Source organism: Paenibacillus whitsoniae (assembly GCF_003955665.1).
In the GTDB taxonomy this organism is placed as follows: domain Bacteria; phylum Bacillota; class Bacilli; order Paenibacillales; family NBRC-103111; genus Paenibacillus_E; species Paenibacillus_E whitsoniae.
The window spans coordinates 57,672-115,342 of the sequence record NZ_RXHU01000082.1 but is presented as its reverse complement, the minus strand read 5'-3'; the positions used below and the strand labels follow the sequence as shown (position 1 = coordinate 115,342).

The window sequence follows — 57,671 nt, the reverse complement described above, 5'->3', positions numbered from 1 at the left end:
AGCAATGATGGTGATGTAGACCCTGTGAAGACACGCATTTTTGCCATGCTTGCTGGTGTGAAGTCTCCGAATCTGAAAGATGCCAAGTTACTTGAAAAATACGGTGTTATCACACCAAAAGAGTTAGTGACGAAGTTGCTGCAACCTGGCGAGATTCTGCAAGTTTACAATAAGATCATGTCATTATCCGGTTACGGGGATGATGCAGTCACCGAATTAAAAAACGTATAAGGTCGGACGGCGAGTTTGCCTTTCTGTATTATTGTTGGAGCCGCAAAGGCCTCCGACCAAAAGAAGTGTATAATATGACGCCCGGAGAGAAATTACTCGTTCGGGCGTTTTTTGAATATGAGTTGGAGGAGCGAGAACGGGTAGGTAAGCTAGGTGTACTACCCGTTTTGCCTTTGATGTGAGGAGGTGAAAAAAACGTGAAGCTTACCGCTGTTATTAGCCTGAAGGATAATTACTCCAACATCATGAAGCAGGCTGCTAAGAAGACATCTACTTTTCGCGAGGATGTTGAAAAGACTAAGAAAGCTATGGACGCGGCTTTTAAGCGGGAGCAGAAGATCAGGCTTGATGCACAAAAGGCTCGAACAGATTTGTCCAGTTTCGAAAAGGCGTTGCTGAAGATAAAGAATAAATCGATCACGCTGACAGCCAAAACAGAGCGATTTTTCGAACAGCATAAAACTATCGCTGCAGCCATTAACAAGCTAACCAGCGCTCCTCACTACATCACGATTAAAGCCAGAGATTTAACCACGAAAGCCCTACTTGGCGGAGCAACGGTTGGAGCGGGCGTAGCAGTTGCTGGTGCTGCTGCCGCAACGGGTGTAGGCGTTGCCTCACTCAAAGGTGCGGCGGATTTGGAGCGTCAGCAAATTAGCATGGAGCATTTTATTGGCGTAAACAACAAAAAAATGACCAGTGCTCAAGTCAAAGCAACGTCGGACAAGTATCTTCAAGACTTGCGTAAGAACGCTGATCTGACACCATTCGAAACTGGCGACGTACTGGCTGCAGGAACGAGGGCAATCGGAATTGCTTCCGGTGACACCAAGCAGGCGATGAACATTTTACGGCTCTCCGAGGATATGGCAGCACTGACGCCAGGCAAAACCATTAGCGATGCAATGGAAGCTATTGCTGACTTGAAAACGGGCGAAACTGAGCGGATGAAGGAGTTCGGTTTCAAGATTTCTCAGGCCCAAATTCAAGCTGCAGGCGGGAAGATGGAGAACATCAAAAACGACTCTGGGATTGCGCTTACGGAAATCTTCAAGGGCGGATCGGATAAACTCTCGAAATCAGCAGCAGGCATGTGGAGTACGATTACCGGCACGATGAAAAGCGGGATCACGGACATGGGCGTTAAAACGCTCGCAACGTTAAAGCCGCAGCTTCAAAAATGGTCAGATGCCCTGTCAGGCGGCGGTGCTAACAAGCTATTCGCAGCGGGATCAAAGCTGATGGAAAGTCTAGCGAACAGCGTCGCAAACGGGGTTAACAAGGCCGTGGCCTATTTCGATACTCATTTCTTAGAAAATCCAAAATTCAAGAACCTTCCTACGACAGAGGCTAAAATCAAGTTTGTGTTCGAAGAAATCAAGGGCGCTTGGGACGGATGGTATGAGAGCGAGGGAAGAAAGAAACTCGTTGACATTGGCCAGACCATCGGCAAGGAACTTGGTTCTATGATGGTTGAAGGCTTCAAAGAAGCAATCAAAGATTATCCGCTACTCTCCGGGCTAGCCGCAGGGGCGGCTACACCTGGTCCGCTGCCGGCCAAAGCAATTGTTGCTGGTGAAATAGTAGCCAAGGGCTACCGCGAAAAAGCGGAAGATTCCTTGATAAGCTCGGGTATCATGCGCACAGACGAGCAACAGCAAGAAGTTGTAAAGCAAGCGGCTGCTTGGACAAAGCAAATGATTAAGGGGATTTTTGGATTTGCAGGCCCCGAGAAAAAAGCTATCGGCATGCGAAGTGTTCCATACGACAACTACCCGATGCTGCTACACCAAGGAGAACGAGTTTTGACTGCGCAGGAGTCCAGACAGCAGGTAGGAGGCGGGACGCAAGTCCCAATTAATCTACACTTCAACAACTCATCACACGATGAGCGGAACAACGTCCTGCGCATCATTCGAACGGCATTAGAGGGTTCTGGATACAACATGGCACCGGAGGTGGGGTAAATGATTGAATTTTGGTTGAGTTTCAATAACGGCGCCGAAAAACTCCGATTGCCAGTACCGCCGAAGGAATTTGAGATCAAGACGGGAACCGTGACCACCGTTGTCAATATTCACGAGTTGGGCGAGATTCTGCTCATTGGAAAGCGTAAGCTGAAGTCGATTTCGCTTCAAACGTATTTTCCAATTGCTGATGATGGGGTTGCCCAATATTCGGGTTTCCCCTCGCCTTCAGCGTGCATCGATATGATTGCAAGATGGCGAGAATCCAGCAAGCCGATTCGGTTGCTGATCGTGGGCGATAGTTTTAAGATCAATGAGTCCATGGTGATCGAAAGCTTCACGCCGGGGCAAAAGCACGGCCCCCAGGATATTTATTTTACGATGGACCTGACGGAATATCGGTTTACAAGCCGCGCCGTGGATCTCAACGGCGCAACGGATGCCGTCGCCCTGTTGGCTGAATACACAGGAAATGTCCGTGGATCGGAGCGCGATATTCCGAAAACATGGACCTTCAAGGAGACAGACAGCCTTTGGTTTGTTGCTAGGCAAGCTTATGGCGACGGATCGCGATGGAATGAAATTCGCGAGAAGAACGACATCAAGGACGAACTGTCGATTCCGGAAGGCACGGTGCTGCTCTTGTGAAGCTTATACACTTTGACCGCGCCGGAACCGAAACTGATTTGACGAACCTGTTTCTAAGAGTCGCGTGGGGCGGAGATTACCGAGAGGCTGCTCGAAAAATGGAAGTGGAACTGGTCGCATCGGCGACGGACCGGAATGTAGAGAGCGTTGTAATTGATCTGGCGAGCATGATCCTGCTCTACGGCGACGATGGATCTGAGTTATTCCGGGGCTATGTCTTTAAAAAATCGAAATCAATAACGGGAAACGCATTGACGTTAACGGTTTACGATGGGCTGATTTACCTCATCAAGTCAAAATTCTCGCGTATGTATTATGGGGTAACAGCCGAGCATGTGGCGTCCTCTGTTTGTTCTGAGCTCGGTGTAGCAGTCGGCAGTCTTGCTGCTACCGGCATTCCGCAGAGCTTCCCGCATCTGGAGAAGACCGGGTATGAGGCGATCATGACGGCATACACGACGGCCGGGAAGCAAAACGGTCGCATCTACATGCCGCGCATGCAGCAAGGGAACCTGAATGTCATCGAAAAGGGAGCAACAATCGCCAAGCGGGTTAATTTAGAGACAGAACACATCACGGACAGCACGTACACCGAAGACATTGAAAATATGATTAATAGTGTGCAAATTACAGGTGAAAACGGAGTACGCTTTGGTACGCTGAGCAATTCCGAATGGGTGACTACCTACGGGCTGTTACAAACAACATACCGGAAGGAAGAAGGCAAGGACGCGCAAACCATGGCGAGGGCATTAATGCAGGACTTGAGTAGGGAGTGCAGCGTAGAGCTAATCGGTGGCGTGGACACTTACGACTTACTTGCCGGAAACGCCGTCATTATTAAAGAAGCTTATACAGGCCTGAACGGCCTGTTTTTTATTGATGCGGACACGCATACGTTTCAAAACGGCAATCACTTGATCAGCTTAACGTTGAATTTCCAGAATGTCATGGACGAAAAGGAAGCCGATGCCTTCAGGTCTTCGACATCCAGTACAAGCGGCGGAAGCTTCTCGCTAACGCTGGATAATTATTAGGAGGAATGCGGGAATGATGAATGACGCTGCATGGCTGGTAAAATTTATTCGCGATCAGACGAAGCAACTTGTCCCGCAGGTTTTTAGCATGGGCACAGTTGTGAGTCCGGATCCTTTCCAGGTCAAACTGCATGAAGTTGTCGTTGGAGCACCTTTCCTGTTGGTTGACCAACGGATTCTGCAAGATGCACAAAGTGAAGCCCCAACAATTCAACCAGGCGATACCGTCGTGATCTTGCATATAAACGACAAGCTAGTCGTCATATCTAAGGCGGTGAGCGCTTAATGGCCGGTATTTTTCCCTTTATGGATATTCCATCAGAGGTTAAGTCCCAGCAAACCTTAGGTGTGTTCCGGGAGCTGGCATGGGATTTCGATAACAATAAGCTCATCTTGATCGATGGAGCGCCTGTCACGGTCGAAAGAACCGAAGCCTTGAAGGTTTGGATTTACAAAACATTGTCCACTCCGAGATACCGTTACGCGGGGTATTCGTGGAATTACGGGACGGAACTGGAACAACTCATTGGCAGCTCGTTCACCTCAGGGGCGAAGCAAGCGGAAGCAGAACGCATGGTCCGTGAAGCATTGCTCGTATCCCCATATATTACAGGGGTAGCGAACGTGTCTTTTGACATAGAGACAGGCGGACTGCTCAAGATAACAGCAATGGTGAATACGATCTATGGGGAGGTGGCCGTGAGTGTTTGAGGATAAGAAGCAGGAGGCCCTTCTTGCGTCGATGCTCGCGCGGATTGCACCGGGCATATCCAAGCAAGAGGGAACGTTTACGTTTGACGTGTCCAGCGCATTTACGACGGAATTGGCAATCGCCTACACGCAATTGGAACGCGTACTTCGGATGGGCTTTGCGCAGACCAGCTCAGGCAGATATTTAGACCAAAGGGCAGACGAGCATGGTGTGACACGCAAGCCGGCAACCAAGGCTGTCGGTCAAGTGGCCGTTACTGGCACGACAGGCGCTCCTGTGGCTATCGGCAGCGTCTTTGCTACACCTAACGGAACGCGATTCGTAACCACGGCAGCGGCGACGATCAGTAGCGGAACGGCTACAGTTGCTATTGAAGCGGAGACAGCGGGCGCAGCTGGTAACGTCGCTAGCGGGACGATTACCGTGATACCCGTTTCCATTGGCGGTGTGTCTGCAGTTACCAACGCCTCGGTTACAACAGGTGGGACTGATGTTGAGACGGACGCAAGCTTGCTTACAAGGTTACTTGATCGCGTCCGCAACCAGGCGACGAGCGGCAACGCCGCGCACTACAAGCAGTGGGCGACAGAGGTTAGCGGTGTAGGCGATGCCAAGGTAACGCCGCTTTGGGACGGCCCGGGAACTGTAAAGGTGTGGCTTCTTGACCCTGATAAACGAGCGCCTGCAGCAGGCGTCGTGACGGCAGCTGCCGATCATATTAACAGCGTCCAGCCGATTGGTGCAACGGTTACGGTTGTCGCCGCTCCGGAAGTGGCTATTGACGTGTCTGTTGACGTAACGCTTTCAAGTGGCACGTTGGTCTCAGCGCAGGCGGACATCTTGGCCGGTCTCACAGCGTATTTGAAGGAGCTTGCCTTTGTCGACCCCATTGTGCGGTACGTCCGCATCGCTAATATTGTGTTGGAGGCTGCGGGCGTCCAAGATTACACAGCACTCACGGTTAACGGTGGCACGGCCAACGTTACGATTTCGGACGGTTCAGTCGCGGTGCCAGGGACGGTGACAGCGACATGACAATGGGAGATAAGGTTAAGGGGTATGTATCGCCGCTCTATTCGGCTGATTCGACCACGGGCAGCCTGCTTGACTCCGGGGCGGATGAATTAGAGGCATTTGAGGATGACATCGCTGACGTGTTGAATCAGATGTTTGTCAACACGGCAACCTGGGGGCTCACAAACTGGGAAGGATTTTTCGGCATTGTTACGGACATGGACAAGCCGATCGAACAGCGCCGATCAGTGGTCAAATCGAAAATCCGGGGCAGCGGGACAGTAACGGTAGACTTAATGAAGAATGTTGCTGAGGCATACGCGAATGGTACCGTTGATGTTACGCAAAACACCGCTGAATATACTGTTCACGTTAAATTTGTGAGTATTCACGGCGTACCTGCGAATCTGGCCGACATCGAAGCAGCGTTGCGCGATATAGTACCGGCACATCTCGCGATTGATTTTACGTTTACGTACATGACATGGGGCGCACTTGACGCCAAGGCGCTTACGTGGGGTGCGCTTGATACAGCGAACTATACGTGGGATGAATTTGAAAGATTAACATAAGGAGGCGGAACAAATGGCGACAACAACACCAAAACTTGGGTTACCGCGCCCAGAATCGACGGATAACGTAACTCGTGCGAATAATCTGGCGCTAATCGATGCGATCGACAATAGCGCAGCGCCAGTAAATAATCCGGTGTTTACTGGCACAGGCGCCACTCTTCCCGCCGATCCAACAACAGCGATGCATGCAGCTACAAAGCAGTATGTTGACGACAAGGTTGCATCTATTGATATGAGCACATTGGCTCCAAAAGCAAGTCCTGCTTTTACCGGCAACCCTACGGCTCCTACTCCGTCTGTAGACGATAATGACACCAGTATCGCTACGACAGGTTTTGTTATCGGTCAGGCTAGTACGTCTACTCCTGCGATGGACGGAGTTGCTTCAGTAGGAACATCAAAAAGGTATGCTCGCGCAGACCACATTCACCCGACCGACACGTCGCGAGCTCCAGTCGCGAGCCCTACATTCACAGGGACTGTAACATTACCGGGAGACCCAACATCAGCGTTGCATGCTACAACGAAACAGTACGTCGACACGGTGGGTACAACAGTTAGTAGCAAAGTATCGAAAACCGGCGATACCTTGACAGGAAACCTGATTACATCGAATACCTCGGGATCGATTGCCGCCTCAACGACAGCCGCCGGATCCCTGGAAGTAAGAGGAAATGGTGGATCTGGAGATGCTGCTTTTATGTCATTCCATCGACCAGGCGCATACGGTGCTCAATTCGGACTTGATTCTGATAACAAATGGAAAGTTGGAGGTTGGTCTACAGGAGCGGCAGCATACGAGCTTTGGCATGACAACAGACTCAGAGTACATTCAAGCGGAAAATATCTTGAATGGAACAATGGAGGGACGTGGTATCCAGTGTCAGGAAATGGCTATTACACACCGAGTGCTAGTACAGTAATTCAATCAGACGCCACAGAAAGGTCTATCACAAGTGATAACCAATACTTGTTGGTAGGTAAGTTTCTGCCCTTGTTCACAGGCGAGGTCACGATCTCCGCTGATATACATTCGAACGGAAACGGCTTCGGCAACCTTGTAATATATGCGCCTGTCAATCCTTTGTTAGCATCAAGCACTTATTTAGCAGAAGGTTATAGAGCGGCTAACACGGTTAATACTACTACACCTGTAGGAACTGTCTTATCAAGTATGCCTGATGTACTAAATGTCGCTACGATAATGTCAACTACCTCCGCATCCTATGTGACCCAATCTGTAATAGTAGGGGTCACAGCCAATATTCCATTATTTCTTTTTGCCACAAAACAATTAGCGGCATCTGCAACTTGTTTCGTCAGAAATTTAGCTGTTAAAGGCGATACGACTAGATACTAAAAAGGAGATATATCCCATGAAAGCCGTTATATACAGCGGGAGTTATGTCGTTGGATTCCATGAGTCACCTGATACCGAAGAGTTTGACGCTCTCGGAACGGAGTATGACCTCATGGAAGAATTACCAGAAATCGTCATCACTCCACCTCCGCAGGGATACATCGTTAAACGATTGGGCTACAACGATTATGCCCTTGAAGCAGTGCCTCCGGCACCGAAGTCGGAAAATGAATTGCTTAGAGAAGAAAACGAAGAAATAAAGGCTAAAATATCTGACATTGAAGCCGCAAGCGATGCCGCGTTACTGGGTGTAGCAGACGCTTATGAGCAGCAAATGGCCGCTAACTCGCAGCGCGAACAAGAGGGAGTTGACGCACTCCTGGGTATTGCCGAAGTGTATGAGTTGGTGCTGAGCCAGCAGGACTTAATTACGCAGCTGCAGGCGAGAATCGCTCAGCTTGAGGGGGGAACTGCATAACATGGTCACTGTATACGTTACGCTTTTGCAAAAAGGTCTGAAGACCCTGCAAGATGTTCCGGTGTCGATCCGCTACGATGCCGAATCCGCGCTTTCCGCCGCTAATGCTTAGGCGGTTGTGGGACGTGCTCATCGCTGTACTGAGAGGAGGTGATTACATGGTCACTGTATACGTTACTCTGATCGTAAAGGGATACAAAACCTTTGCGCAAGTTCCTGTGAATCTACAGCCTGATGTAAAAACTGAACTGGCAGCGCTGGACTTAGGTACTGACGGAAAACCGTTAGCTCCTGTAGCCTAAAATATTTCGGGAAGAAGCCTCGCACATTGCGGGGCTTTTTAATTTATCCGATTCAAGGAGACACCGGGTGGAAATTTCAATTGCGACATCAATCATTGCTGCAAGCGCTGCGCTGAGCGGCATTTTCATAGGCTGGTCAGGCCGCACTCGCCAAATCCGGAACGACGATAAACAGGAGGCCCAATCAGCGGCTGTGCTCCGCTCTGATACCGAGTATATCAAGCGCGGTGTCGACGATATTCGTCTTGAGCAGCGAGCGCAGGCAAATCGTATTGATGCGCTCTCGGAGCGTGTAACGCGGATTGAGGAGTCAGCCAAGCAGGCACATCACCGTATAAGTCGACTGGAAGATAAGGAGGATTAATCAATGCAAGACGGACAACTCTTTACATGGGGCGCCCTCGGCACGATGGCCGGCGCATCCCTACTTGTTTATTTTGTCGTGCAGTACACCAAGTCGCTCGTTGACCGCTGGGTGCCTTGGCTGCCTACGGACGTATTTGCCGTCTTGGTAGCATGGGCCGTTCTGACATTGGCCCAGATTGCTTCGGGCTCCGGCGTGGGCGACTGGCGGCTCTACGCGCTTGCGTTTGCAAATGCCTTTCTCGTCGCTGCTGCGGCGGGGCAGATCAATAACAAGGCGATTAATCCTCCAGGAGGAAAACAATGACTAGACAATATTTACTCAAGCCGGATAAGCCCGACACTCGCGACTTTTTATTTGCAGCCAAAGCGACATCGCTGCCCGATGCGGTAGACCTGCGGCCAAAGGACGCGGCACTGATCTTTGACCAGGGCTCGCTCGGATCCTGTACAGCGAATGCGCTCTGTGCTCTGATGTCGTATATGGACAAAAATTTTACGTACCCATCTGGACTGTACTTCTACTACTCACGCTTGTTTCTGTACTGGCAAGAGCGCAATCTGGAGGGCACGGTTGGGTACGACTCCGGCGCTTACCTTCGCGACGGCCTGAAGGTCATGCAGCAGATCGGCTGCGCCGGTGAGTCTACATATCCGTACGTGGAGTCGACTTTTACCCACACGCCTACCGCAGAGGCTTATGCTACCGCTGCTCACCACAAGATCAACGAGTATCACCGCATCATGACCGCGGCCCAACTCAAGGAGGCGCTTTCAGAGGGCCGACCGGTTGTGATGGGCATTGAGATTTACAGCAGCTTTGAGAGCGCAGATGTGGCGCGTACAGGAATTGTATCGATGCCGGACAAGAGGCGCGAGGCACTGCTCGGCGGGCACGCAGTGCTGGCGATGGGCTACAAAGTAATCGGGGGCATCGAATACATCATCTGCCGCAACTCTTGGGGGGCCGACTGGGGAGACAAGGGTTATTTTTATTTGCCGATGGATTTTATCGGGCGGTACGTCTCAGACATGTGGGTGGCATCATGAGTACAGCACACGACAAAAATTACTGGTGGAACAAGGCAAAGGAGGCCAGCCTGGAGACGGGCTGGCTTCCGACCGTCATTCTTGCGCAATGGCAGCTTGAGACAGGGGACTTTTTGAGCGCAAACCTGCAAGTCAACAACAACATCGCCGGCCAGACCTGGCAGCCGTACATGGGCACGGAACTCAAAGGCACGGCGCGGCCGGCAGCCGAAGGCGGATACTATATCAAGTATGCCGACCCGGTTGTCGGGTATGTGGATTTTATCGCAAAAAATGGGCGTTATGCTGGTGTAAAACTCCAGACGACGGAAGAGGGGCAGATCAAGGCGATAGCAGCGGCAGGTTGGGCCACAGATCCGGAGTATGCCACAAAGCTGATCAATGTATTAAAGAGCAACAGGCAGCAGGGTTACACGCTGCAAAGATGGGAGGACGAGACCTTGAAGTTAGCTCCAGGAGTAGCGCAGACGATTATCAATACGTGGATCAAGCCAGCGTGGCATGAGGCGGATCGGGCGCAGCGAGATGTTGAGGAGCAGGGCGACGCCGCGGCGGCAGCAAAGCTGGAGGAGCAAAAGGTGTACTGCAACTGGCTTGCAAATCAACTGCGTGCCGCGGCGGGATTATCTGCAGAATAAAGTTTCCGCGGCCATCGCGCCGGTAAAGACAGAAAAAGAGCAGCTTGAAGAGGAATGAAAAGTCCCTTTAAGCTGCTCTTTTTGAGGGGGGAGGTTTATTGCAAATTAATTAAAATATGTTCTCCCCCTGCAAGCAATACTCCGCTATTGCAATCTAATTGGAACCCTTTCATTTCTTTAGGAGTTTCAAAGATTATTGTTCGTGTTTTGCTTAATCCTGGATTCACAGTTTCATAAACCAACAAACTATTGTCACTTACGGCCCCATCAAATGGCGCATATGTTTTCCCGGTTCCATCTTTTAATTGGAAAAGAGATTTACTAAAATCGCGGGGCTTACTGTCATTGTTGGTCATTTTTACTTTTACAACAACAAATTGATTTTCAGTTTTAGTGCCTGAAAATTCAGATGAAATATTATAACTAATAGCCGCGAACTCGAATGCCCCAACTCTAGCTGCTTCATTCATCTTGAACTCCGGTATCGACGACGGACTTGTTTCGGTTGATTTTGTAATAGAAGTAACGTTATCTACAGTTGTAGAATCCTTATTCCCAGAACAGGACCAAATACCTGTGATTAAAATAATAACGGCTATTACCCCAACGAATGTGTTTGCTTCGTTTTTTCGTTTAGTATTATTTTCATTTGATTCTTTAATTTGTGCGTCTTTCATCGACGAATCCCCCTCGTTTCCCCTCCAGAAAGTCCCATTTTATATAAATATACAATACAACAGTATATAAAGAGTCGTAAATACATTTTAGCAAATCTCAAATTCCAAAACGTCCGAGGTTCTTTTTATTTTACCGCACGCAGAGATTGTTCAAGCCGATTCATATATCCTTTTAGCCTGGCTGCGATTTCGCCCCGGACCAGATTGCGAAGAATGGTCAATTCGCCTTCATATCCTCCTCGCGAATAGGAATAATAGCGTGTTTGGTTGTCACGCTTGGATTCGTTTTCCCATACCCTGATCCCAGTGCTGCGCAACGTCTGTTTGATTTTCCGAATATCCGATTCGATTTCTCTATACAAAAGATTTCCACTTGAGATATAGAGCTGGCGCATAAACGCACCACCGTTTTTATCCTCTTCCATTTCACGTAAGTTGCGGTCCACAATGGGAAGCAAAAAAGGCAATAGAACAGATTCCTTTATCAGCGTTAGCTCTTCCGGCTTAAAATTCATGTACCATACCTCCAATTTAAATGGGAATGTATGTTCTTATTTTATTCGGATATGCCGCTGTTTGCAACTTTCAAATTCTCAAACGTTTGGCAATATTCTGCTCCCCTACTCGACCGCCCAACGCAAAAAAAGTGTGTAGTACACACTGGGGCGGTCTACATATCAGGGTTTTTCCATAAGATAATTCCAAGGACAAACTTTTATGTAGGGGGTAGGCAATATGCCAGTTGGGGAGAGTTACGATAGAAATTTGCGGGCAACGTCGATGTACTCACGAAGAATTTTTGCTGAGCTTGAAAAAGTAGCTGACAATATGGATTTCCGTCATCCGCGATTTATGACCAAGTCCAAACGAAACCGTTCGCTTGGATCGGCCCAGGCGTTTATCGTAGAGCTGGCATTGACCGATGAACGTTTTGTTGCGAACCTTCGGAAATACATGATCCGCGGCGGCGAGGACTATCTGCCGATGCTTGACTATGTGGATGCTTATCACTAGACTAATAGTATAATTCTTTCCTAGAATAAACGTGGTCATACATGGTTAGACTAAAAAAAGAAAAGCCGCACGACTGTATTATGCGGCTCTGGAAATATTCCGTACTTTGTGGGTGGCGAGGCCCCTCACCTCCATACACAGAAGATTCAAAATCTTTTTTTGCAAGATGATGCTTCCTACTTTGCAACATGTTGCATCAATCGAAAATTTGAATGATTTTATCAAAAGAGGTTGCCCCGCGGCAATCTTTTTTGTTTACCTTACTTTAATCGCATAAAACCCATGCACATTATTTTTAAGGAGTTGAAAGCTTAATAATGTTTTGAAGGTTACCGTAATGAGGTACTTCTTTAGATGCAACGATGTTATTTCTGGCTAGAGGAATGTTATGCAACATAGCAGAGGCCATTGGTATGCTCGAGTTAAAAGAAACGTGTGGAAGGTGAAAAGAAAGACCCCCTTCAAACAAAAAGAAAAATTCAATTTTGTGATTGACTAATCAATAACTGGATGGTATGATGAATTCAAGTTAGTGATTGATCAATTACAAGATAAGTGAGGTTGATGAAAATGAAAAAAGCGATTGTTATTGGAGCAACGGGCGGGACGGGAGCAGCGATCACGGAAGAATTGGTCAAACGAGGGATACATACCATTGCTTTTGGACGTTCGCGTCAGAAATTGGAGCAGTTTGCTGGAAAGCTTGGTAACCCTAAGAAATTGATTCTTGCTGTAGGGGACGCAATGCGCCCGGACGATATTGTAACTCAGGCAGGCGACGCTGACGTATTGTTCCACTGTGCGAATGTACCCTATCACGAGATGGTGAACAAACTAATTCCTCTAGGCGAATCGGTGATGGAGGCGGCAGAACGGCTTGCGATTAAAGTTGTCGCGATTGACGGAATTTATCCTTATGGAAGAAAGCAGATGGATCTTGTCACGGAAGAACATCCCAAAAAGCCTCATACGATAAAAGGAAAAGTACGGCTGGACTATGAACGGATGTTGTTCAGCAAGCGGTGGACTAATGCAAAAGTTATGATTGTTCGCTTACCCGATTATTATGGACCTACGGCTAATGAAGCCTCGTATTTAGGTTCAACCCTGGAAGCGATAGCTGCTGGCAAAATGGCTTTTTTTGTAGGCAACATGCATGTTCCCCGCGAATTCGTCTATTTACCTGATGCGGCTTCGATGGTAACTGAGCTAGCCGGTAAAGAGTTCGCTTATGGACAGAACTGGAATATACCGGGTGCTGGGCTTATCTCGGGGCGAGAGATTGTACGAATTGCACAGAAGGCAATCGGCAAAGTTAAACCGGTCATACCTCTAAAAAAATTAGGTTTATCGTTGATAGGTATGAGCGTGCCCGTGATGAAAGAAGTTGTCGAGATGCTTTATTTAACTGAAGAGCCGCTTACACTAAGTGGTGAAAAATATAAACGGTTCATCGGCCCGATCACCGCGACGCCTTTTCAAGAGGGTATTACCGCGACTGTGTTGGCATTGCAGGAGAGTAAATCATCATTTGCACAAATGTAAGTGATTAATCAATTATTAAGAATGAGTTAGTGATTGATAACAATCTAAAAACGAAATGAGGCTGATGAGAATGGAAAAAGAGATTGTAATTGGAACAACGGGCGGGACGGAAACAGCGATTAGGGAGGCACTTGTCAAACAACGTGGTGATTCCCAGTTGGACACCATCGATGTCGACCGAAACGCCCAGGTCATCGTCGACCTTTCTATCGAAATCGACGCTCCACAGGAGACTGTATGGCGGATACAGACAGGCATTGATCAATGGCCTACTTGGCAGAAAAACGTCTCCCAGGCGCGGTTATCCGGTCCAATCGCGGTAGGAAGCACCTTCCAGTGGGAGACGCATAGGCTACCCATCGTCTCCACCATCCGCGAGGTCGACCCTATAAGACGCATCGTCTGGGGGGGACCAGCACTAGGCATCGAGGGTGTTCACGTATGGACCATCACCCCTACCTCCAAAGGAGTCGTCGTGAACACCATCGAGTCCTGGGATGGTCCACCAGTAGCCGCTGACCCCGATGGCATGCGCGCGGCACTCACGTCCTCACTCAATGCCTGGCTTGCCGATCTCAAGACGACTGCCGAGGCCGCAAGAGAAACGATAGCTTAATAAAAAGAGTGCTTACCTGTTGCACTGATCAGATAACTAATGTATATTAGTTCTATTATTGATCAATCACTATCGAAGAGGGGGGTTAAAATGGCTAAATCTGATGCAACGTCTGTTAATCGAAGATCAGACATTATCTCCGCGGCGATTGAAGTTTTTGCGGAAGTAGGCTACTACCGTGCAACGACCCTTCAAGTGGCAGAACGGGCGAACATTTCTCAGCCCTACGTATTCCGGTTTTTCTCGACGAAGGAGCATTTGCTGCTAAGCGCGTTAGAAGTTTCTTGGTCTAGGGTCGTTGAAGCATTCCGTAAAGTGGTGGAAACGACATCGCCGGAATTGCTGGAGGCAACGCTTATTCTGGAGTACGAGAATATTCAGGAGAAGAACCGGAATGAGATACTGCTGCAGATGCAGGCGCAGACTATTCGGGAAGAAGCGATTCAGAATACGATGCAAGGCGGTTTTAAGGAAGTCCGTGAAATGGTACTGACAGCGTTCCGTGAAGCTGGCATCGAGAAGCCCGAAGAGCGGACGATGCTTTTCCTCGCCCGTGGAGTGCTATGTAATGTAGCCCTTGTGCTAAATATGCCCGAATTGATGAAGGGGTGAGAAAAAATTTCCAAAGTTGTTATTGATCAATTACTAACTGTGTGTTATATTGATTTCATAAGTTAGTAATTGATCAATCACTAATACGGAAAGCGAGGCGATTCAGGACATTTTACTTATTGGAGCAATTTGAGCAACAACACAAAAAGGATCGTATCAAATCAACACAATGATAGAATGGTTCAAATTTTTTTACTCAGCAGTAATTAATCAATCAATAACAGGAGGAGATTCCGATGAGTTCTATGGTTCAAACGACAATTACAAATTCCCGCATGGTAGCCTATAGGTGGTGGGCATTAATCGCGCTGGCTCTCGCGCAATTTTTAGTGGTGCTAGACGCATCGATCGTTAACATCGCACTCCCCTCACTCGGCTCGGAGCTTCACCTTAGTACGAGTACGCTGAGCTGGGTTATAACAATATATGTGCTTCCTTTCGGCGGGATGCTACTTCTCGGCGGAAGGCTATCGGACCGATTCGGGCACCGAAGGTTGTTCATGATTGGAGTCACCGGATTTGCACTGGCATCAGCTGCAGCTGGACTTGCAACATCGGGAGCCTGGTTACTCACTGCGAGAGCCATTCAGGGCGCATCGGCCGCACTGCTTGCCCCGGCGGCGCTTGCCCTTGTTACTAAATTGTTTGTAGATCCACGTGATCGGGCTAAGGCACTCGGCATCTGGGGGGCAGTTGCAGGCATCGGCAGCGCGGCCGGCGTTCTTTTGGGTGGTGTACTGACGGCATCGCTGGGCTGGTCATCGGTTTTCTATGTAAATGTACCTGTTGCCGTTTTGGTTCTTGTTTCTGTGCCCTTTCTTGTCGTAAAGGACGCAATCGGCTCTCGTGTTAATTTAGATGTACCGGGCTCAGCTACAGTAACATCCGGCATTGTCGCGCTCGTAGCCGCACTTTCCGGGACGGAGCAGGTGGGCTGGATGGCTCCGCAGACGCTGGTGCTTATGGGCTTGGCAGTTGTGCTGCTTGGATCCTTTATCTTCATTGAGAAACGTGCGTCTAATCCGCTTATGCCGCTAGGCATTTTCCGCAACAAGTCGGTTGCAGGCGGTAATCTAGCCATGCTCCTTATCGGTGGAGCAACGACGGGACTTTTCTTCGCGCTCTCTGTGTACATGCAGCAAGTCCTTCATTACGGCGCGTTAAAAGCAGGACTCACTCAGCTCCCGCTGGCCGGCGCACTGGTCATGATCGCTGGAGTTGTTCCCGCCATAATCAAAAGCATCGGTACACGTAATACGTTGGCTGTGTCGCTCATCCTACTTGCCGCTGGGCTGATCTGGTTGTCTTTCTCACCAAGTGACGCTTCGTTCACAACCCATCTACTTGGACCTTCGATCTTGATCGGGATCGGACTCGGCGGGGCATTCGTCTCAGGAACGGAGCTTGCCGTGCATGGCGTGGCTGACGCAGAGGCGGGACTTGCAAGCGGCTTGATTAATACAACGCAACAGATCGGCGGAGCTATTGGCCTCGCGCTACTTACAACAGTGGCGTCATCTCGAGTGGATCACTTGATGAACAGTGGTGTAGTGGAAGCAAAAGCATTGACAGGTGGATTTTCCTGGGTATTCCTTGGCGCAGCCGGATTTGCAGTAATCGGCGCGATCGTAGTTCTCACGCTGATTAAGTCCCCCTCATCCCCTGTAGTTAGTGATTAATCAATTACAAAGGAGCGATTTAAATGATGAAAGCAATGGTAGTTAGATCAGGTAGTGGTTGGGGAAAAGCATTGATAAAGCAATTAATTGAATCGAATGTAGAAGTCGTAGCTTATTCCGGTTCGAAACAGAAGCTGGAGGCGCTGGAGGAGACATTCTCTTCTTCATCGCTTCTACGAACCGTACGAGGAGATGTGGGGAAGCCGAGCGAGCTACTGGCAGCAGCGGAAGGTGTCAATGTGATTTTCTGCGGCGCTTACTTATCCTACGACGATAATCCGGGGAAGATGCAGCGAATGCTCGAGGCAGTGCGGAGCGTCGCTGCAGTGACCGGAGCTAGGACGGTAATTCTCGAAGGGATTTATTATCGCGACGATGAAAATCCCATCTCTCTGTCTGAAGCGTCTATGCGAATCATGATTCCGGAGTTGTTCGGCGAGGGTGTTTCCAACACGATCCTTCACTATGCACTTCGCAAAATGATCCATGGAAAACCTATCCATCGTGTCGTCGATCCAACTGTCAGAAGAGACTATCTATACGTGGAGGATGCCGTTAGATATGTGCATGAGTTGGCCTTCGCAGACTCCGCTTACGGAAGGGACTGGATCTTACGGAGCGGCGGTCAAATCTCACAGAAGGAACTCCTCGATCTTGCGGGTTCAGTTGTTCAAAGAGCCCCACGAATCGAGCCGAGCGGCGGGTGGCACCTACGATTGCTGAGATGGTACGAACCCCGGGTGGAAAGAATGCTCGATCAATATGAGCAGATCGGTGCCAATATCAAGGGGCAAGGGATCGAAGAATATTGCGGCTCCAATTCCACGCCTTATCACGAAAGCATAGCTTCGACAGTAAAGCACATGGCGAAGAAGCTTCAAGGTGGGATGCATGTTGACTAGAAGGAAAACGGTAATCTATGTAGGGATTCTTTTGCTAATCGTACTTATGATTGGCGCGGCAGTATCGACCTATTTGTGGCAAATGCGGCTTCAGAAGCCGGTAGAGATGAGCATGGCACACCATACGATGGGCGGCATGACTGAGATGGCAGGGATGGGGCATATGGAGCACATGGCGGGCATGGAGAATTCCCCTGCAGAAGGCGAGTTGTCTTGTGATTCCCTGACTGCTCCTGAATCATCCGCCCCAATTCGCAAGTTCGAACTGACGGCAGCGCAAACGACGTTGAAGCTGGCGAATGGCGAGAAGGTTAAGGCTTGGACCTTTAATGGTTCTTCTCCGGGTCCCGAGCTTCGTGTGACGGAGGGTAATAGAGTGGTTATTACTCTCCATAACAAGGACATCGAAGACGGTGTTACGATTCATTTCCACGGGATTAAGGTTCCGTGTTCGCAGGACGGCATTGCAGGATTAACACAAGATGCTGTGCTACCTGGAGGCCAGTTTACCTACACGTTCATCGCGACGACTCCAGGTACTTATTGGTATCACTCCCATCAGATGAGCTCCATTCAAGTCAGCAAGGGGCTTCTGGGGGCACTGATCGTTGAACCAAAAACAGGATACCAATCAGATGCTCCAATATCGGATACGACTGTACTTTATCAACAACTGGATTCTTCCATGCTGGTAAACGGAAGGGCGGAAGGAATAGCAGTCCCCGGCCAGCCAGGCGAACAGGCCAGGCTAAGGCTGATCAATGCCGGTAATGAAACGATGGAATTCAATATCGACGGGGCATCTTTCCGGGGTGTGGCGATGGATGGTCACGATCTTCATGAACCCGGGTTGCTGGAAGGAGTGAGAGTTCCGATCGGAGCCGGACAGCGCTACGATCTGCTTATTCAAGTTCCGAATACGGGCAAAGTAATCATCAGTAGTCCAATGGCAAAGAACTTGCCGATTACGATCGGCAGTGGAAGCGAGCCTCAGCATTCGGATGGCGGACAGCTATTCTCGTTCATTGACTATGGTACTCCGCTTCCTAACGATACCACCCTGTATGTTCAACCAGATCGGCTTTTCAATCTTGAGCTAGGTCAGAACCTTTTCGTCAAATCCATTAACGGCAAAGCCTTTAGCGATATCCCCCCAATGATTGTAAAAGAAGGGGATCATGTACGCATCAATGTTTCCAATAGAGGTGGAGGTGACCATCCGTTTCATATTCATGGACATGTGTTCCGCGTCTTGAGCAAGAACGGCGTTGCCTTACGCGGTAGTCCGGTGTATCTGGATACACTTTTGACAAAGGAGGGTGAGACCTACGAGCTGTACCTGGAAGCCGATAATCCGGGCCTCTGGATGGTACATTGCCATAATCTCAAGCATGCCTCGATGGGTATGAGCATGATGTTGGATTACGAAGGCATTTCGACATCATACCGCTTGGGAACCAAATCGGGCAATCTTCCAGACCTTTAATGCAACCGATAATTTAGTTATTCACAAAGGAGCCAATTTTCTGATGAGAGATACAAAGTCATTCGTTTGTCGTCAGTCAGATATCATAGCTGCAGCCATTGATGTATTTGCTGAGATCGGCTATTTCAGAGCGACAACGAGACAGATTGCGGATCGAGTACAAATCTCGCAGTCCTATGTTTTCCATTTCTTCGCATCAAAAGAGAAGCTGCTTATGACTGCACTTGAGGTATCCTGGTCTCGGATTATCGCATCCTTCCGCGAAGTGGTAAAGTCTGCGTCTTCAGAACGGATTCAGGAAGGTGCGATCCAAGAAGTTATGCAGCGTGGGTTCCGGGAAGTGCACATGATGGTACTAAAAGCCTTCAGTCAATCCAAGATACCGAATCCCGAGGAGAAGGCGATGGTGTTCCTTTCAAGAGGGGTGCTATTTAATATAGCTGTGGCTATACGCCTGCCTGAATTGAAGGAGAGCTGAAGGGCAGGCAATATCCAAGTTGCAACAGCTCATTCATAGGTTAATGATCTGTGACCTCATATTACGAACAGGAGGATAGTGAATTCTTTCGGCAGCCGCTAAGATTTTTTGGCGGCTGTAACCCAATATTTCCAATACATCAAATGAAAGCTGCCTGTCAAACAGGCGGCTATTTTATTGGGAAATTATCAGTCTTAATTTAAATAGCTTGCTTTAAATATATGTATGCGATATATTGCATATTAGAAGATGGGAAGTGAGGATGATAATTATGCCGGTTCCTAAAAATTTTGTCTCGCCTGCACGAATATCTGCAAAAGAAAGAGCCTTCTCTCAAATACAGCGATGGATTATTGATGGTACGCTGCAACCCGGGGAGAAACTGATCGACGCAGAATTGGCGGAGTCGCTTGGCGTAAGCCGCACGCCTATTCGGGAAGCCTTTCAGTTGCTCGAAGTACAAGGGCTCGTCTCTATGCATCCTGGAAAAGAAACAAAAGTCACGGAAATAGAGAAGGATGACATCTTCAAGATGTATTCAACGATGGCGGCTCTTCAAGCTCTAGCAGCTGAAGTGTCCGCAAAAATTATTGTGCCCGAGCAAATCGAGCAATTGAGGGCGATTAATCTGGAATTTGAAAGCTCCATTAAGAGCGGTCAGGCATACCAAGCCATGGAGGCGGACGAACAATTCCATAACCTGATTATTGAACTTTCGGACAATCCTTATATCGCTTCATTCAGCTCATCGCTTCAGATCCATATCCGCCGTTTTAAATATGTATTCCTAAAGCAGCCGATCACAGCGACTCAAGCTTCAGTCGATGAACATGCAACGATAATTGCTGCTTTTGAGAACAACGATAGCAAACGCGCTCAGGGCATGATGAAGCAAAATTTCATCCGTCCGATGCAGGAACTGCACGGACTACTATAAACAAAGAGGGGCGAGTAACATTGGGAAAAGGACAAGATCTTCGTATTCGCAGCAAGGTCATCAGCGAGGGTGCCAACCGGGTACCGAACAGAGCGATGCTGCGCGCTGTTGGTTTTACAGATGAGGATTTCAAAAAGCCGATGATTGGCGTAGCCAGCACGTGGAGTGAGGTTACTCCGTGCAATATGCACATCAATGAATTGGCCGTTCAAGCCAAGCATGGGGTACATAACCATGGCGGTGCACCGCTGATCTTTAATACGATCACAGTCTCAGACGGCATATCGATGGGGCATGAAGGCATGCTGTTCTCGCTGCCAAGCCGGGAAGCCATCGCGGATTCGATTGAAATTGTTACAGGAGCCGAGCGCTTTGACGGTGTTGTGGCGATCGGTGGGTGCGACAAAAATACGCCTGCCTGTCTAATGGCGATCGGACGGCTGAATATTCCTTCCGTTTACGTATATGGAGGGACGATTCAACCGGGCAAGCTCGACGGTAAAGACGTCGATATCGTTACAGCTTTCGAAGCGGTCGGACAATATCATGATGGAAGAATGACGGATGAACAGCTTCATAAGGTGGAATGCAGCGTCTGCCCGGGTCCGGGAGCTTGCGGCGGCATGTACACTGCAAATACAATGGCTGCAGCTGCAGAGGCAATGGGCATGAGCCTGCCCGGTTCCTCCTCTACGCCGGCAATCTCGTCTGATAAAGCGGCAGAATGTGCCGCGGCCGGCAAACAGGTCATTTCGCTACTGGAACAGGGGATCTATCCGAAAGACATTATGACGAAAAAAGCATTTGAGAATGCGATTACGGTCGTTATGGCTTTGGGCGGTTCGACCAATGCGTTCCTGCATTTGCCCGCCATTGCGCATTCGGTAGGCGTCGATTTAACACTGGACGATTTTGAGCGGATCCGCCTGCGTGTACCTCATCTAGCAGATCTGAAACCAAGCGGCCGATATGTCATGCAGGATTTGAACGATATTGGCGGCATTCCTGGCGTCATGAAGTTATTACTCGCAGAGGGACTTCTTCACGGTGATTGCCTGACGGTTACAGGTAAGACCTTGGCGGAGAATCTAGCCGAAGCAGCTCCGTTGCAGAAAGATCAGGAGATTATTCGCCCGATTAGCATGCCGCTGAAGCCGAATGGCCCCTTGGTTGTGCTTAGAGGCAACCTAGCCCCTGAAGGTGCCGTTGCCAAAATGTCAGGAATGAAGAAGCTGCGTTTTGTCGGCCCGGCAAAGGTGTTTGACAGCGAGGATGAGGCAACGGAAGCTATTTTAAGAAATGAAATCCATAAAGGGGATGTAGTGGTTATCCGCTATTGCGGCCCAAAAGGCGGGCCAGGTATGCCAGAGATGCTGTCGGTTACCGCGCTAATTGTAGGTAAGGGTCTTGGCGGGGAAGTGGCCCTTATGACCGATGGCAGGTTCTCGGGCGGCTCGCATGGCTTCGTTGTCGGCCATGTATCACCTGAAGCACAGGTAGGTGGGCCGATCGCGTTGCTCAGGAACGGGGACATCATCACTATCGACAGCGAATCGCAGCAGATGATGTTTAACGTGACAGAAGAGGAGCTGGCTGCTCGGGCGCAAGCATGGGTGCAGCCTCCACTCAAAGTAAACGCTGGCGTACTCGCCAAATATGCAAGACTTGTCTCTTCTGCGTCTAAAGGTGCAGTAACAGATATTTTTGAATAAATATCCATCACCTATTCCAGATGTTTTCACAGCCCTTATTGAGCTTACGGGGAACGATAGTTCAATAACCAGGTAGACATTCCTTGTTTATCTTTTCAAAGGTAATGAATGGTTACTTCGCTTCGTATAAGAAAAAGAGCAATAAGATGGATTTGCCAATGCAAGACTCACCTCCATTAGAACTTTAAAAATGAAAGGCCTTGGTGTTACTGCATTTGCGGTGATGCTGAGGCTTTTTACTTATGGACAGAGAGCAGCTAAATCTTACTGGATTTCAGCATCCGATTTTTCTTGTAAAATCGACAAAATTTTCATAGCAGATTTAGCGATATTAGTTTATGATATAGATATTTTAGTTCTTTATAACTATATTTGAGTGAAAAGTGGCGCCAATTAACGACAGGGGAGGAGTGCGAACCGGTTAGGCTAACTAATTTTATGGGAATAAAGACCTATCTAAGTGATAGGCTTAATGATTAGATTATAAATTGTAGTCGGAGGAATAGAAAGATATGTTATCAACTGGATTATTCAAAAGAAATAAGCGAATTTTAGTCTCCGTCATGAACGTGCTTTTGGTGCTGGCCGTGTTGACTGTACAGTTCGCGTTTGGCGCAAGCAGCGCCAAAGCGTCAAATGTACTGGTGTGGAATAATCTAGAGCCCGTTGCAACGACGTCCCAATCGGCTTGCTCCCTTTCCGTATCTGCGCTGAATGGGGTTCCATATGTTGCCTATTGCGATGAGAACAAACAGGTATGGGTAAAAAAGTATAATGGCACAGGATGGGACACGCTGAGCGACACAGCAATAGGAACGGCTGCAGCCGATTCTGCCTTGGCTGGTAATAAAGCGGTGGTCCTGTATATCGATCCGGCTGATTCTGACGCTGTTCCTTATGTCGCTTACACAGACGCCGATTACAGGCTTTGGGTCAAGAAATTTAACGGCAGTAGTTGGGACACGCTGGGCGGAGGAGCAGTGTCGGAGGGCGGAGCGGCATACATTAACCTCTATGTTAGAGGCGGTATTCCCTATGTTGCTTATTCTGACTATCACTATGACATGAAAGCGACAGCAAAAGCGTACGGCAGCGTTTCGGGCACTTGGAACACATTGGGGAGTCCTGGTTTTACGACGAATCAGGCTTATTTTATTACGTTTAGTACAGTTGCGGGCACATCTTTCTTGGCCTTCTCGACAAAAGATGGTACGAATAAGTTTCATGCCAATTTGGTTCATTTTGCTTCTGGAGCTTGGACTGCGGACACATTGAGTGGAAATCCAGGTCACATTTTGCTCACCAGCGATCCGTTCATCAACGAATCTGGCTATTATATATATTTCTCGGAAGGCGATACGGATAATCCGAACGACTATAGCGTTAGTCGACGGAATGGGAATTATTATTATATGGCAAAAGATTCGGCTTATGCCGATAAACTGACGCTATATACAGGTACTTCTAGCTGGTCTCTCGTCGGCAACGCGCCAGCCTCTACGGTTGAGCCGGCTAATAATAATTATGGGCTTTATATTACAGCCGACGGCACTCCTTTTGTAGCCTATGCAGACCTGTCAGGAACAATCAGAGTCAGTTCTTTGTATCCGCCCTCTCCGACATTGGCTGCTGATTCAACAGACAATGACTCCCTTCATGATATTGTGATCCCATTTACAGATAACGCTAATTGGCGTAACGCTATTAAGGCGGTAATGGACGGCGACACCACGTTGACTCCGGGTGTGGATTATGCAATCGATGCAGGAAATATTGTATTCTACGCGGGTAAGTTGCAGACTGGACGCCATACCTTAATAATAACTGCTTCCGGATACGCAGATGCGACTGTGATTCAGGATGTCAACGCACTATCTGCAAATGCAGCCTTAAGTTCGCTGAATTTAAGTGATGTTACGCTTGATCAAACCGTGAGTGGAAATGTGTACGTCTACACAGCGGCAGTGACAAACGATGTTTCAGTAACCACAGTCACCTATACGACTGCTGACAGCCATGCAACGGCTGTATTGAAGCTTAATGGCGTCCCGGTGAATAATCCAGTCCCGCTGAGTGTAGGCTCTAATGTTATTAGTGTTGTGGTTACCGCACAAGATGGAACGATGAAAAGCTATTCGGTGACGGTTACTCGGGCTGGTTCAAGTAATGCAGCTTTAAGTTTATTGAACTTAAGCGACATCACACTGGATCAAACAGTGAGTGCAAATACGTATGCTTACACGGCGACTGTACCTAACAGTGTAACTCTCACGACAGCTACATATACAACTACCGATATTCATGCGACTGCAGTCATGAGTTTGAACGGGGAACCAGTTAACAATCCGATCAGTTTAAATGTAGGATCAAATATCATTAACTTTGTAGTTACTGCGCAGGATGGAACGGCGAAAACGTATACGGTCAGTGTTACACGAGAACCTCAGCTGGTTACTGCTATCACAGTGTCTAGTACGAGTACGACAATGTACGTTGGAGATACGCTTCAGTTCGGTGCAAATGCAGCCCCTGACAATGCAACGGATAAAACTGTTATTTGGTCGGTAGTTCCTAGCACAGGGATAGCCACGATCAATGACGATGGCGTGCTTGTCGCAACTCAAGCGGGTATTGTTACCGTTCAGGCAACCGCACATGATGGATCCGGTGTAGTAGGAAGCAGTGTTGTTACAATTGATACGCGTTCTTCTAACGATGACATTCAACCTGCTATTCCGAAACTTGAAACTGTGCCGAGTCCATCTCCGACACCTAATCGTGGAACGGATGTGTTTAATTCGGATGTAGTGAAGGGTGACAGTAATGTTGTAAAAAATATCGAGACCCGGATTCAAGAAGCTAATAAAGCTTCAGATGCAGTTAATCCTTCGGACACCAAGGGACATTGGGCTGAGAGGACCATTACTACTTTTGTAAAGCTGCACGTGATTGATGGTTACGACGATGGTACGTTCAAGCCGGACGGTAACATCACACGCGCTGAGTTTGCAGTGATCTTGAATCGTGTGTTCGATTTAAAGGGTGGTGACAATCCTAGTACTACATTGAAGGACATTGATCGTCACTGGGCAAAAGATGCTCTTAAAAAGCTCCAAGACGCAGGGGTAATTGGCGGCTACGATGACGATACGTTTAAGCCGGATAACACGATTACACGGGAGGAAATGGTTATCATGTTATCCCGCGTAGTCAACCTTAACAATTTGGAGAAGGACGCGACCAAGGGGAACTTCACTGATTTGAAGGATTCTTACGCTGCAAACGAGATCAAAGCTTTAGCCCAAGCTGGTGTCATCAGCGGTGAAGCGGATGGGAAGTTCGATGCCGAAAGAAATGCCACTCGTGCAGAGGCTTTGCAGATCATTTTGAAAGCGCTGGAGCTTAATCCGCAACTGAAGACGCTGTTGGATTCGCTCAATTAATCGTGTTGTGTATGCATAATAGAAGGTAGGTTTTTAATAGGGTTTTCCTCAAATTATACCACCTTTCCAAATAACAGAAGCATCCGCGGCGAAGTGTGAATTTTCTGAGCCACGGTTCACCTCCATACGTACTTTAGGAGAGCTCGCTTTTGGGCTCTCTTTTCCATTTTATCGGCAGTTTCGTACTACGTATGGTGGCTATAAAGCTTGCTGTAGTGGTCGTGAAGCGAAAGACATCACCGTAAAATCGGCGATGTCTTTCTTGCGGTTCAGCTACAAAACTTCAAAATCTACTGTTCGAATTTTTCCGTTTTTCTGCCGGCAGTATGGCCTCGATTACGTCCCAATGCTCGGCGATCTTTCAAGGATATGAAGCGACAACGATCCAGGATATTGCCGATCGGGCTATGATCAATCGAAATACCTTTTATCTTCACTATCAAAATAAGCCAGCTGACCTACTTTTAGGACAGCCCCTGTGCTTCAAAATTCCATATTGCCCAATCCAAAAAAATTTGCTAAACTTGTATTACAAGTTACGAGTTGGGAGGTGAAGATGATGATAAGAGCCATCGAAAAGCAGAATGTGGTGGATGAGGTGTACGATCAGATTAAAAGCCACATTATTACTTCCAAATGGAAACCGGGTGACAAGATTCCTTCTGAGAATGAATTGTGCCAGATGTTTAATGTGAGCCGAATTAGTGTGAGAAGTGCAATTCAGAAACTTAGAGGTTTAGGGATTATTACTACGCACCATGGTAAAGGGTCATTTGTCTCTCCTTCGGTCAATGAGGTCATTCTTAATGGATTTTTCCCGATTATGAACCTGAGTGAGAAAGAGTTTGTGGACATGATGGAGTTCCGCGAAACGATTGAGTTCAAGTGCATTGATTTGGCGGTTCAACGGGCCGATGAGCAGGATATTCAGGAAATTGGCAAAGCGCTGCAAAAAATGCTGGCCAACAAAGATGACTACGTGAAATACTCCGTTCACGATTATGAATTCCATTTTAATATTGTAAAGGCTTCAAAAAATGATTTGTTCATTAAACTTATGCAAGTTGTGAAGGAACCGTTTTCCTACTATCTGGAAGAGTTGAACCGCGTCTTTGGCGTGAGTGAGGAAAGTTTGCAGGGGCACATTGACCAGTATGAAGCCATTCGTACTAGGGATGCACAAAAGGCAAAAGAGTTAATTGAATTTGGCATGCAAGAAAATCGCCATAAAATACAGCAATTGAAGAGCAAAAAAAGCTGATTTATCTTTTTACATATAACTTGTATTACAACTTACATCATACCAGTTGGAAAGCTTTGGTTATTAAGCTTTAGAATTTTACCGATCTCATAAAAATAGAAATTCTAAGCTTTTAACATATATTTTTCAAAAAAATATTGGAGGGTTGTTGTATGAAAATGAAAAGGGTTTCAGTGATGTCGTTGGCTGTTGTTTTAAGTGCAAGCATTGTGGGTTGTTCCTCGAATACAGACAAAGCAGCAAATACGGATAATGCTGCAAAGGGAGCGACTACAGGGCAAGTGTCCGGAGGGGCAGATAAAAACAAACCCGTCACTTTGACGATTATGTCTGCAACTCAGACGGAAAAGCCTGGCGGAGATATCGAAAAAGAAATTGCAGAAGCTTACATGAAACTGCATCCCAATGTCAAAATCGAGTTTATGGGCATTCCGATGAATGACATGTATAAGAAAATTTCGGTACTCGCTGCGGCTGACCAAATGCCGGATGCTTTTACAAACACCCCGGAATATATGTATAACGCCTACGGTATGAATGTCACGGAGGATTTGACGAAGCTTCTTGGCGCTGATTATTTGAAGGAGTTCTATCCTAATGTCATTGAAGAGTCCAGTATCGACGGGAAATTGCAGTTTATCCCATGGACATCGACGCCTCAGGCTTTGATTTATCGTGCGGATATGTTTGACAAGGAAGGACTGAAAGCTCCGGAAACCTGGGACGATTTCCTTGCCGCCGCTCAAAAGCTGACCAAGGATACAAATGGTGATGGTAAACCGGATCAATGGGGCTTTGCCATGATTGGCACGCGCAACACTTCAGGCGGAACTCGTTTCCTGCCGGTTCTTCGCTCTTTTGGTGCGGAAGAAGTACGCAAAGATGCAAATGGTAAATGGGTAACGGATTTGGATTCGGCTAAAGCCAAGGATGCGCTTCAGTTCTATGCCGATCTTAATAATAAATACAAAGTCGTACCGACGGGAGTAACGGAAACGGGTTTCCCTGAAGCAGCCAGCATGGTAGCCACAGGTAAGGCAGCTATGTTGATTAGCGGTCCGAATGCGCTTGGTACAATCCTTTCTCAAAACCCAGAGCTAAAAGGCAAACTCTACAGTGCCCCAGTACCGATGAAGGAAAAGCATTCTGCAACTTTCGGGCTGCTTGGTTATTCGGTCTCAGCGTCAAGCAAGAACAAGGAAGCGATCGCAGACTATCTCAAGTTTCTCTTGAACAATGAGAACGCTCTTAAGTTCGCCGATGGTACAGGCCCGCTGCCGACGAAAGTAGCACTGGCATCCAGCCCATCGCTCAGTGCGCCGGATAAGGCTGGATTCGTTAAGGCGCTTCAATACGCCTATCATGCGCCTACGATTTCTACGTATTCACAGTTCTATGATATCGTTGCCGAAGCTTATCAAGGCCTATTGGCTTCCAACTCGAAAATGACGGCTGACGATGCGATGAAAAAAGCAGCAGCACGTGCAAATGAATTAATTGCAAAAGAAGGAAAATAAGAATTTACGTATTTTTTCCCCGTTGGTTTTCTGAGGAAGGGATTCCTTCTTCAGAAAACGTTTGGAAAGGAGGAGGACAGTGAAAACCGCAATTGTTAAGAAAGAGTGGTGGGCCGCTTATGGGTTCATTCTTCCGGCTGCGATTACACTCTTATTGTTGGTAACGTATCCTTTGGTTTACGGAGCCTACATAAGTTTTTTCAATACGAACTTGGTAAATAAATGGAATTTCGTTGCACTAAGCAATTATGTAGATATTTTCTCAACCTTCCAGTTCGTCGGCAATATTATCATGACGTTGAAATACACGTTATTGACCGTACTTGGCCACTTCGCCATTGGCATTGTTCTTGCGCTCATACTGAATATGAAATTACCAGGTATAACGGTTTTTCGGACGATTCTCATTCTCCCTTGGCTGCTGCCGGAAGTTGTGGTCGGGTTGTTGTGGAAATGGTTATTCAATCCGATGTACGGCCTCTTTAACGACTTTCTGTTACGACTTCATGTGATCGATGATCCCGTTTCTTGGTTGGGCGATGCATCGTACGCCTTTATTGCCATTGTTATTGTTTGCGTATGGAAGGGTTACCCGATGGTGATGATGATGGTTCTTGCCGGGCTTCAGTCCATCTCGCAAGACACCTATGAGGCAGCCAAGATTGATGGCTGTAATCGACTGCAGTCGTTCCGTTATGTTACGTTGCCGGGGCTGCTTCCTGTCATAGTGGTCACACTGATTCTGGATACAGTGTGGTGGTTCAAACATTTCACCATGATTTGGTTGCTGACGGAAGGTGGGCCAGGGGACGCTACTAACGTCGTGAGCATTGATATCTTCAAACAAGCCTTCCAATTCTTTGATTACGGGAAAGCTGCAGCAATGGCAGTTATCGTGTTCTTTGTATGCTTCTTAATCGGATTCTTATACAGGAGGCTGTTCGGCAATGACAACGACTAATGGAAACGGACGCATGTTCAATCTGATCATGTATTTGATACTGGCAGTTGCCTCTATCTGCGTACTCGTTCCAGTGTTGTGGATGTTATCGACGGCACTGAAACCGATGGATGAGGTGATGGTGTCTCCACCGAGATGGATACCGGAACATATCACCTTTGAAGCGTTCACGAGAATATGGAAGGACTATCCTTTCGGAACGTATTTCTACAACAGCATTATTATTGTTTTAGTTTCCACTGGTATTTCTCTGGTGTTCTCCGCACTAGCAGGATACGGTGCATCACGTTTTCAGTTTCGCGGAAAAGGGACGTTCCTGACCTTTTTATTAGTTACACAAATGTTTCCATCCATTATGCTCCTGATTCCATTCTATAAAGTTCTGAAAACGATCGGTCTGGTGGATACACATTGGGGATTAATTCTGGTTTATATCTCTTTTTCAGTTCCTTTTTGCACGTGGCTAATGCTCGGTTTTTTCAAGGGGATCCCCAAAGAGTTGGATGAAGCGGCAACGATCGATGGCTGCGGCCGAGTCCGGACATTTGTACAAATTATTCTGCCTCTGTCGCTGCCAGGTTTGGCGGCAACCGCGATCTATTCCTTTATTGTAGGTTGGAATGAATATATGTTCGCTTTTATTTTGACGACTTCTGAAAATATGAAAACTTTACCGATTGGTATCGGACAATTGAACGGATTTTATAAAATTGTATGGAACGATTTAATGGCGGCATCTATTTTATCGAGCTTGCCGTTAATCATCCTCTTTATCTTCCTGCAAAAATATTTTATCAGCAGTTTGACAGCAGGTGCCGTAAAACAATAGAGATATTCGGATAGGAGAAACAGAATGATTACCATACGCGATGTAAAAACAATATTGACGGCCCCGGAAGGCATTAACTTGGTGGTCGTAAAAATTGAAACTTCAGAACCGGGCCTTTATGGCTTGGGGTGTGCGACATTTACCCAAAGATATTTGACTGTTGCGTCAGCAATTGAAGACTACTTAAAGCCTTTTTTAATTGGAAAAGACGTGCAACGTATCGAGGACATTTGGCAAACAGCGATGGTTAGCGGTTATTGGCGGAATGGACCGGAATTTAACAATGCGCTTTCCGGTGTCGATATGGCGTTGTGGGATATAAAAGGTAAAATTGCCGGATTGCCAGTCTATCAGCTGCTAGGTGGCAAATGCCGGGAAGGGGCTGCGATTTACAAGCATGCCGATGGGTCTAGCAAAGAAGAAGTAGAGGAAAATGCAAGAGCATTTATGGAACAAGGGGTACGGTATATCCGCTGTCAGATGGGATTGTATGGCGGCCGTGGTCAAAGAATCTTTAAACCTGAGAACGCATTGGATGGCGTCTATTACGATCCAAAAGCGTATATGAGAGGGATCGTCGAGCTGTTTGAACACTTGCGCGGGAAGCTTGGCTGGGAGATTGAATTTATTCACGATGTGCATGAACGATTGTCTCCGATTGACGCGGTGGCATTCGCGAAGCAAATGGAGCCGTTCAATCTGTTCTATTTGGAGGATGCGCTGCCGCCAGAACAAATCGAATGGTACAGAACCATTCGTCAACACACCGTGACGCCAATTGCCATGGGCGAACTGTTTAATAACCCAAATGAATGGCTGCCGCTCATGTCCAATCGGTTGATAGACTTTATCCGTGTACACATTAGCCAAGTTGGCGGCATCACGCCTGCTAAAAAAATGACTTCGATGGCAGAGGCTTTTGGCATCCGAACGGCATGGCATGGGCCAGGAGATGTTTCGCCAGTGGGACATGCGGCAAATGTTCACTTGGACATTAGCAGCATCAATTTTGGGATTCAGGAATGGAATGGGTTTAAAGAAGAAGTGTACGAAGTATTCTCCGGCTGCCCTGAAGAGAAAGACGGATATGTGTATCCGAATGATCTTCCTGGATTGGGCATCGATATCGATGAAGAAAAGGCAAAGAAATATCCATGTTCGAACGTACTGCCGAAGTGGACGCTAGCCCGTTTGCCAGACGGTACTTCGGCTCGCCCTTAATAGAAGAGAGTTTGGTCCGCTTCCACGGCCCACTTCCAATAAAGTACTTAAAGACACCCTCCTGGGTGTCTTTTGTCGTAGGTCAGTAGGGGTAAGCATATATTTGGATGACTTAGGTGCAGGTTATTCCTCTCACAACTACTAGAAGCGGCTCCCCATTGATTACACTCAAGGCCCTATAAACTTGACACGATCAGATCTTTTCTTGTTTGATAGAGTGTGTCCAGCTTGCTGAGGTCTTCAATGGTGAGCTTACCAATCCATAGTAATCAATGAGGAAGGGAACCCCCATGCAAACACTCAGAAAAATCACAGACTTTGACATACAAAACGGAGCCTTCACGCTGCTGGATCGCGTCTCGCGCTATGCCGCGAGAGGTGTTCTGCTGGATCAGGACGGGAACGTGGCGATGATGGACATGACGCGGATAGGGCTGCTCAAGCTGCCTGGCGGAGGCATTGAAGCCGGGGAGGACGCGCGAGAGGCCTTTCTGCGCGAGATTCAAGAGGAGACCGGCTGCTCGGCGGAAATTGTGCATGCCTTGGGCTATATCGAAGAGCATAAATGGCGCAATTCGTTTATGCAGCATTCAGCCTGCTTCATCGCGAAAGCAACAGCGGTGGGCGGCCCTGTGTCCTTCACTCGGCAGGAGGCTGCCCTAGGGATGCAGGTGACTTGGTTGGCATTGCCGGAGGCCCGGGAGCGCCTGGCAGAGGCATTGCGGGATGTCGTAGACTACTCAGATCGTTTTATGCTGATGCGCGATCTTACGATTCTGGACGAAGCCGCCAAATGGCTGGCTGGGTACGGCACGACGATCCCAATCCGCGCGTTAAAATACGGCAACCGACCGCACTACGACTGGGAAACGACGCTGCTGGAACGAGGAGACGCTCATCTCTTCGTGCTGGGGCACCACGGCCGGAAACTGCGGCACTATACAAAGGGGAAGACGTTTACGATCGATCGGTGGACGGTTGAATTTTTTCCATTGGATGCCTGGTTTACTGTCAGTGCGGACATTGCCGACGGGCGGATTGTCCAGTATTATTGCAATATTTGCGAGCCGCCTCGGCTAGATCAGGACGGGGTTTCGTTTATTGATTTGGATCTTGATCTTATCTATCGAGACGGCGTCTGGAAAATCGTGGATGAGGATGAATTTGCGGAGCATACGCTGAAATTCGGGTATCCGCCTGAACTGGTGGACCGCGTATGGCAAGAGTTGGCGAAGCTGCAGGCGAGGATTGCGTCGAGGCAGTTCCCTTTTGACGGGTCGATGGAACGGTTTGTCAGCCAGGCACCGCAAGAGGTATGACTAGCAAAATGCAAGAAGACGAGCTCGCGCAGCTCGCCTTTTCTATGACTCGACGTTAAGGATAACGTCCGGGGTGTAAAGCTCATAGGCTTCGCTGTCATGCACATAGCGAATCTTCAATGCAGCACCTGCCTGCCGAAGGCATTGGCGAATCTGAGCCATGGCGCCGAAAAGCTGCGCAGCCGCCTTCTTCGGCTCACTTTGCGGCCAGAAGGTGTCCGCTAAAAGCTCTTTACTCACCAAACGGTTGTGATGTTGGAACAAAAAAGCGAAGAGCTCCTGCGCCTGCGTCGTGCGCCAGGGGATGTCCGGCAGAGGCGCCACCTCGCGGCGAGCTCGATCCTTCCTCTCCTCTACCCGCTGAACGGTTTGAAGCAAGCGGCTGCGCTGCAACGGCTTGAGCACGTAATCAAGCTGATTGATCTCGAACGCTTCGATCGCATACACATCATAGGCCGTCATGAAAATAATGTCGGCCAATGGACACGTCTGCAGCAGCTCATCCGCAACCTGCATGCCATTAATCTCGGGCATATGAATATCCAGAAAGACGATATCCGGCTGAGACAGACGGGCGGCTTGCAGCGCCTCAGCAGGGTCTGTATACGCCGCCGCGACGGTAAGGGAGGTCAGTTCCGTCAACATTTTGTCCAACTGCAGCAAGGCAAGCCGCTCATCATCGATTAAAAGTACCCGAAGCACGTTCATCCCCCCTTCTTTGTTTCATGCTGGCTTTTGACGATTTCAAAAGAAACCCGTGTCCCCTCGCCGGGACGGCTGTGGATCGTGAGCCCGGCGCCGTACATTTGCTTCAAACGCCGATTCGTATTCCACACCCCGATGCCGCTGCGCCCCTTAGCCGCAGGATCCAGCAGTTGGCGCACGTGCCCTTCTTCCATACCGACACCATCGTCTTCGACCGCAATATGGATCACATCGGACTGTTCCATGATCCGAATCGACAGCGTTCCTCCTTTAGAACGGCTGAGCAATCCATGCTTGACCGCATTTTCGATCAAAGGCTGCAGCACGAGCGGCGGGAGGAGCTGCTGCAAGTCTGCCTGCACGTGCCAATCGACGGTGAGCCGATCTGCAAATCGGGCTTGTTCAATAAACAGATACGATCGCACAAGCTCCAGCTCGTTGGCGAGAGGCACAAGCTGCTCCAGGTTCCACATATCGAAGCTGATGCGCAGATACGCGCTGAACGCCGCAATGAGCTCATTCATTTGATCCGTGTCGACGCTGCTTAAAGCGGTTATTGAATTTAATGCATTGAACAAGAAGTGCGGTTGAATCTGCGCTTGCAAATAGGCGGCTTCCATCCGCAGACTGTGACTGACCGACTGCCGGAGCGTCACCAGGGCACGCACTCTCGCCCGGAGCTCTACGACATCGGTCGGCTTCGCGACGTAATCATTCGCGCCGGAAGCAAAGCCGGCGTATACGTCCTCTGCTCCGCTGCGTGCCGTTAGCAGCAGAATCGGGAGCTCGAAGCTCGAATACCGCTCGCGAATACGCTTCGCCAGCTCATAGCCTGACATATGCGGCATCATCACATGCGCAATGACCAGGTCCCAAGGGCGTTCCGTCAGCCGGGCAATGGCTTCCTGACCGCTCGAGGCCGCGGTAATCTCATAAGGTTCCTCCCAAAGTAGGGCGCTGAGAACGCCCAGATTAACAGGGTCGTCATCGACCGCCAAAATGTGGAATCGCCCTGAGTCTTGCCCGAGCCCAGGCTTCAGCGTAGTTGCACCTTCCATGCTATGGAAGGTGTAGGACATATCCCCTGTCTGCGGGGATAGTGGGCTTGCAGCTGCGGTTGAGCCTGCTTTTTCGGCTAAAGGCAGTGTAAAAGTAAAAGTCGCCCCTTGGCCAGCTAGCGACTCTAACGTCAAGGACCCGCCTTGCAGCTGGATCAGCTGCCTGCAGAGGCTGAGTCCCGGCCCCATCCCTTCGCCATTGCCGGCGCTTCCGTGCGCATAGGGCTGGAAAACGCTTTGCAGCGCTTCTGCATCCAAACCTGCGCCAGTATCGACGATATGCACATACGCCATGTGTCCCCGAGCCTCGGCCTTTATCGTAACGGTGCCTTCGTTCGTAAACTTGATCGCATGCCGAAGCAGGCTGAACAGGATCTGAATGACGCGCTGTTCGTCTGCGATCACAGGCGGGAACGGCTCAGAAATGTCCATTTCGAAGCGAATTGGCTTGCTCGTCATGAATCGCACCATGTCCAGCACACCGGAAACGACGGAGGCAAGCCGCAGCTCGTTCAAGCGAAGGAGGAGGCGATTCTCTTTAATGAGCACAAGATCCGACAATTCGTTGACCATGAACGACAGGCGGTGACCGATCGTAATCAGCAGCTCCAGATCGGCATCATGTTTCCTGTCCGGAGTTTCCTGTCCTCTCTCCCGCACAGACTGAGCGATATTGATCATATCGTGCAGCGGCGTTCTTAATTCGCGCGAGGTGGAGGCGAGGAATTCATCTTTCATTTTATCCGCTTGCTGAAGCTCCTGCGCCAACCGGGTCGCCTGCTCGGCATGCCAGAAATACTGTTTGAACCAATAGGCGGCGAAGCTCACGATCGCGAAGAAGATATCGAAAGGATAATAGCCGAAATCCAGGTGAGTCCGGTTTTTGATAATGCCCCAAATAATGCTTGATGTCACCCCAGAAATCGCGACCAACAGGTAAATAGCGTCGCGATGCTGTTTGTTTGCCATTCTCAACATATAGACAGGCGCATAAATCGTGGAGAACAACGTGATCAGCGTATAGAGGATATTGCATTCGACCAGTAGCTTGGCGGGGGCCAATAAAACAAAGAGCACATAGGCAAAGCAGCAGCGGTAATACCAATAAAATAGCCGGTTCTTTCGATTTTGCGGAAATAACCCTTCGGTCATTTTTAGAACGAAAATCCCTGTTCCTGTATAGGATAGATACACCAATTTCACAGTCCACTCATAATTGATGGCCGGAAACATTCGCACCAGCAGCTTGTCGTCATCGATTAGAATGCATAGCATCAAGGCTAAGGTAAGCAGAAAGAAATAGGCAGGCATCTTCTGGCGGCGGTTAAATAGAAAGAGTAAGCCGGCATATATCCCGTGCAGACCGATCACAACAGCAAATCCGAACTGAAGAGCGACTTGTTCCAGTCGTTCCTTTTCGGCCGCAGCTGCACTTCCCAGTCGGATTGGCCGCAGGATACCGCCCCCCGGTGGATATTTATAGTTGGCGACCTGGAGAACGAGTTCGATTTCATGTTCATTCGTCTGAAATGAGGTAGCGTATGAAAGGGTTTTCGCTTCATAGCGTTCCGCCTGTTCGGCTGGCTGCCCCAGTTTCATGAGGGACGTGCCGTTAACGAACAATTCCGAGGAGGTGCGAATGTTAGGGACGATCAGTCCATAAGAAAAACCAGGCTGCTGGTCGACCAAAATACGCAGCCGATACGTGCCATAGCCGTAAGAGGAGCCGTCCGGCATGGCTGAATTCCAACGGCCGGGGACATGCAGCAGGCTCGGTTGCAGCAGAGGCTCAGCGCTCGCTGTGGCCTGGGGGAACAGCCATTGCCCAGGATAAAACGCCCATTCCCCCTCCAAGGCGATGGTTCGAGTGCTGGCAAAATCCCAGTTCCGCAAATCGATGACCCCCTGCACGGCCGGCGGATGAGGAGGATCCATATGCCGGGACACCCACAGCAGGCGCAGACCGGTAAGCAAGAATAGAACCAATATAAGAATCAGCGTTATTTTACGTTTCGTCATAATTCCTATATAGTTCGACAAAAGCTGCCGAATTCCTGCCTTTACGATGGGGTCTATCGATCCGCATGCCACGATACACCGGCATACCTGTGCCGTGATCAGGCACTATGAAAGGCGCTTCGCCGACGTAGGCGGAGCGCCTTTTTCATGGGGTTCGGGCCTCTTATAACAACGAGATGACCAACAAGTTATACAGCACCAGCGGCAGGATAACATTTGGCTGCACCCAAGGATTGGGTACCCACGGATTGCCGAAGGCACGCGCACTTGTGCTTGACACATGCAGGTACAAATGACCTTCGTCAACCTGTACGATGACGCCCTCATGCACTTGCCCGTTCATCATCTGGACGCGCACAGGGCGGGTGACATGTTCATGGCACAAATGATACAGCTTATCTTGCACGTCTTTGACGTGCTTAGAGAGGGCCGGATCAGCTTGGTATAGGGTTTGCTGAGGCTGAAGCAAGGGTTGGTTCATGGCAATTCCTCCACAGGATGATTTGGGATTATCCTATGCAGGAGCCTAGCCGGTGGTGTCTTTACTTCATAATAAACACATTGTCCATGTAATACGTACCTGTCTGGTCTGCGGCTACGCCAACTTTCAAGCGTGCGACATCGGTTGCAGCAGCATTTTTAAAATTGAATTGGTTCGCTTTCTTCACGCCGTTGACGTATAGATCGAACTTTTTCGTCGTGGTATTCATGACGACTTTGATATCGTACCATTTGGCAGTCGTGATAGGTGCAACGCTGATCAGGCTGCTGCCGTCATATACCTTCAAATAGTTCCCTTGCAGTCCCACATGGAGAGCGGCGACATTTGCGCTATCGTAGACGATAAAATCCTTCCAGTTGGTATCCTGTGTGCGCAACGAGGCTTTAAACGTTACGATCCCGGTCTGCGGCGTAAATGATCTCTCGGCGGTCGCGGCATTGGTTGTGCTCGTTTTATTGATTTTCATACTGCGGTCTTTGCCGGCTAATCCTACGGTAGGTTCATTTTCCACAGTGACGGTTCCGCCCGTTGTCACGGTCGTCCAGTTGGAAGGGGAAACCCCGGCTGCCGAGTAGCCGTTCATCGCATCTTTGAAAATGATCGTTTCCGGGACGATCGTTCTGCCGAAAGCAGGGACTTGGGAGCGGGTGATCGTGAAGGGGTTGTTATAAAAGTTTCTGATCTCACTCGGCATATTGCCAGGTCCATTTGCTGAGGGGTAGCCGTAGAAATCATTGTCGGCCCAGCCAATGGCCCAAGTGAGGAACCAGGTATAGTCCCAGTTCGGAATAAGGCTTTCCGCCGGGAGCAGGCCGACCTCGGACAAGCCGTACCGTTTGCTGCCCAAGACGGAGGTGAGTTCACTGCTCGCGCCGGCGAATTTTCCATCTGTACGGCTTTGGACGTAGATGTCGGCACCGCCGAGATCTACATATGCAGCGCCTGGGAAATAGCTGCTGGTAACACTATTGTACGGATCCTTGCCTGGCGCCCACACCCAGATCAGGTTGTTCAAGCCGTGATAATTCGTGAAGCGGTCGTACATGTTTTGCCACAGCTTCTTGTAGTCGGCGGGTTTGCCGCTCCACCAGAAACCGATGTTCATCTCATGATAGGGCCGCCAAAGCACGACAACCCCTTGATCGCGCAGCGCCTTGAGGTAGCCGGCAATCGTATCGATATGCGACAGCCAGCTGTTATAAAGAGCCGTCCCCGGCGTTACGAGATCGTCAAACTCAGCCTGTGTCAGCGAACTATTCACGCTGGTCCAGCCCCCGTCATCCGGGATAGTATCCTTCGGATTCGTTTCGTGCCAGGAGATCGTGACGAGGCCGCCTTTTTTCCAGTATTCCGTAGCATGATCGACGATGAAGGTTCGCCAATCGCTTAGATCCGCCAGGTTGGTTGCCTTGTAATAAAAATCGTAGCCGATCATCGCTGGATATTTGCCAGGTGTGCCGGCTGTTGGTGTATTGGCCGTCAAATTGTACAAGTGGTCGGTTTCGAGATAATTGTAATTTTGCCCACGCACATACTGGCCGGAGATAATCTGATTATTGGCTTGCACCGTATCAAAATAATTCAGCACATCCGTTACTGCCTGCGTTGCACTCGGATTTACCGGGGTTGCCGCATGAGCCGTAGCGCCGCCAAGCCAGGGCAAGCTGGAAGCGAGCAAGGTGGTCAGCAGCGGAATGGTGAGCAGTCTGGTCATCCATTTTTTTAACATGATGGTATTCCTCCTTCATTTTTACAGGGACTCAACTTTCTATTTGCAAGGGCTTTCATAAAATGAAGCATGCAACTTGCAAGGGTAGGTAGATCGCCTCCTTCGTTCAGCTATAGTTTATTGTAGAAGACGGGAACACGCAGATGGTTTGAATATTTTAGGAAAGAGTTTCAAAATTTTGAACCCTATGAGCGTTGCCTGCAAAATAGCGAGAGTTATTCCGAAAATTGAAAGGTGCTAGAAAGGTATCTTTGGAATTTAGTGGAATATATGAGGGCGAGCATCTGCAGGGGCTTGATTCTGAAGATGAAAAAAGCTGCTCCGCCAGAACGGCGGGCAGCTCATTGATAGGTAATCTTTACTTACCGGCATCCTTATCCGGCTGATGAATCCCGAACAGATTGCCTTCCGGGTCGATGTAGTACCCCTGCCACGCCATGCCGGGCAGCGCATATTTCGGCAGGGCGACGGTGCCGCCATGCCGAAGGATGGCCGCTTCCGTCGCATCATAGTCGCCGACGCCGATCGTACAGGCGTAGCCGCTCAGCGCCTGACCGGGCTGCGGTGCTGCGCCATGCCGCTGCATCAGCGCGCCGTTGATGCCCATTTCCTCTCCATCGCCTGTAACGGCGCCGAAGTAAGGCATCCCGGCATATTCGCTCCAGTCCTCGAATTTCCATCCGAAAATCTCGCCGTAAAAAGCTTTGGCACGCTCCATATCACTCACATGAATCTCAAAATGAACAACTCTTCCCATGGTTGCCTCCTAAGTTTTGGTTTTATATGAATTCTTCTATAGACAGGGTTTCCATTCCTACTTGAAATATAAGTTTATTTGGCAGGTGTACCGCCCCGAAGGCAGTGGAACAATATCCGAAAAGGCTGATTGTCCTTTTCCGAAAAATGTGATAACGCTTCCCCCAACCAAACGTGTAGAATAGATAGCAACAATTTTGTCTGGGAACAGGAAGGGGAGGCATCCCGTGTTTTACTCACTGAAAAACCGCCTAATTGCGTTCTTCGTCGTGCTGCTAGTCTTCTCGTTCGGCACAATGTCGCTGCTGCTATTCCGCGAATCGCGCGCTACGATTCGTTCTTATATTGAAACTTCTGCATTGGAGAAAATGGATGAATACGGCTCTTTCGTCAGCACGGCAGCGCTGCAGATGTATGATCTGGCGTCGCTCGTCTACAACAGTGAAGAGACGAAAAATTGGGACCACGTTCAGCTCGATCCCGCTATTTCGAGTGGCGAGAAAATGCTCGCGAACATCCAGATGAGCAAGTTTCTCACGCATGCGGTCAACAGTTATTCTGGCGTCTCATCCGTGTCGCTCTATCGCAAGGATGGCCTGATTGTCAGTGATAACAATGATATCTCGACCGGTTGGTCGTATCGGCAGTCCCCTTGGTACAACGATTTTGTGACAAGGGATAACCACTGGGTGTCCGCGCATACGGATGATTTGGAAATCAAGCGGTCGCGGCCGTATCCGTTCTTAAGCCTGCTGTTGCCTGTAAACGATTTCGAGCCGGCACGTGCGCAGACGGTGATGAAGATCAACGTGGGCGCAGACTTCTTTCTCGAGCCGCTGAATCGCATCCACCTTGGCGAAAAGGGGACGATCTTTCTCCTCGACCAGGAGGGCAGCCCGATTCTGTCCCAAGAGCAGTACGCCACGCATGCGGAGGCGGTAAAAGAAGTGGACCGCGTCCGCCAAAGCAGCTCCAGGCAAGGCGTTGTCAATATCCGGGGCGGCTCCGGCGACACGGACATTATGGTATACAAAAAGCTCAAGCCAAACAACTGGATGCTCGTCGGCTTCGTCCCGGAAACGGATCTGTACGCCAAGCTGTACAAGCTGCGCTCGACGATTATTGTGTTCGCCTCGTTCCTGCTTGTAGCGGCGATTCTATTGGCGACGTGGCTGTCATACGGCATCACCAAGCCGCTCTCGCGGCTCACATCCGCCATGCGCTACGTGCAAAAAGGCGAGTTCTCCATCGCCGAGAAAAGCATCGCGGCCGAGGGCGTTGTCCAGAGCGAGGTCGCGTTCGTGACCTCCTCGTTCCGTACGATGGTGCAGCAGCTCCGGCACCATATTCAAACGGAGTTTGAGCAAAAGCTGCTCCGCCAGCAAGCGGAATATAAGGCGCTGCTGATGCAGATTAATCCGCACTTTCTGTTTAACACCTTAGAACTCCTGAGCAGCCTCTCGATGCAGCAGCGTACCGACGACAGCGTGAAAGTCATTGAGTCCCTGGGCAAAATGATGCGCTTCTCCCTGAACAGCAACGAGGACCTGGTCTCGCTCCGGGAGGAACTGGCGTATCTCAAGCACTATCTCGCCATACTGGACATCCGTTTCAGAGAGCGGTTGCACATCTCGATCGACACCCAAGGTCCGCCGGAAGGCCGGCAGATCGTCAAATTCATTCTTCAACCGTTGGTCGAAAATGCGGTCAAATACAGCTTTGCGATGCAGGAAACGGCGAAGGTGCGCATCGCGGTAACGGTGGAACCGGAGCGCATTGTGCTCAGCGTCAAGGACAACGGGCCGGGAATGCCCGTCGGGCTGACGGAGCATCTCTACGAAGAGACGGCGCACTCCCGGCTTAACGACGTGTTAAGCCGCGGTGCCGGGCAGATCGGCCTGCGCAACGTGCTCGCCCGCTGCGCGCTCTATTACGGCCAAGGCTTCGTATATACGATCCGTACAAGCCGAGAGGAAGCCGACCACGGCACGGAAATCGAGCTCAGCCTGCCGATTAAGGAGGGAACGACCCATGTATAACGTAATGATCGTCGACGACGAACCGGAAATCCGCAAAGGTATCATGATGAAGGTGGACTGGGAACGCCTGGGGCTCCGTATCGTCGGAGAGGCGGGCAACGGCAGCGAGGCACTCAAAGCACTGGAGACGGCCTGCGGCGCCATCGACATCGTCATCACGGATATGAACATGCCGATGATGGACGGGGTGTCGTTCCTGGAAGCGTGCCGCGAGCGGCATCCGGAATTAAGAACCCTTGTGCTGACGGGCTACGAGGACTTTCATTACGCTCGGGCGGCGGTGCGCAGCCAAGTACGGGATTATTTGCTCAAGCCGGTGTCCAAGGACGAGCTGGAGGAGGCGCTCCAGAAGGTGACGCGCGAGCTTGACCAGGAGCGGCGTCAATCCCAGCAGCAGGAAAGCATGGCCTGGCGGCTTACGCAGTATTACCAAGAGATGAAGGAACACTTCGTCGTCCAGATTGTCAAAGAGGAGCGGGAGCACGCCCAGGCGGTGCGCGACCGCGCCAAGCTGTTTGAGCTCGAGGCGTGGGACGCCCTGCGCGTGCGCATCCTCACGATCGGCCTGCGGGAGCGTACCGCGCAGCCGGACTGCGGGGAGCGCACGCCGAATAAGCTGCGCCTGCCGTTTGAGCTGATCTGCAAGGAATTTGCCGATCAGTCGGAGCCGCCGCTGCTCACCTTCAAGGACGCCAGCTACCCCGGACTGCTGCATCTCATCGTGCCGGAGCAGGGGGAAGTCTGCCAACAGTTGGCGGATAAGCTGCGCTCGCTTGTCGTTCAGTATTTGTCTGCGGAGCCGGCCATCGGCATCGGCAGCCCGATAGAGGGCTTCTCAAGCTGGCGTGAGGGCTACATGTCCGCGCTGCTGGCGTGGAACCTAACCGAGACGAAAGGTGGCGCGTCGCTGAAAGGCGAGGGTGCGGAGCCCGAGGCTCTGCACGAGGAGGCGTTCCAGAAGCCGCGGATGATTTTGCTGAAGGGCGACATGGCGGCGTTCCAGCGCACCGTGCGCCAGGAGCTGGAGAAGGCGTTCGGCGTCTCGCAGGCCTATTTTGTAAAGATCATCTTCCGGCTGTACCTCGGCATCGAAGCGGCTGCGCACGAATCCGGCGTCGAGCTTGACCGCAAGGATGAGCTGTGGATGCGCCCGGATCTCGTACTGGGCTTCCACACGGTGGAGCGGGCGGAGCAGTTCCTGGTCGAAATGGCGCAGCGCATTCAGCGCCGAACGAGTGAGGAATCCGGCTTCCAGGCCGTGAAGCAGTTCATCGACAGCCATTACATGTATGAACTGAATTTGACGCTGCTGGCGGAGCGGTTCAACTATTATCCGTCGTATTTTTCAGAGCTTTTTAAGGCCAAGGTGGGCGTGACTTTTATTCAGTATCTGAATGACGTGCGGATGACGCATGCGGTGCGGCTGCTGGAGGAGACGGCGCTGTCCCTCTGGGACATTGCGGAGCTGACGGGTTTTGCCAATGCGAGCTACTTCTCGTCTAAATTCAAGAAGCAGTACGGCCTCTCGCCCTCCGAATATCGCGCCCAACGCAAAAACGAAAAAAGTGATAGCGAACTGCCGAAGAAATGAGATTCTGATCGTTCGCCGAAACTTGTATGCTTATTTTGCAGCCGAAATGCTGCGGGGTAAGCATATTTTGTTACATGGCAGGAGGTCATGACCATGGCGTCGCGCAAGTCATCCGCAGTATGGCGGCATAACGGCACCGCGTATTTATTTCTACTCCCTTGGCTGATCGGCTTGTTTGGCCTCACGCTGGGCCCGATGATCGGCTCTTTATATCTCTCGCTGACCAAATATAACCTGCTCAACACGCCTAAATGGATCGGTGTGGACAACTACACCCGGATATTTACGGAGGATGAATCGTTCCGGCATTCGATGCTGACTACGTTTCGTTACGTCCTCCTGGCGGTTCCGCTCCGGCTTGTATTCGCGCTTGGCGTGGCGATCATTCTGAATAAAGGGATCAAGGCGCTCGGCGTCTACCGCACCGTCTACTACCTTCCTTCGCTCCTTGGCGGGAGCGTGGCCATCGCCATCGTCTGGCGGAAGCTGTTTGACGGGGACGGGTTGTTCAATCTCGGGCTCAGCCTGTTCGGCATCAAAGGACCGGCGTGGATCGCCAATCCCGACTATATTCTCTACGCGATCGTCGGGCTTTCCGTTTGGCAGTTCGGGTCAGCGATGGTTATTTTCCTGGCGGGGCTTAAGCAGGTGCCGGCGGAGCTGTACGAGGCGGCCGAGGTGGACGGCGCAGGCAAAGTGCGAAGCTTTTTCCGCATCACGCTTCCGCTCCTGTCGCCGGTTATTTTCTTCAACCTCGTCATGACGATTATCGGCTCCTTCCAGGTGTTCACACCGGGGTACGTCATCGGAGACGGGCGCGGGGGGCCGATCAACTCGACGCTTTTCTACACCTTGTACCTCTATCTAAAAGGGTTCTCCTTCTTCGACATGGGTTATGCCTCGGCGCTGGCCTGGATCTTGCTCGTCATTATCGCCATCTTTACGGCCATCGTGTTTGTGACCTCGAAATACTGGGTGTTCTACGGCGACGGCAAAGACGAGGGGAGGTGATCACATCATGGTAAATGGAATCGCTTACGGCAAAATCGCCAGACACACCTTCATCATTCTCATCGGCCTGCTGATGCTCTACCCGGTGCTGTGGCTGATCAGCGCCTCGTTTAAGCCGAATACGCTCATCTTCTCAGACACGAGCCTGTGGCCTAAAGAGTTTACATTCGAGCACTATCGGGATGGTTGGAAAGGACTGCAGGGCATTTCGTTCGGTCGGTTTTTCGCCAACTCGGCGGAGATTTCAGTTCTCTCTGTGCTGGGCAACCTAATTACGTGTTCGCTGACGGCATTCGCTTTTGCCCGGCTGGAGTTCAAGTTCAAAAAGTTCTGGTTCGGTGTCATGCTCCTCACGATCATGCTGCCGTACCACGTCACACTGGTGCCGCAATATATCGTGTACAACAAGCTGGCGTGGATCAACACGTACTTGCCGCTGATCGTACCGAAATGGCTGGCCCACGACTCCTTCTTCATCATGCTGATGGTGCAGTTCATCCGGGGCATTCCGAAAGAACTCGACGAAAGCGCGACGATCGACGGCTGCTCGCAGGTGCATATTTACTGGCGCATCGTGCTTCCCTTAATGGTGCCGGCGCTGATCACAACCGCAATTTTCACGTTTATGTGGGCATGGGACGATTTTTTTAGCCAAATGATCTATCTGAACCGCGTGCAGTTGTTTACTGTGCAGCTTGGTATCCGCTCCTTGTTCGATCCGTCGGGCCAATCCGATTGGGGCGCTTTGCTCGCGATGTCGGTGCTGTCCTTGGCGCCGGTATTGACCATCTTCTTTTCCTTGCAGCGTTATTTTCTCGAAGGTATCTCAACGACTGGGCTTAAGTAACTCCAAGCTATATATTTGATCTAGGGGGATGAAGGTATGAAGAAGAAAATGGGCTTGTTAGCCTCATTAGCGGTATTGACGACGATGGCGGTTGGATGCAGCTCTGGCGGTTCAACAGAGGGCAGTGCTTCTTCCGCACCGTCTACGGCAGCAGCGACAGCTGCGGCGAAATTGCAGGAACCAGTCGAGCTTCGCATCATGTGGTGGGGCGACCAGAAGAGGGCGGATAAGACGAATGAAGCGCTGCGCGTTTTCGAGAAAAAGAATCCAAACATCAAAGTTGTCGGTGAGTTCGCGCCAAGCTCCGGGTATTTTGACAAGTTGAATACCATGATTGCTTCCGGCACGGCTCCGGACGTCTTCTTTCTTGGCGGCAACGTGATCGACTATGTGAACAAGGACGTACTGCTCGATATGAGCCCGTATGTCGGCAAAGAGCTGAATCTGAGCGACATGGACAAATCGATGATTACGTACGGCACGTTCAAAAACAAGCTGTACCACATCTCGGCAGGCGCCAACGCACGCGGGATCGTCGTGAACACGGAAATGTTCAAAAAAGCGGGCATCCCGCTGCCGCAGGATACGTGGACGTGGGCGGACTACGCCTCCATCTCCAAGCAAATTTCCGACAAGCTCGGCGCTGGCTACTACGGCACGTATGATTACACGAATGACGGCATGGGCATTTTCATGGGCCAGCTCGGTAAGGTCGTCTACGATATGGACAAAAAGAGCGTAGGCTTCGACCAAGCTGACGCCGAGAAATGGTTCGGCTACTGGGCGGACCTCCGCAAAAACGGCGGCATGGTGACGCCGGAGCTGCAAGTGTCCAACCCGCCGGGCGACACCAGCAAATCGCTGATCGTCACAGGCAAAGTTGCGATGGGCCTCATTCCTTCCAATCAGCTGGTGGCGCACCAGAACCTGATCAAAGACCAGCTCACGCTGTTGCAAGTGCCTAAAGGCGAGAACGGCAGCAACGCCGTTGCCTTTGAATCCAGCCAGGGCTTGTCCGGCTACGCGAAAACGAAACATCCGAAAGAAGTCGCGCAGCTCATGAGCTTCTGGATCAACGACCCGGATGCCGCCAAAATCCTCGGCAACGACCGCGGTGTGCCGGTGACGACGGCGATGCGCGATCTGCTCAAGAAAGACGCGAACCCGGTCGAGCAAATCATCTACGACTATCTGAACCGCGTGTCCGAGGCGAACAAAACCCAAAGCATCAAATTCACGTACAACCCGCCGGGCTTCACGGAGTACTCCAAATTGCTCGATACGACGATCCAGGAGATCTCTTTCGGTAAAAAAGACGTGAAAAAAGGCGTGGGCGACTTCTATACCGGTGCGGTGAAGATTTTCAACGATAATAAGTAAGCGTTGTAGTGAAAGGAAGCGGGCTGCCGGGCGGCAGCCCGTTTTGAGCATTGGCGAGGCGTGTTGGGGAGGCGGGAACAGCATCGGCCCGGGCGTGCAGCGTCCAGCGTAAGGTGGTTCGGTTGCAGAGCGAAATAAGAGGGGGAAACCACTCGTATTTTAGGGAGTTGGCGCGCGGTGGGGGAAATAGCAGTGGTAAACCACGCTTAATGGCCGCCGCACACGCGGAAAAACCCGCCTGCGGGGCGAAATAGGCACGGTTTACCGCGCTTATTTTGCGGCTAGCCGGCGGAAGAGAGGGAATAAGAGTGATGCACTACTCTTATTGATCTGCGGCGACTTGGCTGTTCGGAGAGTGTGCCAACTGAAAGGTCGCGCTAAGGGTGCTCAGCCCCTCTTAATGCGCCGAAGTTGGCATGATGGGCAGGAATAGCAGGGTCTAGCCCTAGTTAGCAAGGCGATATGGTGGCCAAACCGCCTGAAAAGGTCGCTCTAAGGGTGCTCAGCCCCTCTTAATGCGCCGAAATTGGCGTGTTGGGCGAGAATAGCAGGGTCTGGGCCTAGTTAGCAAGGCGATATGGTGGCCAAACCGCCTGAAAAGGTCGCTCTAAGGGTGCTTAGCCCCTCTTAGCGCGCCGAAATTGGCGTGTTGGGCGGAAGTAGCGGGGGCTAGGCCTAGTTAGCAGCCTGTTGGCCGGCATAGTGAAGGGGGAGGTAGACGGATGAGCATAGAAGTTTTAAAGGAACGGCTGCGGAGTGGCAGAACATCGAGCGGGAACGTGTGGCAGGATGCGCCGTGTGGTGTTGTAGAGACAGCGTGTGCAGACCGGCAGGAAATCGTGGAAGTGTCGGTGGAGCCGAGTGGCGTGCTTGGACATAGCGTAGCTGGAGTATCGGCTGATCCGGGGAACGCGGTTGGTCCGGGCGAGCTGGGATGCTCGGAGGCGGCGTCGGCGGCAGGCAAGCCCTCGGACGCCGAGGTTTTGGCGGAGTGGGAGCGCTCCGGCGTTCGCTTTGCGGCGTCCTCGGGTCGGCTGGAGCAGGTGCACGATGCCGCGCGGCGCAGGCTGCTGGACTGCATCGTGCCGACGCTGGATCTGGGGCCGATCCTGCAGGAAGGCGGCGTCTACCGCGGCTGCTGGCTAGAGAGCACAGGCACAATCAACAGCGAGCTGCTCGCGCGGTTCGTGCCGTCGGTGGCGGCGAACACGTACCTCGGCTTCGCCAAGCTGCAGCGGGAGGACGGCCTGCTGCCGTACAAAATCACGGAACACGGCCCGGTGTTCCGGCAGATCCAGCTGGTCACGCCGCTGGCGCGCAGCGCGTGGGGGTACTACCTCCTGCATGGCAAGCCGCAGGCGTTCCTGCGGAGCATGTACGACGCGCTGGCGGGCTTCGACCGCTGGCTGGCGGAATGGCGCGACACGCGGGGCACGGGCTGCGTGGAGGCGTTTTGCACGTTCGATACGGGGCACGACGGATCTCCGAGGTTCTGGCACGTGCCGGATACGCCGCATCTCGGCGATCCGCAGCGCGTGGACCCGCACTCGCCGGTGCTGCCGTTCCTTGCGCCGGACATGACGGCGCATGTGTACTGCCAGCGGCTGATCTTGGCCAAGATGGCGGAGGCGCTCGGCGAGCCCGAAGAGTCGGCTTCAGCGTGGCGCGCGAAGGCGGAACAGACGCTGGACAGCCTTTTCCGGCACTGTTACGACGAGGAAGACGCATTCTTTTATGACCGGGACCGGCAGGGGGAATTGGTGCGTGTGCAGTCGGACGTGCTGCTGCGCGTGCTGGCTTGTGAGGTTGGGGACAGAGCGTTCTTCGACGAGGCGCTGCGGCGGTATTTGCTGTGTACGCGGAAGTTTTTTACGAAATATCCGTTTCCGTCGATCGCGATGGATGATCCGCGTTTTAACCCGAACTCCAACTATAACAGCTGGGCGGGGCCGACGAATTTCCTCAGTATTATCCGGACGGCGCATGCGTTTGAGCACCATCATCGGTATGTGGAGCTGACGTGGGTGATGCAGCCGCTGCTGTCGGCTATGTCCCGCATGACGCGGTTCTCGCAGACACTCTGCCCATGGACTGGTGAAGAAGGGTACACGGAGGCGTACTCGCCTGCGATTCTAGGCGTGCTGGATTACGTAGAGCGGCTTTGCGGCATTTTGCCTGTGGCGGATGAAAAAGGTTCTCTGTGGTTCACCGGCCTTGTGCCGTATGCGATGGATCACGGTACGGAAGTAGCGGAGGAGACAGCGTACAGCAGGAATGTGGACGGTGCGGTGTTCGAGTTGTTCAACACCCGTGAAGGCTCGGAAATTTGCCGGAATGGGGAGACGTGGGTGAGGTTTCCGTATGGCTTGCGCGTCGTGACCGACCGAAAGGGCGGGCTGCTGGGCGTAATTGGCATGGTGAGTGTGCCTGTCACGGGAACGGTTTCGTATGAAGGCAGAGAGATTCCGGTGACGGTGAAGGGCAATGAATGGCTGGCATTCGAGAACGGCATCTTTGTGAGCAAGCGGGATATAGGCGTTGTTTATCCGACATATTGATGGGGGCGAGCAGCATATGAAAACCAACAGCGAAGTACAGATTCGGGATCCTTACGTAGTACCCATGCCAGAGGAGGGAAAGTACTACTTATTCGGCAGCACCGACGCGAACATTTGGGGCAAGGGCACTGGCTTCGACGTCTATGTCGGAACAGATCTCGAGCGTTGGGAAGGGCCTTTTCCGGTGTTTCGTCCCGGTGAGGACTTCTTCTCGGAGGAGAATTTTTGGGCGCCGGAGGTTTATCCGTACGGCGGCCGGTATTACATGTTCGCGACGTTCCGGCGGCGCAGCAACAAGTTGCTCGGCACAGCCGTGCTGGCGGCCGATAGCTTAACCGGCCCGTTCCAGCTGCACAGCGACGGGCCGGTCACGCCGGTGGATTGGCCGTGCCTGGACGGCACGCTGTATGTCGACGAGGCTGGGCAGCCGTGGATGGTGTTCTGCCACGAGTGGACGCAAGTACTCGACGGCGAAATCTGCGCCGTGCGGCTGAGCGCGGACCTGCGGGAAGCTGTCGGCGAGCCGGTCGTGCTGTTCCGTGCGTCGGAAGCGCCGTGGGTCACCCGGCTCGACGCCAAGTCGACTGACGCTGGTGACGTGTTCGTGACCGACGGCGCTTTTTTGCACCGGGCCGAGGACGGCACGCTGCTCTTGCTTTGGGCGAGCTTCCATGAGAATCGCTACGCGCTCGGTTTTGCAGTGTCCGCCAGCGGACACATCGAGGGTCCGTGGGTACACGAACCGGAGGCGCTGTTTCAGGCGGACGGCGGGCATGGGATGCTTTTCCGCACGTTCGACGGTAGGCTCATGCTCACAATTCATTCACCGAACCGGACGCCGAATGAGCGGCCGTTGTTCCTGCCTGTAGCGGAACAGGGCGGCAGGCTGCGGCTCGCGGACAAGTAAGCGGGCGGGTTATTGACTTGGCCGTCAGGCATGGTATAAAATGACTGTAATGTAAATACGGCGATGGAGTTCGCCATAACCGCCTTCGGGCTAATGACTCCTACCAGCGATCATACTATCCTGGTAGGAGTCTATTTTTTATCGGCAATTTGTTAGGACGGGAGATGGGTTTGAATTGAAGAAGTGGCAAGAAAGGGCATACCGCTATGGGGAAAGCGTGATGCACGTCGCCCTGCTGGGTGCGATGTTGAAGTGGTTGTTGTACGCCGGCGTTGTCGGCATTTTATCAGGTTCGGCGTCTGCGCTGTTTTTGGCAAGTCTGGATGATGTCACCGAGAGCCGTATGGCGCATCCATGGCTGCTGTATTTGCTGCCGTTGGGCGGAGCGCTGATGGCCTATCTGTATGTGCGCATCGGGCGGAACGCGGGCAAGGGCAACAATCTGATTCTGGAGCAGATTCAGGGCGGACAGGAACGTGTGCCTCTTCGGATGGCGCCGCTTGTACTGCTCGGTACGCTCCTGACGCATCTGTTCGGAGGCTCCGCCGGCCGGGAAGGAACGGCGGTACAAATGGGCGGGAGCTTGTCCGAAGCGGTTGGCCGCGCGCTGAAAGTAGACGGCATCGATCGGCAAATTTTGCTGATGTGCGGCATCAGCAGCGGCTTCGGCTCCGTGTTCGGGACGCCGTTGGCGGGGACGATTTTTGCGCTGGAAGTTGTTGCTGTGGGGTTGGTCAGCTACCGGGCGATTTTACCTTGTTTTATCGCGAGTGTTGTGGGCAATCTGGTGACGATCGGGTGGGGGATTCACCATCTTCATTATGAGATGGGCGCTGCACCGGATATGTCTTGGGCAGTCGTGCTGAAGGTGGCGATCGCTTCCGTGTTGTTCGGGCTGGCTGCTCTGCTGTTTAGTGAACTGACGCATGGGCTGAAAAAGCTGTACGCCAAGCTCCTGACGAATCCGATGCTGCGCAGCTTTGTCGGCGGTTTGGTGGTGATCGCACTCGTGTTTGTTTTTCAGACGCGCGATTATTTGGGGCTTGGGATTCCGCTCATTCAAAGCTCCTTTGACGGGGCGGTTGCACCGCTTGCCTTCCTGTGGAAAACGCTGTTCACCGCGTTGACGCTCGGTGCCGGCTATCAGGGCGGCGAGGTGACGCCGCTGTTTGCGATCGGTGCTGCACTCGGCCATTCACTGGCCGGTCTGCTGCATCTCTCCGCGCCGTTTCTCGCAGGGCTGGGCTTTATCGCGGTGTTCAGCGGGGCGACGAATACGCCTTTGGCCTGTTTTGTCATGGGGATTGAGCTGTTCGGTTCAGAAAGCATGATTTATATGTTCCTGGCGTGCGTGGTCAGTTATTTATTTTCGGGGCACACGGGCATTTACTCGTCACAGCAGATCGGCGTTTCCAAATCGAAGCTGCATCCGCTTGCGGCCGGGGCGACGTTGGGGAATGTGAAACTGAAGAAGGCGGTTCGTGGGGAGCGGGATGAGGGGCTTTGATGTAGGCAGAAGTGTCGAGATAAGGCTGTGCCGGAGATGAAGAGGCTTGCCGCTGTGAGGGCGGCAGGCTTTTTTGCATAGGTACCGACCGTTGGCAGGGGATTGCCGAAAGATGAATCAACTCCTTTTTTACCAAGAATTAGGGGGAGGGGTGTGGTAAGATTTGAGTAGTTTAACAGGGAGAGCGTGGGGATGCACATGGACGATAACATTGAAAAACAATTGCAAGCCTATAAACAGGGGCTGTTCCAAAGCAAGTCAGAGCTCAAGGTGATCTGGTTCTAGGAGACGAATAAACCAGACGGATATTGGATGGCCGGGTGTGGCCGAGGACGGAGCATCATTTTCAGGCGATGAAATTTATGGGGACGGTGCATGAAGAGGCGCAGGGACTAGCTCCGACGGCTATGGAGGCTGCACGGATGGGGCGTGTTTTACAACTGAAGAGTAAGCCCGTCGCCATACTTTCACCACAGAGATTAGATACAAGAATGCGGGTCGCAGGAAGCGCAGCGACAACTAGTTCAAGAATAAAGTTATCCACAAGGAGTGTTATATAAATGGCTTACCAAAATATAGATGGCGTCCGTGTCTGGGGAAAGCCGGATCCGGGTGCAGTGACGCAGGCTATCACCTGTGCTGCTCACGGTAATGTCGTGCAGGCGCTGCTCATGGCCGATCACCACAAAGGCTACAGCCAGCCGATTGGCGGCGTGATGGCTTATGAAGGGCAAATCTCGCCGTCCGGCGTCGGCTACGATATCGGGTGCGGCAACAAGGCGGTGCGCACGAATCTGATGGCGGCGGACATGAAGCCGCGTCTGACGAAGATCATGAACAAGCTCGCGAAAAAGGTTTCCTTCGGCGTCGGCCGTTCAAACAGCGAGCAGGTGGATCATGCGCTGTTCGATGATCCGGACTGGGCGGTGTACCTCGCTGTGGGTCGGCAGGAACACGACAAACTGAAGGCGTTGGCCCGCAATCAGCTCGGCACGGTCGGCAGCGGCAACCATTTCGTCGACCTGTTCGAAGAAGAGGCGACGGGCCGGTTGTGGATCAGCAACCATTTTGGAAGCCGGGGGTTCGGGCATAAGACGGCCAGCGGCTTCCTGAATCTGGCGGCAGGCCGTGAGTTCCTGGCGAACGCACCCGGCGAGAGCATGGATCAGCCGCCGGTGCTGCTCGATCTGAGCAGCGAGCTCGGCGATATGTACTACCGTGCGATGAGGCTGGCCGGGCAATATGCTTACGCGGGGAGGGACTACGTCATCCAGCAGGTGTTGGATTTGGTGGGGGCGGAAGCTGACTTTGCGGTGCACAACCACCACAACTACGCGTGGCGTGAGACGCATGACGGCCGCGATGTGATCGTTGTGCGCAAGGGCGCGACGCCGTCCGCGCCGGGGCAGCTCGGTTTTATCGGCGGCAGCATGGGCGATATCTCGGTCATCGTGCGCGGCAAGGACACCGCGGAGAACCGCGACGCGTTCTACAGCACGGTCCACGGCGCAGGCCGCATCATGAGCCGCACGCAGGCTGCGGGGAAAATGAACTGGCGCACCCGCACGCGCGCGGGTGGGCAAATCAGCGACGCGCAGATGATGCGCGCGGTGCGGGAGTTCGGCGTGGAGCTTCGCGGCGCGGGAACGGACGAAAGTCCGTTCGTGTACCGGAAGCTCCAGCAGGTGTTGGATGCGCACGCCGAGACGATCGACGTGCTGCATGTTTTGCGGCCGATCGGCGTGTGCATGGCCGGTGCGGATGAATTTGATCCGTATAAGGATTAGACGACGGATCAGGATTTTACCTGCGCCGGAGGCGTAAGTTTGTAAAATCGATACAGGGCATCGGAAGAGCTTCGGTTTCCGCTTTTGATTGAATAAGTTGTAAAAGTCGGGAGGCGGGCTTCTCCCAATCACCTGTAACACCCCAGCGAACGGGAACTACTCCAGTTCGTTTGTGTCGTTTTAGTTAGGAAGCGCATGAACTGGAATTTCTTCATGCTATTCACGATTCTAGGCCGCAAAGTAGCTAAAACGCTCTAAAACGCCAAAATGGACGTTAGTAATTTCCAGTTTATTGCTGCGAACTGCCGAATTTGTGCGAAATGAGCTAGAGAAATTCCCGTTGATTAGGAGTGGGAGTGCGGATTTCCAGATCGGTACCTCGATTTGGGCAAAAATATGAAATGTACGGGAGGAAATCCAGTTCATTAGAGAAGCGTCGGCAGGTGGTGAGCAAGGCCCATAGGCAGATTGTGGCCGATGTCGGTTTCCTCAAGCCTAACCATACAACACTGCGTGTATCCCGCAGAATAAACAAACAGCCAACGGCGTGAACTAGCTGTTGGCTGTTTCGATTAGTTGATATACTCGCTGACTTTGGTCCCCTGCGGGTCGTAGAGTTCGGCGGCATCGGTTTCGGTATTGTTCCAAACATCCGACGCCGTCCACAGCAGGCTCTGGGAATACGTGCGGAAGGTAGAAGTCGATGCGCCGGTAGCGGCGAAGCTCTTGCCTTCGTCGCCGCTCAGCAGCGCCACATAGGAATCGGGACCGAGCGAGAAGCTGTCTTTAAACGTATAGGATTGACTGCCGTTCACGCTGAGCACGCGCCAGCCTTTTAAATCGATGGCGTTTCGGCTTCTATTTTTCAGCACTATATATTCGGACTTCTTGTCTCTCTCGACGATGATGATGTCAGATTGCGCAGCTGGTGCAGTAGAGGGTGCAGTGGACCCTTGTATGGATGCCGGTGTCAGCTGCGGATCACCGATAATCTGATTAATCAGACCGTTGCGATCGGAGTTAAAATTAATGCGGAGCACCTTCACGTTGGTGACATCCACCTCGATAGGTCTGGCCGCTTCCCCGGATTTAATCGACGAGACGACCAGCAGTTCCCGGCCATCCCCAATAAACTTGATCGTCCCCTTGGCCGTATCGGAAATACTGCTTTCGTCGGCGCCCACCTGGGCAGTCAGCTTCGTATAGTTGCCATCAAGCGGATACTGAACGGTACCTCCCGTCTTGATATGTGGCGGATACGGACTATTGTGATGGTAAAGACCCAATCCTGTGGCAAAGGTCGTACCGCCGATCCGAAAAGCTGGCTTATGCACAGCGGTATTATGCCCCTTCCCCCAAGCGTCGACGTTCAGCATGCTGGCTTCGTCTTCTTTTATCATGCCGGCGATGCTCGTCAGGGGGATTGTTTCACCTGCCATGGGGTTGGTGGTATTTGCCGCTGCGGTGCCGGCGGGCGTGGCCTCGGATGCGGGGGCGGCCGGTGTCGTGGACGGTTTGCCGATCGTAATGGTTTTGGCGGCATCATTCCAGCCGACTTCCTTGCCAAGCGACTCCGTAACAAAACGCAGCGGCACATACGTCGTACCTTTGTAAATAAATCCCTGCCCCTGGTCGGCGGTCGGCTGCTTCTCGGTGCCGTCGAAGATGTATTTCAGCTTCTCAAAATACACCTCAATCATCGTCCCGCCAGCAGCATAAGCGGCCGTTGCTCCAAATAAGAGACAAGTCGTCACTACGCCTAAAATGAACCCTTTGATGCTTGATTTCATGGTATTGCGCCCCTTTAAATGTATAGTCGTGAATAACTATAGCATGGAATTATTAAGATGGCGTAAAGAAACCATGCTGTGGAGCGACTGCATCCGACAAAACCTGCAAAATGTACAGCAAAATGTGGTGAAAAGGCAGTATAAAACGAAAAGACCTGCATTCTATACAGTTAAAATTGGGCTGAACCCTCTAAACTTAGTCATTTGGTGAGGTTGGCCCGAATTTAACTGTAGTATTTGCAGGTTTCTTCCGTTTTTCGGCTATTTTCTTGAAATTTGATGTAGTTTCTGCAGGTTGCGGGCAGCATACGCCATCGCATCAGGCACACCGTCTATACATGCGAGCGCCAGCCGCCCCGCCCATACAAGTCGTCGTCCACCATCCGCCGCCTAGCCACTCACAAGACGGCGCACCCCCATGCGCCTCCCCTCTAATGCACCCGGCCCGCCGCCTCGTCCGGCGAGCCGCCAATCCGCGCTAGCGTCTCGCGGTCGCAGATCACGTACAGCTGCGCATCCGCCGGCACCGGGGCGTCCAGCTTGCGGTTGATGTGCAGGTCGCCGCGATCCGCGACCAGCGTGGCGCCCTGGTCCAGCAGGGCGCTGAACGCATCGCGGTACGTTCGCCACGCCGGCTGCTTCGGCACCTCGTACATACCCTCGGTGCACTGCCGGCTCATCAACTCGGCATACATCTGCGTGACGCCGTGCGTGTAGATGGAACGGACGGCGGCATGCGAGATCATCTCCTGCGTCGGAATGAACTCGTCGACATCCGCGTGCTTAAACAGCGCGATGTGTTTCTCGTTCATCACCTCGGCGGTGATGTGGACCGAGACGCCTAAGCGCTCTTCGAGCGCGGCGATGGCGGTGGCGACGAGCAGTGTTTTGCCGTCGACGAGCAGCGGATCTTTCGCTGCATAGACGTCTTGCGTCATATGATCCGCGAAGAGAATTACGCCCATTGCACGGGGCAGCCCGGCTTGCAACAGTGTTTCTTCGCCGGTCGCGTCGCCGCGCACGTAGAAGAGCCGATCGTCCACGATCGGGAGCTTGTCGAGCTTGTCGATCAGCACAATGTCGGTGGAACGGTCAGAGGTCAGAATCTCCTGAATCGCGAGCTTCGCTTTGTCGTTCCAGCCGACGAGGATGATATGGTTTTGGCCTGAATAGTTCAATTGACCACCTACTCGTAGTTGTTCAAGATGCGCGAGGGATTTGACGATTTTTCGGATAAACGCGCTGATCAGCGCAATGCCCGTGACATACAGGCAGATGGTAAAAAATTTACCGCTATCTGTCACCGGCGCATAATCGCCAAAGCCGATGGTGGCGAGGGTGGTTAGCACCCAGTATACGGAGGTCAGCATGGAGTGATCAAAGGTATCGGGCTCCAGTGTCAGCGCAACGGCGGCGGCAAGTAAGACATATCCGATGACAAAAGGGAAGAAAATGCGGCCCTTCAAATGAATCAGGTGGTAGAACACTTTTTTTAATTGTAGCCACATCGGCAAGGCGGCCCCCCAGCTTTTGCATCCAAATTCAACATGTGCTACTTCCTAATCTGCCCCAATGCGGCTAATCTCACACGCAAATAGCACTGATCGCCGACAAGAGGATGCACCAAGGTTGTGTGATAAATACAACGTTGAGGACAAGCGCTAGGTATAAGCGTTGCCGGCCAAACGGCAGATGTAAACATTCTGTTAACTGTTGCGCCCCCTTCACAAATTCTTATCCCCCGCTTGATATTCAACTTACATACAACCTGCATAATGAGTCTTGTCAGCAATTCCAATCTGGAGGACAAAGGAGCAGACCATGCAAACCAAAGATCAGATCAAACCTCATTTCAGTGTGTTGGAAGACGTTCGCTTTATCACCAACAAACGGCCTTGGTTCGGCAAGCATCCGGAGACATTAACAGGCGATTATGCTTTTGCCGTCGTAGGCGACCGGTGCGGGATGGCGACGGCGGGCGTGTTTGAGAAAGCGATCGAGGTGCTCAAGGATTTGAAGCCGTCGTTTGTGCTGGCCGTTGGCGATTTAATTGAGGGCTACTGGACGAACCCTGCCTCCGCGCATGAGGAGTGGGATGAGCTGGATGCGATGGTGCAAGCGACGGGTCTGCCGTTTTTCCCGACGGTCGGCAATCACGACTACGGCAACGCTGTGATGGCGGACGTGTGGAGCGAGCGTAAAGGCATGGATTATTACGCTTTCCGCGCCGGCGACGCGTTGTACATCACGATCAATACGGAGCATACGCCGGATGAGCTGCCGGAAGCGTTCGTAAACGTGATCAAAACGGTAACGGAACAAATTAAGCGCGATCCCGCAGGCGCCAAGCAGCATCTAAAAGCGTTCGGCGAGGCATTGACGCCCGAGCAGCTCCAAGGCATGTCGCAAATCAAAATGACGATCGGCGAAGAGCAGTTCGCTTTTATCGAGGACGTATTGAAAGAGCACCAGGACGTATCCTGGACCTTTATCTCCATGCATAAACCGGGCTGGAAAACGGGCAGCGAGGAGTTCACGCGCCTGGAGCGGCTGTTGAGCAATCGCCCGCACACGATTTTCGCAGGGCACCTGCACGAGCTTGAATATACCCGCGAAGGCAACCGCGAGCTGATCCAACTGGGCCGTACCGGCGGACTGCCGCACGGAGAGGAAGAAGTTGGCGCTAACGCTAACCTGCTGCTGTGGGTTACGATGCGAGGCGGCGTTCCGACCTACCGTGTCATCCATCTGGACGGCGTGCAGGACATTACGGCTTATCCGCCTCATAGAACAAAACACGTGAAGGAGTAAATCCCCATGGAATCTATTTTCTTTGTACATATCACGGATATTCACCTGAGCAAGCCAGGCAAGCAGCCGCTGTTCGGATTGACCATGTCC

Annotated in this window: 53 protein-coding genes, 1 pseudogene and 1 riboswitch (2 of these 55 cut by a window edge); of the genes and pseudogenes, 45 read left to right on the top strand and 9 right to left on the bottom strand. The window is 51.3% G+C overall.

Translation table 11 applies throughout. From position 1 onward, the window contains the following. The 16 genes from EJQ19_RS25020 to EJQ19_RS24950 form a co-directional block, all read left to right on the top strand. Nucleotides 1–231, top strand: partial view of a phage tail assembly chaperone gene (locus EJQ19_RS25020; RefSeq protein WP_126143961.1) — the 3' portion only. The gene continues 168 nt to the left of window position 1, outside the view; 231 of the gene's 399 nt are visible here — the last part of the coding sequence; the start codon falls outside the window, past its left edge; its stop codon occupies nucleotides 229–231. A gap of 197 nt (nucleotides 232–428) precedes the next feature. After that, nucleotides 429–2,198 carry a hypothetical protein gene (locus EJQ19_RS25015; protein WP_126143960.1) on the top strand — a complete coding sequence of 590 codons (1,770 nt, stop codon included), beginning with the start codon at nucleotides 429–431 and terminating at the stop codon, nucleotides 2,196–2,198. Further along, nucleotides 2,199–2,846 carry a LysM peptidoglycan-binding domain-containing protein gene (locus tag EJQ19_RS25010; RefSeq protein WP_126143959.1) on the top strand — a complete coding sequence of 216 codons (648 nt, stop codon included), beginning with the start codon at nucleotides 2,199–2,201 and terminating at the stop codon, nucleotides 2,844–2,846. Then, a complete protein-coding gene (locus tag EJQ19_RS25005; protein WP_126143958.1) occupies nucleotides 2,843–3,883 on the top strand; it encodes an XkdQ/YqbQ family protein in 1,041 nt (346 codons plus the stop codon). The genes EJQ19_RS25010 and EJQ19_RS25005 overlap by 4 nt, the downstream gene beginning before the upstream one ends. A 13-nt stretch (nucleotides 3,884–3,896) precedes the next feature. Further along, nucleotides 3,897–4,169, top strand: coding sequence for a hypothetical protein (locus EJQ19_RS25000; RefSeq protein WP_126143957.1), 273 nt, complete (start codon nucleotides 3,897–3,899; stop codon nucleotides 4,167–4,169). After that, nucleotides 4,169–4,594 (top strand): DUF2634 domain-containing protein, encoded by a 426-nt coding sequence (locus EJQ19_RS24995; RefSeq protein ID WP_126143956.1) that lies wholly within the window; start codon nucleotides 4,169–4,171, stop codon nucleotides 4,592–4,594. The genes EJQ19_RS25000 and EJQ19_RS24995 overlap by 1 nt, the downstream gene beginning before the upstream one ends. After that, on the top strand, nucleotides 4,587–5,630 hold the full coding sequence (locus EJQ19_RS24990; protein WP_241243079.1) for a baseplate J/gp47 family protein: 1,044 nt from the start codon (nucleotides 4,587–4,589) through the stop codon (nucleotides 5,628–5,630). The genes EJQ19_RS24995 and EJQ19_RS24990 overlap by 8 nt, the downstream gene beginning before the upstream one ends. Next, nucleotides 5,627–6,181, top strand: a complete 555-nt coding sequence (locus EJQ19_RS24985) for a YmfQ family protein (RefSeq protein WP_126143955.1) — start codon at nucleotides 5,627–5,629, stop codon at nucleotides 6,179–6,181. Before EJQ19_RS24990 ends, EJQ19_RS24985 begins: the two co-directional genes overlap by 4 nt. 13 nt (nucleotides 6,182–6,194) lie before the next feature. Next, entirely contained in the window at nucleotides 6,195–7,544 is a 1,350-nt protein-coding gene (locus tag EJQ19_RS24980) for a hypothetical protein (protein WP_126143954.1), read from the top strand. Between the two features lie 16 nt (nucleotides 7,545–7,560). Beyond that, a complete protein-coding gene (locus tag EJQ19_RS24975; protein WP_126143953.1) occupies nucleotides 7,561–8,022 on the top strand; it encodes a hypothetical protein in 462 nt (153 codons plus the stop codon). 1 nt (nucleotide 8,023) lies between these two features. After that, on the top strand, nucleotides 8,024–8,134 hold the full coding sequence (locus tag EJQ19_RS32925) for a CD1375 family protein (RefSeq protein ID WP_277600984.1): 111 nt from the start codon (nucleotides 8,024–8,026) through the stop codon (nucleotides 8,132–8,134). A gap of 46 nt (nucleotides 8,135–8,180) precedes the next feature. Continuing rightward, nucleotides 8,181–8,324, top strand: a complete 144-nt coding sequence (locus EJQ19_RS24970) for a CD1375 family protein (RefSeq protein ID WP_164716712.1) — start codon at nucleotides 8,181–8,183, stop codon at nucleotides 8,322–8,324. Nucleotides 8,325–8,391: 67 nt separating this feature from the next. Then, nucleotides 8,392–8,688 carry a hypothetical protein gene (locus tag EJQ19_RS24965; RefSeq protein ID WP_126143952.1) on the top strand — a complete coding sequence of 99 codons (297 nt, stop codon included), beginning with the start codon at nucleotides 8,392–8,394 and terminating at the stop codon, nucleotides 8,686–8,688. A 3-nt stretch (nucleotides 8,689–8,691) separates the two neighbouring features. Beyond that, nucleotides 8,692–8,994 (top strand): hypothetical protein, encoded by a 303-nt coding sequence (locus tag EJQ19_RS24960; protein WP_126143951.1) that lies wholly within the window; start codon nucleotides 8,692–8,694, stop codon nucleotides 8,992–8,994. Continuing rightward, nucleotides 8,991–9,737 carry a C1 family peptidase gene (locus EJQ19_RS24955; protein WP_126143950.1) on the top strand — a complete coding sequence of 249 codons (747 nt, stop codon included), beginning with the start codon at nucleotides 8,991–8,993 and terminating at the stop codon, nucleotides 9,735–9,737. Before EJQ19_RS24960 ends, EJQ19_RS24955 begins: the two co-directional genes overlap by 4 nt. After that, nucleotides 9,734–10,375 carry a glucosaminidase domain-containing protein gene (locus tag EJQ19_RS24950; RefSeq protein ID WP_126143949.1) on the top strand — a complete coding sequence of 214 codons (642 nt, stop codon included), beginning with the start codon at nucleotides 9,734–9,736 and terminating at the stop codon, nucleotides 10,373–10,375. The genes EJQ19_RS24955 and EJQ19_RS24950 overlap by 4 nt, the downstream gene beginning before the upstream one ends. A 95-nt stretch (nucleotides 10,376–10,470) precedes the next feature. Here EJQ19_RS24950 and EJQ19_RS24945 read toward each other — a convergent pair whose 3' ends face one another. Further along, nucleotides 10,471–11,052 carry a DUF4352 domain-containing protein gene (locus EJQ19_RS24945; RefSeq protein ID WP_126143948.1) on the bottom strand — a complete coding sequence of 194 codons (582 nt, stop codon included), beginning with the start codon at nucleotides 11,050–11,052 and terminating at the stop codon, nucleotides 10,471–10,473. A gap of 125 nt (nucleotides 11,053–11,177) precedes the next feature. Continuing rightward, nucleotides 11,178–11,567 carry a YhjD family protein gene (locus EJQ19_RS24940; RefSeq protein ID WP_126143947.1) on the bottom strand — a complete coding sequence of 130 codons (390 nt, stop codon included), beginning with the start codon at nucleotides 11,565–11,567 and terminating at the stop codon, nucleotides 11,178–11,180. A gap of 220 nt (nucleotides 11,568–11,787) precedes the next feature. On the opposite strand from EJQ19_RS24940, the gene EJQ19_RS24935 reads away from it, so the two are divergent. The 18 genes and pseudogenes from EJQ19_RS24935 to EJQ19_RS32675 all read left to right on the top strand — a co-directional run bounded on the left by EJQ19_RS24935 (nucleotide 11,788) and on the right by EJQ19_RS32675 (nucleotide 32,584). Next, nucleotides 11,788–12,066: a hypothetical protein gene (locus EJQ19_RS24935; RefSeq protein ID WP_126143946.1), complete on the top strand. Its 279-nt coding sequence runs from the start codon at nucleotides 11,788–11,790 to the stop codon at nucleotides 12,064–12,066. A gap of 570 nt (nucleotides 12,067–12,636) precedes the next feature. Beyond that, the gene (locus EJQ19_RS24930) at nucleotides 12,637–13,611 is read left to right on the top strand and encodes an SDR family NAD(P)-dependent oxidoreductase (protein WP_206438484.1); all 975 of its coding nucleotides are present in this window, start codon (nucleotides 12,637–12,639) and stop codon (nucleotides 13,609–13,611) included. 70 nt (nucleotides 13,612–13,681) lie between these two features. Beyond that, nucleotides 13,682–14,227 (top strand): SRPBCC family protein, encoded by a 546-nt coding sequence (locus tag EJQ19_RS24925; RefSeq protein WP_126143944.1) that lies wholly within the window; start codon nucleotides 13,682–13,684, stop codon nucleotides 14,225–14,227. A gap of 90 nt (nucleotides 14,228–14,317) precedes the next feature. Then, on the top strand, nucleotides 14,318–14,839 hold the full coding sequence (locus tag EJQ19_RS24920) for a TetR/AcrR family transcriptional regulator (RefSeq protein WP_126143943.1): 522 nt from the start codon (nucleotides 14,318–14,320) through the stop codon (nucleotides 14,837–14,839). Nucleotides 14,840–15,075: 236 nt separating this feature from the next. Beyond that, nucleotides 15,076–16,518: a DHA2 family efflux MFS transporter permease subunit gene (locus EJQ19_RS24915; RefSeq protein ID WP_126143942.1), complete on the top strand. Its 1,443-nt coding sequence runs from the start codon at nucleotides 15,076–15,078 to the stop codon at nucleotides 16,516–16,518. Nucleotides 16,519–16,541: 23 nt separating this feature from the next. Further along, nucleotides 16,542–17,420, top strand: a complete 879-nt coding sequence (locus tag EJQ19_RS24910; RefSeq protein ID WP_126143941.1) for an NAD(P)H-binding protein — start codon at nucleotides 16,542–16,544, stop codon at nucleotides 17,418–17,420. Then, nucleotides 17,410–18,906: a multicopper oxidase family protein gene (locus tag EJQ19_RS24905; RefSeq protein ID WP_126143940.1), complete on the top strand. Its 1,497-nt coding sequence runs from the start codon at nucleotides 17,410–17,412 to the stop codon at nucleotides 18,904–18,906. Before EJQ19_RS24910 ends, EJQ19_RS24905 begins: the two co-directional genes overlap by 11 nt. A gap of 43 nt (nucleotides 18,907–18,949) precedes the next feature. Next, entirely contained in the window at nucleotides 18,950–19,384 is a 435-nt protein-coding gene (locus tag EJQ19_RS24900; protein ID WP_126143939.1) for a TetR/AcrR family transcriptional regulator, read from the top strand. A 271-nt stretch (nucleotides 19,385–19,655) separates the two neighbouring features. After that, nucleotides 19,656–20,321: a GntR family transcriptional regulator gene (locus EJQ19_RS24895; RefSeq protein WP_126143938.1), complete on the top strand. Its 666-nt coding sequence runs from the start codon at nucleotides 19,656–19,658 to the stop codon at nucleotides 20,319–20,321. A 20-nt stretch (nucleotides 20,322–20,341) separates the two neighbouring features. Further along, nucleotides 20,342–22,033 carry a dihydroxy-acid dehydratase gene (gene ilvD / locus EJQ19_RS24890; RefSeq protein ID WP_126143937.1) on the top strand — a complete coding sequence of 564 codons (1,692 nt, stop codon included), beginning with the start codon at nucleotides 20,342–20,344 and terminating at the stop codon, nucleotides 22,031–22,033. Nucleotides 22,034–22,545: 512 nt separating this feature from the next. Continuing rightward, on the top strand, nucleotides 22,546–25,476 hold the full coding sequence (locus tag EJQ19_RS32680; protein WP_241243078.1) for an S-layer homology domain-containing protein: 2,931 nt from the start codon (nucleotides 22,546–22,548) through the stop codon (nucleotides 25,474–25,476). 362 nt (nucleotides 25,477–25,838) lie between these two features. Beyond that, nucleotides 25,839–25,940, top strand: a pseudogene (locus EJQ19_RS24880) (helix-turn-helix domain-containing protein); the annotation flags it as partial. A gap of 92 nt (nucleotides 25,941–26,032) precedes the next feature. Further along, complete coding sequence (locus EJQ19_RS24875) at nucleotides 26,033–26,737, top strand: FadR/GntR family transcriptional regulator (protein WP_126143936.1); 705 nt, start codon at nucleotides 26,033–26,035, stop codon at nucleotides 26,735–26,737. 152 nt (nucleotides 26,738–26,889) lie between these two features. Further along, nucleotides 26,890–28,254 carry an ABC transporter substrate-binding protein gene (locus tag EJQ19_RS24870; protein WP_126143935.1) on the top strand — a complete coding sequence of 455 codons (1,365 nt, stop codon included), beginning with the start codon at nucleotides 26,890–26,892 and terminating at the stop codon, nucleotides 28,252–28,254. A 79-nt stretch (nucleotides 28,255–28,333) separates the two neighbouring features. Further along, on the top strand, nucleotides 28,334–29,215 hold the full coding sequence (locus EJQ19_RS24865) for a carbohydrate ABC transporter permease (protein ID WP_206438483.1): 882 nt from the start codon (nucleotides 28,334–28,336) through the stop codon (nucleotides 29,213–29,215). Further along, entirely contained in the window at nucleotides 29,202–30,044 is an 843-nt protein-coding gene (locus tag EJQ19_RS24860; protein WP_126143934.1) for a carbohydrate ABC transporter permease, read from the top strand. The genes EJQ19_RS24865 and EJQ19_RS24860 overlap by 14 nt, the downstream gene beginning before the upstream one ends. 24 nt (nucleotides 30,045–30,068) lie before the next feature. Then, entirely contained in the window at nucleotides 30,069–31,265 is a 1,197-nt protein-coding gene (locus EJQ19_RS24855) for an enolase C-terminal domain-like protein (protein WP_126143933.1), read from the top strand. A gap of 290 nt (nucleotides 31,266–31,555) precedes the next feature. Continuing rightward, complete coding sequence (locus tag EJQ19_RS32675) at nucleotides 31,556–32,584, top strand: DUF402 domain-containing protein (RefSeq protein WP_241243077.1); 1,029 nt, start codon at nucleotides 31,556–31,558, stop codon at nucleotides 32,582–32,584. Nucleotides 32,585–32,626: 42 nt separating this feature from the next. Here EJQ19_RS32675 and EJQ19_RS24845 read toward each other — a convergent pair whose 3' ends face one another. The 5 genes from EJQ19_RS24845 to EJQ19_RS24825 all read right to left on the bottom strand — a co-directional run bounded on the left by EJQ19_RS24845 (nucleotide 32,627) and on the right by EJQ19_RS24825 (nucleotide 39,354). After that, nucleotides 32,627–33,286, bottom strand: coding sequence for a response regulator (locus EJQ19_RS24845; protein ID WP_164716711.1), 660 nt, complete (start codon nucleotides 33,284–33,286; stop codon nucleotides 32,627–32,629). A gap of 2 nt (nucleotides 33,287–33,288) precedes the next feature. Then, nucleotides 33,289–36,387 carry an ATP-binding protein gene (locus EJQ19_RS24840; protein ID WP_241243076.1) on the bottom strand — a complete coding sequence of 1,033 codons (3,099 nt, stop codon included), beginning with the start codon at nucleotides 36,385–36,387 and terminating at the stop codon, nucleotides 33,289–33,291. Between the two features lie 142 nt (nucleotides 36,388–36,529). Continuing rightward, on the bottom strand, nucleotides 36,530–36,847 hold the full coding sequence (locus EJQ19_RS24835; RefSeq protein WP_126143931.1) for a hypothetical protein: 318 nt from the start codon (nucleotides 36,845–36,847) through the stop codon (nucleotides 36,530–36,532). Nucleotides 36,848–36,908: 61 nt separating this feature from the next. Beyond that, the gene (locus EJQ19_RS24830; RefSeq protein WP_126143930.1) at nucleotides 36,909–38,597 is read right to left on the bottom strand and encodes a glycosyl hydrolase; all 1,689 of its coding nucleotides are present in this window, start codon (nucleotides 38,595–38,597) and stop codon (nucleotides 36,909–36,911) included. 358 nt (nucleotides 38,598–38,955) lie between these two features. Further along, nucleotides 38,956–39,354 carry a VOC family protein gene (locus tag EJQ19_RS24825; RefSeq protein ID WP_126143929.1) on the bottom strand — a complete coding sequence of 133 codons (399 nt, stop codon included), beginning with the start codon at nucleotides 39,352–39,354 and terminating at the stop codon, nucleotides 38,956–38,958. 226 nt (nucleotides 39,355–39,580) lie between these two features. On the opposite strand from EJQ19_RS24825, the gene EJQ19_RS24820 reads away from it, so the two are divergent. The 9 genes from EJQ19_RS24820 to EJQ19_RS24780 all read left to right on the top strand — a co-directional run bounded on the left by EJQ19_RS24820 (nucleotide 39,581) and on the right by EJQ19_RS24780 (nucleotide 52,980). Beyond that, nucleotides 39,581–41,392 (top strand): cache domain-containing sensor histidine kinase, encoded by a 1,812-nt coding sequence (locus EJQ19_RS24820; RefSeq protein ID WP_126143928.1) that lies wholly within the window; start codon nucleotides 39,581–39,583, stop codon nucleotides 41,390–41,392. Then, a complete protein-coding gene (locus EJQ19_RS24815; RefSeq protein WP_126143927.1) occupies nucleotides 41,385–42,983 on the top strand; it encodes a response regulator transcription factor in 1,599 nt (532 codons plus the stop codon). The genes EJQ19_RS24820 and EJQ19_RS24815 overlap by 8 nt, the downstream gene beginning before the upstream one ends. A gap of 93 nt (nucleotides 42,984–43,076) precedes the next feature. Further along, nucleotides 43,077–43,994 (top strand): carbohydrate ABC transporter permease, encoded by a 918-nt coding sequence (locus tag EJQ19_RS24810; protein WP_126143926.1) that lies wholly within the window; start codon nucleotides 43,077–43,079, stop codon nucleotides 43,992–43,994. Between the two features lie 7 nt (nucleotides 43,995–44,001). Beyond that, nucleotides 44,002–44,841, top strand: a complete 840-nt coding sequence (locus tag EJQ19_RS24805) for a carbohydrate ABC transporter permease (protein WP_126143925.1) — start codon at nucleotides 44,002–44,004, stop codon at nucleotides 44,839–44,841. 36 nt (nucleotides 44,842–44,877) lie between these two features. Next, nucleotides 44,878–46,221 (top strand): ABC transporter substrate-binding protein, encoded by a 1,344-nt coding sequence (locus tag EJQ19_RS24800; RefSeq protein ID WP_126143924.1) that lies wholly within the window; start codon nucleotides 44,878–44,880, stop codon nucleotides 46,219–46,221. Between the two features lie 722 nt (nucleotides 46,222–46,943). After that, the gene (locus EJQ19_RS24795) at nucleotides 46,944–48,779 is read left to right on the top strand and encodes an MGH1-like glycoside hydrolase domain-containing protein (RefSeq protein WP_241243075.1); all 1,836 of its coding nucleotides are present in this window, start codon (nucleotides 46,944–46,946) and stop codon (nucleotides 48,777–48,779) included. Nucleotides 48,780–48,795: 16 nt separating this feature from the next. After that, nucleotides 48,796–49,686, top strand: a complete 891-nt coding sequence (locus EJQ19_RS24790) for a glycoside hydrolase family 43 protein (RefSeq protein ID WP_126144009.1) — start codon at nucleotides 48,796–48,798, stop codon at nucleotides 49,684–49,686. 50 nt (nucleotides 49,687–49,736) lie between these two features. Next, nucleotides 49,737–49,796: riboswitch (Fluoride riboswitch) on the top strand. Nucleotides 49,797–49,861: 65 nt separating this feature from the next. Continuing rightward, a complete protein-coding gene (locus tag EJQ19_RS24785; protein ID WP_420901700.1) occupies nucleotides 49,862–51,193 on the top strand; it encodes a voltage-gated chloride channel family protein in 1,332 nt (443 codons plus the stop codon). 560 nt (nucleotides 51,194–51,753) lie between these two features. Next, the gene (locus EJQ19_RS24780) at nucleotides 51,754–52,980 is read left to right on the top strand and encodes an RtcB family protein (protein WP_126143923.1); all 1,227 of its coding nucleotides are present in this window, start codon (nucleotides 51,754–51,756) and stop codon (nucleotides 52,978–52,980) included. Nucleotides 52,981–53,552: 572 nt separating this feature from the next. On the opposite strand, the gene EJQ19_RS24775 is transcribed toward EJQ19_RS24780, so the two are convergent. Together EJQ19_RS24775 and EJQ19_RS24770 are read right to left on the bottom strand one after the other, a co-directional pair. Beyond that, nucleotides 53,553–54,770, bottom strand: a complete 1,218-nt coding sequence (locus EJQ19_RS24775; RefSeq protein WP_126143922.1) for a lamin tail domain-containing protein — start codon at nucleotides 54,768–54,770, stop codon at nucleotides 53,553–53,555. Nucleotides 54,771–55,201: 431 nt separating this feature from the next. After that, complete coding sequence (locus tag EJQ19_RS24770; RefSeq protein WP_126143921.1) at nucleotides 55,202–56,278, bottom strand: potassium channel family protein; 1,077 nt, start codon at nucleotides 56,276–56,278, stop codon at nucleotides 55,202–55,204. A 313-nt stretch (nucleotides 56,279–56,591) separates the two neighbouring features. Here EJQ19_RS24770 and EJQ19_RS24765 point away from each other — a divergent pair, with 313 nt between their 5' ends. Further along, nucleotides 56,592–57,581 (top strand): metallophosphoesterase family protein, encoded by a 990-nt coding sequence (locus tag EJQ19_RS24765; protein WP_126143920.1) that lies wholly within the window; start codon nucleotides 56,592–56,594, stop codon nucleotides 57,579–57,581. Nucleotides 57,582–57,587: 6 nt separating this feature from the next. Then, nucleotides 57,588–57,671 carry the start of a metallophosphoesterase family protein gene (locus EJQ19_RS24760; protein WP_126143919.1) on the top strand. The gene runs 741 nt beyond the window's last position, so the window shows 84 of its 825 coding nt (coding positions 1–84); its start codon is at nucleotides 57,588–57,590; its stop codon lies off the right edge, out of view.

What these genes read in the sequence shown, in the direction of transcription:
- EJQ19_RS24950 (WP_126143949.1), top strand. Translation starts at nt 9,734, where the DNA reads ATGAGTACAGCACACGACAAAAATTACTGGTGGAACAAGGCAAAGGAG.
- EJQ19_RS24980 (WP_126143954.1), top strand. Translation starts at nt 6,195, where the DNA reads ATGGCGACAACAACACCAAAACTTGGGTTACCGCGCCCAGAATCGACG.
- EJQ19_RS24790 (WP_126144009.1), top strand. Translation starts at nt 48,796, where the DNA reads ATGAAAACCAACAGCGAAGTACAGATTCGGGATCCTTACGTAGTACCC.
- EJQ19_RS24810 (WP_126143926.1), top strand. Translation starts at nt 43,077, where the DNA reads ATGGCGTCGCGCAAGTCATCCGCAGTATGGCGGCATAACGGCACCGCG.
- EJQ19_RS24830 (WP_126143930.1), bottom strand. Translation starts at nt 38,597, where the DNA reads ATGTTAAAAAAATGGATGACCAGACTGCTCACCATTCCGCTGCTGACC.
- EJQ19_RS24955 (WP_126143950.1), top strand. Translation starts at nt 8,991, where the DNA reads ATGACTAGACAATATTTACTCAAGCCGGATAAGCCCGACACTCGCGAC.
- EJQ19_RS24945 (WP_126143948.1), bottom strand. Translation starts at nt 11,052, where the DNA reads ATGAAAGACGCACAAATTAAAGAATCAAATGAAAATAATACTAAACGA.
- EJQ19_RS24940 (WP_126143947.1), bottom strand. Translation starts at nt 11,567, where the DNA reads ATGAATTTTAAGCCGGAAGAGCTAACGCTGATAAAGGAATCTGTTCTA.
- EJQ19_RS32680 (WP_241243078.1), top strand. Translation starts at nt 22,546, where the DNA reads ATGTTATCAACTGGATTATTCAAAAGAAATAAGCGAATTTTAGTCTCC.
- EJQ19_RS24875 (WP_126143936.1), top strand. Translation starts at nt 26,033, where the DNA reads ATGATGATAAGAGCCATCGAAAAGCAGAATGTGGTGGATGAGGTGTAC.
- EJQ19_RS24800 (WP_126143924.1), top strand. Translation starts at nt 44,878, where the DNA reads ATGAAGAAGAAAATGGGCTTGTTAGCCTCATTAGCGGTATTGACGACG.
- EJQ19_RS32925 (WP_277600984.1), top strand. Translation starts at nt 8,024, where the DNA reads ATGGTCACTGTATACGTTACGCTTTTGCAAAAAGGTCTGAAGACCCTG.
- EJQ19_RS24910 (WP_126143941.1), top strand. Translation starts at nt 16,542, where the DNA reads ATGATGAAAGCAATGGTAGTTAGATCAGGTAGTGGTTGGGGAAAAGCA.
- EJQ19_RS24900 (WP_126143939.1), top strand. Translation starts at nt 18,950, where the DNA reads ATGAGAGATACAAAGTCATTCGTTTGTCGTCAGTCAGATATCATAGCT.
- EJQ19_RS24780 (WP_126143923.1), top strand. Translation starts at nt 51,754, where the DNA reads ATGGCTTACCAAAATATAGATGGCGTCCGTGTCTGGGGAAAGCCGGAT.
- EJQ19_RS25010 (WP_126143959.1), top strand. Translation starts at nt 2,199, where the DNA reads ATGATTGAATTTTGGTTGAGTTTCAATAACGGCGCCGAAAAACTCCGA.
- EJQ19_RS24985 (WP_126143955.1), top strand. Translation starts at nt 5,627, where the DNA reads ATGACAATGGGAGATAAGGTTAAGGGGTATGTATCGCCGCTCTATTCG.
- EJQ19_RS24775 (WP_126143922.1), bottom strand. Translation starts at nt 54,770, where the DNA reads ATGAAATCAAGCATCAAAGGGTTCATTTTAGGCGTAGTGACGACTTGT.
- EJQ19_RS24805 (WP_126143925.1), top strand. Translation starts at nt 44,002, where the DNA reads ATGGTAAATGGAATCGCTTACGGCAAAATCGCCAGACACACCTTCATC.
- EJQ19_RS24770 (WP_126143921.1), bottom strand. Translation starts at nt 56,278, where the DNA reads ATGTGGCTACAATTAAAAAAAGTGTTCTACCACCTGATTCATTTGAAG.
- EJQ19_RS24860 (WP_126143934.1), top strand. Translation starts at nt 29,202, where the DNA reads ATGACAACGACTAATGGAAACGGACGCATGTTCAATCTGATCATGTAT.
- EJQ19_RS24920 (WP_126143943.1), top strand. Translation starts at nt 14,318, where the DNA reads ATGGCTAAATCTGATGCAACGTCTGTTAATCGAAGATCAGACATTATC.
- EJQ19_RS24855 (WP_126143933.1), top strand. Translation starts at nt 30,069, where the DNA reads ATGATTACCATACGCGATGTAAAAACAATATTGACGGCCCCGGAAGGC.
- EJQ19_RS24995 (WP_126143956.1), top strand. Translation starts at nt 4,169, where the DNA reads ATGGCCGGTATTTTTCCCTTTATGGATATTCCATCAGAGGTTAAGTCC.
- EJQ19_RS24930 (WP_206438484.1), top strand. Translation starts at nt 12,637, where the DNA reads ATGAAAAAAGCGATTGTTATTGGAGCAACGGGCGGGACGGGAGCAGCG.
- EJQ19_RS24960 (WP_126143951.1), top strand. Translation starts at nt 8,692, where the DNA reads ATGCAAGACGGACAACTCTTTACATGGGGCGCCCTCGGCACGATGGCC.
- EJQ19_RS25000 (WP_126143957.1), top strand. Translation starts at nt 3,897, where the DNA reads ATGATGAATGACGCTGCATGGCTGGTAAAATTTATTCGCGATCAGACG.
- EJQ19_RS24825 (WP_126143929.1), bottom strand. Translation starts at nt 39,354, where the DNA reads ATGGGAAGAGTTGTTCATTTTGAGATTCATGTGAGTGATATGGAGCGT.
- EJQ19_RS24970 (WP_164716712.1), top strand. Translation starts at nt 8,181, where the DNA reads ATGGTCACTGTATACGTTACTCTGATCGTAAAGGGATACAAAACCTTT.
- EJQ19_RS24795 (WP_241243075.1), top strand. Translation starts at nt 46,944, where the DNA reads ATGAGCATAGAAGTTTTAAAGGAACGGCTGCGGAGTGGCAGAACATCG.
- EJQ19_RS24925 (WP_126143944.1), top strand. Translation starts at nt 13,682, where the DNA reads ATGGAAAAAGAGATTGTAATTGGAACAACGGGCGGGACGGAAACAGCG.
- EJQ19_RS24975 (WP_126143953.1), top strand. Translation starts at nt 7,561, where the DNA reads ATGAAAGCCGTTATATACAGCGGGAGTTATGTCGTTGGATTCCATGAG.
- EJQ19_RS24905 (WP_126143940.1), top strand. Translation starts at nt 17,410, where the DNA reads ATGTTGACTAGAAGGAAAACGGTAATCTATGTAGGGATTCTTTTGCTA.
- EJQ19_RS24895 (WP_126143938.1), top strand. Translation starts at nt 19,656, where the DNA reads ATGCCGGTTCCTAAAAATTTTGTCTCGCCTGCACGAATATCTGCAAAA.
- EJQ19_RS24870 (WP_126143935.1), top strand. Translation starts at nt 26,890, where the DNA reads ATGAAAATGAAAAGGGTTTCAGTGATGTCGTTGGCTGTTGTTTTAAGT.
- EJQ19_RS24765 (WP_126143920.1), top strand. Translation starts at nt 56,592, where the DNA reads ATGCAAACCAAAGATCAGATCAAACCTCATTTCAGTGTGTTGGAAGAC.
- EJQ19_RS24915 (WP_126143942.1), top strand. Translation starts at nt 15,076, where the DNA reads ATGAGTTCTATGGTTCAAACGACAATTACAAATTCCCGCATGGTAGCC.
- EJQ19_RS32675 (WP_241243077.1), top strand. Translation starts at nt 31,556, where the DNA reads ATGCAAACACTCAGAAAAATCACAGACTTTGACATACAAAACGGAGCC.
- EJQ19_RS24815 (WP_126143927.1), top strand. Translation starts at nt 41,385, where the DNA reads ATGTATAACGTAATGATCGTCGACGACGAACCGGAAATCCGCAAAGGT.
- EJQ19_RS24935 (WP_126143946.1), top strand. Translation starts at nt 11,788, where the DNA reads ATGCCAGTTGGGGAGAGTTACGATAGAAATTTGCGGGCAACGTCGATG.
- EJQ19_RS24835 (WP_126143931.1), bottom strand. Translation starts at nt 36,847, where the DNA reads ATGAACCAACCCTTGCTTCAGCCTCAGCAAACCCTATACCAAGCTGAT.